The organism is Mesorhizobium sp. P160927, assembly GCF_057766385.1.
On the sequence record NZ_JBYMDW010000001.1, the window covers coordinates 618,550 to 673,235 of the forward strand.

The window sequence follows — 54,686 nt, forward strand, 5'->3', positions numbered from 1 at the left end:
TCCAGCGTGCCATCCGCCTTCAGCGCCGCGATCGCCGCGTTGACCGGCTTCACGAGGTCGGATCCCTTGGGAAAGATGAAGCCGAAATCCTCGGTGCCGAGCGGGCCGCCGATCAGCTTCAGCTTACCCTCCGAAGCATCGACATAACCCTTGCCGGCGGTGCCGTCTGTCAGCACGACATCGACGTCGCCGGATTTCAGTGCCTGCACGGTGGCGCCAAACGTCTCGAACAGTTTGATACGCGGGTTCTGCTCATTGCCGTCGAGCACACTGTAGACGGCGGTGTAGAACGGCGTGGTGCCGGCCTGCGCGCCGATCAGCCCGTCCTTGAAGGCGCCGAAGGTCTTGGCGTCGGTGAAACGGCTTTCATCGCCGCGCACCAGCATGAATTGTTCCGAGCGCATATAGGGATCGGAGAAATCGACCTTCTGCTTGCGGTCGTCCTTGATGGTGATGCCGGTCATGCCGATGTTGTACTGGTTGTCGGAGACCGCCTGGATCATCGCATCCCAGGAGGTGTTCTGGTACTCGACCTTGAAATTGAGCCGCTTGGCGATCTCGTTCATAGCGTCATATTCCCAGCCGATCTGTTTTCCCGTCTTGGCATCGATGAACTGCAGCGGCGGATAGGCGTTTTCGGTCACCACCACCACCTTCTTGCCGCCGAGATCGGGCAGCGCTTGCGCGAAGGCGGCAACGGGCGCCAGGACCAGAGCCAACAGGCCGGCCAGCAGCATTTTCGATTTGGTCATGACACACTCCCCGAAATGATTGGCCGCGCGCTGCTTGCGCGGCAGAGAAATCGGCGCCGACTTTAGCTTTCCGCGAGCGCCTTGCAAGACGGCTCCACTGCGACCTTGCGCGTTGACGTGGATTCCAGTGCTTCCGGGGGGCGGTTTTTGAGGACAGTCCTTGCCGCGATCAATCTTGCTCGGTCGCGGCTTCGCGCAATCCCGCGACAAGGCGGGTGAGCGTGCCGTGAAGGGTTTTGAGCTCAGCCCGCTCCAGCGGCATGCCGCAATCGAGCGCCGCCTGCACATCCTTCATGTTCGCGCGCAGCGCCTGGCCCTTGGCCGTCGGCTCGACCAGCACCCGGCGCTCGTCGACGGCATCGCGCCGGCGGGTGACGAGGCCGCCCGCTTCCATTCGCTTGAGCAGCGGCGTCAGCGTCGCTGAATCCAGGCCGAGCGCTTCGCCAAGGTCGCCCACGGTGCTCGGCGCGCGTTCCCACAGCGCCAGCATCACCAGATATTGCGGATAGGTCAGGCCGAGCGGATCGAGCAACGGCCGGTAGAGCTTGGTCATTAGTCCGCTCGCCGAATAGAGCGCGAAACAGAGCTGTTGATCGAGCCGTGGCACTGGGTGCGCCCCGGCGGCCTCCGCCGGGGCTTCTCTGGCTTTCGTTTCGACCTTTGTCGTCATGCCGCCTTTACCGAAAGCGCCACCTCGATATTGCCCCTGATGGCATTCGAATAGGGGCAAACCTGATGCGCTGCCGATACAAGCGCTTCCGCCGTCGCCTGATCAAGCCCTTTCGTCTCCGCTGCCAACGCGACGCCGAGCTTGAAGCCCTCGCCATTGGGAAGCAGGCTGACGGTGGCCGCTACCGCGGCATCTTCGAGCGGCAGCTTCTGCTTGCGCGCGACAAAGCGGATCGCGCTTTCGAAGCAGGCGGCATAGCCGATAGCGAAGAGCTGTTCGGGATTGGTCGCGCCACCCGGTCCGCCGAGTTCCTTGGGCATCGCCAGATCGACCTTGAGCAGGCCGTCGCTGGTTTCGCCATGGCCGGCGCGACCGCCCGTCACCTGGGCCTGTGTGGTGTAGAGTGCCATCTTCCATACTCCAATTAAATTGTGTACAATTATTTAGTACACAATATGATTCGGCGTCAATTGCCGCCGCCATCTCCGATGGCTGAACCCGTTCACAATTCGGTGAAACGAAAAAAGGCGGCCGAAGCCGCCTTTTTCAAATTCTTCGTCGAACCCTTATTCGGCCGGGGTCGCTTCGGCGGCAGCCTTGGCGGCTGCTTCAGCCTCGGCGGCCGCCTTCTTCTCGGCGGCTTCCTTGGCTGCCGTCTCGGCGGCCAGCGCCTGGGCGGCTGCGACCTTCTCGGCCTCGATGCGCGCCTTCTCGGCGTTCAGCGCGTCGCGCTCCTCATCATTGAGCTTGCGGGCGCGCACGCCGGTGTTTTCCGAGATACGGGCCGACTTGCCGCGACGATCGCGCAGGTAATAGAGCTTGGCGCGACGCACCTTGCCGCGGCGCACGATCTCGACGCCTTCGACCATCGGCGAGTAGACGGGGAACACGCGCTCGACGCCTTCGCCGTAGGAGATCTTGCGGACGGTGAAATTTTCCTGGAAGCCGGAACCGGCGCGGGCGATGACGACGCCCTCATAAGCCTGGACGCGGGTGCGGGTGCCTTCGGTCACGCGGACCTGGACGCGCACGGTGTCGCCGGGCTGGAATTCGGGAAGCTTGCGCTTGGCTTCGATCTTGGCGGCCTGTTCGGCCTCGAGCTGACGGATGAGATCCATCTAAAAATCCACTTCTTGTTCTTCCGACAGTCAGAGCGCCCTACGCTCGCCTTGCAGTTCCATTGACCGCTCGGCTATGTCCTTTGTCTCCAAGACATTTGTCTCCCAGGCATCGGACAGGGGCGACTACACCGTCATTGTTGACGGGTCCGGCAGATTTGTTCTTGCCGGTACGGGCGGGCACATACAGCTATTTCGGCGCTTTGTCACGCCTTGCCCGTGCATTTTTTGCCGGCATGGCTCCCAGCATGGCACCATCTTAATCCTGCCGTGCCGGGTTGCGTCTGTCCACCAAGCTTCCTAAGCCAGAATAGCACACTTCTTCACGGCGGCCATCATGTCTGTCTTCGACGCCATCCTGCTCTTCCTGGCGGGCTTTCTGTCAGGCGCCGCCAATGCGGTCGCCGGCGGCGGCACCTTCATCACCTTCGGCGCCATGACACTGGTCGGCGTCCCCCCGATCGTGGCCAACGCCACCTCCTCGGTGACCCAGTTCCCCGGCTATATCACCTCGACCCTCGCCTACTGGGCCGACATCAGGCACTTCTGGCGTGGCGCGCTGCTGCTCTGCCTGATCTCGGCCGTCGGCGCGCTAGCCGGCGCCCTGATCCTGCTGGCGCTCGACAATCCGTCCTTTCGCGTCTTGGTGCCGTGGCTGCTTTTGGGCGCGACGGCACTGTTTGCCGCCGGGCCTTGGCTGAAGCCGGCGCCGAAACCCGGACACGAAGCGGCTGTCGGCTCGCTCGCCGGCTCGCTGGCGCAATTCGTCACCGCCATCTATGGCGGCTTCTTCGGCGCCGGCATGGGCGTGATGATGCTGGCCACCCTCGGCCTGACCCAGGCCGGCGACTACCATCGGCTGAACGCGCTGAAGAACATGCTGGCCGTGGTCATCGCGGCGGTCGCCATCATCGTCTTCGTCTCCGGCGGCGTCGTCGCCTGGCCGGAGGCGATCGTCATGATCCCGGGCGGCGCGCTGGGCGGCTATGCCGGCGTCTGGATCGCCAAGCGCGTACCGCAGAACGTGGTGCGCGGCTTCGTCATCGCCGTCGGCCTGTTTCTGGCTTTTTACTACTTCAGCAAAGGCTGATCGCCGAACAGATCGGGTCGCCGCTCTTTCGTCAGCGTCTCCGACTGCGCTCGGCGCCACGCGGCGATCTTCTTGTGATTGCCGGAGATCAGCACTTCGGGAATCTCCCGGCCCTCGAATTCCTGCGGTCGCGTGTAGTGCGGATGTTCGAGCAGGCCGTTTTCGAAACTCTCTTCGTCCCCGGAGACCGCATTGCCCATCACCCCGGGCAACAGCCGCACCACGGCGTCGAGCAGCACCAGCGCCGCCGGCTCGCCACCGGACAGGATGAAATCGCCGATCGAGACTTCCTCCAGTCCCCGCGCATCGATCACTCGCTGATCGACGCCTTCGAAGCGGCCGCACAGGATGACGGCACCGGGCCCGGCGGCGAGTTCGCGCACGCGAGCCTGCGTCAGTGGTTTGCCGCGAGGGCTCATCAGCAGGCGCGGACGCAAATCGCCCTCCGGCGAGGCATGGTCGATCGCCTTCGCCAGGACATCGGCGCGCATCACCATGCCGGCGCCGCCGCCGGCCGGCGTGTCATCGACGGTGCGGTGCTTGTCGGCGGCGAAGTCGCGGATCTGTATAGCATCCAGCGACCATGTGCCCGCCTCCAGCGCCCGCCCGGCCAGCGACAGGCCAAGCGCGCCCGGAAACATTTCGGGATAGAGCGTCAGCACCGACGCGGCAAAACTCACCGGTTGCCCCCGGCGTCGCGCGGTCCGCGCGGCCGGCCCTTGGGGTCGAAATCCTCCTCGCGCGACGCCTCGCCGTCCTCGTCCTCGACCAGTCCAGCCGCCACCGGGTCGACGCGGACAAAGCCCTCGGCGACCGACACGGCAGGCACGGCGGCTTGCGTGAACGGGATCAGCACACCTTTGCGCCCGGCGAGCGTCACATCGAGAATGTCGCCGCCGCCGAAATTGTGCACCGCGACAACCTTGCCGATGGCGGCGCCGGTATCATCCCGGATCTCCAGCCCGATCAGGTCGGCATGGTAGAATTCGTCCTCCTCGCCATCGTCGGGCAGCATCGAGCGATCAACGAACAGCTCCGTGCCGGCGAGCGCCTCGGCCGCATTGCGGTCGCTGACACCCTTGAACCGCACCACGACAACGGTGTTGGCAGGCCTTATGTCGGTTATCTGAAAGGCTCGTCCATCCCTGGCGTAGAGCGGCCCATAATCCGCCAGCGCCATTGGCTCGCCGGTGAACGTTTTCACCCTGAGTTCGCCCTTGATGCCGTGCGCGGCGCCGATTACGGCCATCTGGACGGGGTTCTGCGGCTTGCTCATGGGCGAAAATCCTTTGTCCTGCTCTAGCGCCGCCTCGCGGTCATTTCAATAACGGGCTCTTCACCGCTTCCTAACCCGGCTGCCGGAAAATGGTGGCGAACCGGAACAGGCCCCATGCAGGAATTCCTCATACCGGCAAAAGCCGATCTCCAGGCCGCGCGCGAAAGCTGGCTGAAGATGCTGGCGCGCGAACGCCGGCTCTCGCCGGCAACCGTCGAGGCGTATGAGCGCGATTCACGCCAGTTCCTGCACTTCCTCACCGGCCATATCGGCGGACCGCCTGGCATTTCAGATATCGCCGACCTGCGCCCGGCCGACCTGCGCGGCTTCCTCGCCGCCCGCCGCCATGCCGGCGCCGGCGCCCGCACGCTTGGCCGTGGCCTGGCCGGCATTCGTTCACTGCTGCGGTTCCTTGAGCGGCGCGGCCTCGCCAATGCGGCTGGTGCCGCGGCCTTGCGAGCGCCACGCCAGCCCAAATCGCTGCCCAAGCCCCTGACGGCGAGCGATGCCAGGCACGTGGTCTCCGTCGAGGGGCAACTGGCGGAAGAACCCTGGATCGCCGCCCGCAACGCCGCCGTGCTGACGCTGCTTTACGGCTCGGGCCTGCGCATTTCGGAAGCGCTTGGCCTCGCCGCCGCCGACCTGGCGTCGGAAGCCGACACCGTCCTGCGCGTCACCGGCAAGGGCGGCAAGACACGGCTGGTGCCGGTACTGCCGGTGGCGCGCAGGGCGATCGGCGAATACCGCCGGCTCTGCCCCTATCATCTCGATCCGAAGGGCCTGCTGTTTCGCGGCGCGCGCGGCGGCCCGCTCAACCCGGCCATCATCCAGCGTGACATGGCGAAGCTGCGTTCGGCGCTCAACCTGCCGGAGACGGCGACGCCGCATGCCTTGCGCCATTCCTTCGCCACCCATCTGCTCGGCCGAGGCGGCGATCTGCGCACCATCCAGGAACTCCTGGGCCACGCCAGCCTGTCAACGACGCAGATCTATACCGGCGTCGACACCGCAAGGCTGCTCGAAATTTACGAATCGGCCCATCCCAGGGCATGAACCCTTCAATTTTGCCCTCCCGATTAACGGTTTTGCCGCTTTTCAGTCCTAGGAATGGGACCATGAAACGTGTCATTGCCATCGCCGACCGTGCGGCTTCCGTCTCGCTGAAACTGCTTGTGGCGCTCAACGTGCTGTTTTTCCTGTCCTTCCTTGCTGTCCTGCTGTTCGCCGTCGGCAGGGCGCACGCGGAAATTCCGACCTGTACCGGCGCCGACATGCTGTCCGCCTTGCAGAAGAACAACCCTGCCACCTACGGCAAAATCGAGGCCGAGGCGGCTGCCACGCTGAACGGCAAGGGGCTGCTCTGGAAGCTGGAAAAGTCAGGCGAACAGCCATCCTACCTGTTCGGCACCATGCACATGACCGATCCGCGCGTCACCACGCTGCCGGCCTATGCGCAGAAGGCCTTCGATGCAGCCGGCACCCTCATCATCGAGACCACCGACGTGCTCGACAAGCAGAAGATGATGACGGCGATGCTGAAGGAGCCGGACCTGATGATGTTCACCGACTCCACGACGCTTTCGTCACTGCTGTCGCCGGACGAAGCGGCGGCCATGAACGCCGCGCTCGACGCGCGCGGCATCCCCCCGGCGACAGTCGCCAAGATGAAGCCGTGGATGCTGTCGGCCATGATGGCGCTTCCGGCTTGCGAGCTCGCCCGCCAGTCCAGCGGCGCGCCGGTGCTCGACGTGAAGCTGGCGGAGAGCGCCAAGGCGGCCGGCAAGCCGGTGGAAGGATTGGAAACGGCCGAGAGCCAGCTGCGCGCCATGGCTTCGCTGCCGCTCGCCTTTCACATGAAGGGTCTGGTCGACACGCTGAAGCTGGGCGACAAGGTCAACGACATCAACGAGACCATGATCGTGCTTTACCAGCGTGGCGACACCGGCATGTTCTGGCCGCTGTTCCGCGCCGCCATGCCCGAGGAGCAGGACGACCCCGCGGGCTACGCCGCCTTCGAGGAAACCATGATCACCAGCCGCAACAAGGTGATGGTCGATCATGCCGAGCCGATCCTGGCCAAGGGCAACGCCTTCATGGCGGTCGGCGCGCTGCATCTGCCCGGTCCAGAGGGACTGGTCGAGGATTTCCGCAAAGCCGGCTATACTGTCACCGCCGTCAATTGAGTCGGACGGCAGCGGAGGCCCGCAAACGCCGCGTTTCCGGCGTTTTCCTCCGCTAGAGTGAAACCCATTCAACGGTTGCGCGTTGATGGATGTTGATTGACCTTTTTCATTTTCCCGGAGGACACATTTATGGCGAACACACCAAATCCAAACGATCCGTACAATTCTACCACCAATGCCCCTCGGCCGAGCGGCGGTGGCGGCAGCCCCTGGCTGATTGCACTGGTCGTCGTCATCCTGGCGATTGTCGCGTATTATGTTTTCGGAAGAAGTGGCGAGCACCCGGCACCCGCCGAACCGCCAGCGGCCAGCACACCGGCTCCGGCGCCCGCGCCGGCTGAACCGATGAAGCCCGCCGAACCGGCCAAGCCAGCTCCCGCGCCCGCCCCGGCTCCTGCACCAGCGCCCGCCCCGGCTCCTGCACCAGCGCCGGCTCCCGCACCAGCGCCTGCGCCGGCCAACTGATCGGCTCGAATCAAAAGCGAACGGCCCGCTGAAAGGCGGGCCGTTTTGTTTTGGGTGATGACCGTTGGGGGGTCTTTGGCGCCAAGCCACCCCCGCGCGTTCGTCATCCTCGGGCTTGACCCGAGGATGCATGCCGCGACCTCGGCCGAGGAATGCAGCGGACCAGAATTCCGCACCGCAGGAGCGCTCTGAAGTCACGGCATGGAGCCTATGGTCTACGCCGCGTCGCTTCGCTCCTTGTTCCGCCATAGTATGACCAAGCGTTGGGCACCCTTAGATGTGGATCGGCTTGAAGAAGGTGGCCAGCGCCGCTTCCTTCACCGCTTCCGACATCGTTGGATGGGCGTGGCAGGTGCGGGCCAGATCTTCCGACGAGCCGCCGAACTCCATCAGCACCGCCGCCTCATGGATCATCTCACCGGCGCCGAAGCCGACGATATGGACGCCGAGCACGCGGTCGCTTGTCTTGTCGGCCAGGATCTTCACGAAACCGTCGGTATGCAGCATGGCGCGCGCGCGGCCGTTGGCGGTGAAGGGGAATTTGCCGACCTTGTAGTCGATGCCGGCCTTCTTCAGCTCTTCCTCGGTCTTGCCGACCGACGCGATCTCCGGACTGGTGTAGACGACGCTCGGAATGACGTCATAGTTCACATGGCCGGCCTGGCCGGCGATGGTCTCGGCCACGGCCACGCCCTCGTCCTCGGCCTTGTGCGCCAGCATCGGCCCGGCGATGACGTCGCCGATGGCGTAGATTCCGGGAACACTGGTCCTGAGATGCCCGTCGGTCTTGACCCGGCCGCGCTCGTCGACCTCGACGCCGGCTTCCTTCAGCCCGAGGCTGTCCGAAAAGGCGCGGCGTCCCGTCGAGATCAGCACGGCATCGGCCTCGATGGTCTCGACCGCGCCACCCTTGACGGGCTCGAAGGTAACGGTCGCGCCCTTCTTGGCCTTGGCGACGCCGGTCACCTTGGCGCCGAGCTTGAACTCGAAGCCCTGCTTGGAGAGCAGCCGCTGGAACTGTTTCGACACCTCGCCGTCCATGCCGCCCAAAATGGTGTCGAGGAACTCGACCACAGTGACCTTGGCGCCGAGCCGTGCCCAGACCGAGCCGAGCTCGAGGCCGATGACACCGCCGCCGACTACCACCAGATGGCCCGGCACCTTCTCCAAAGACAGAGCGCCCGTCGACGAAACTATGACCGTCTCGTCGAAGTCGACCTTGACGCCGGGAATGCCGGCGACATCGGACCCGGTGGCGATGACGATGTTCTTGGTCTCGATCTCCTCGACCTTGCCGTCCTCGCCGGTCACCGAGACCTTGCCTGCGGCGACCACCTTGCCGGTGCCGCGGAAGGCATCGATCTTGTTTTTCTTGAACAGGAAGGCGACGCCATTGACGTTGGACGACACCGTCGCATCCTTGTGCGCCATCATTTTCTTCAGGTTCAGCTTGGGTGCCGGAATTTCGACGCCGAGCGTGTCGAAGGAATGGCCGGCCTCGGCGAACATTTCCGATGCATAAAGCAGCGCCTTGGACGGGATGCAGCCGATGTTGAGGCAGGTGCCGCCGAAGGTCGCGTTCTTTTCGACCACCGCGACCTTCAGCCCAAGCTGTGACGCCTTGATGGCGCAGACATAGCCGCCCGGTCCGGAGCCGATGATAACCACGTCATAAGCCATGTTTGTTTCCCTTTGCTTGGGGTTCAGCGGCCGCCGCTGACATTCAGGATCGCGCCCGTCGTATAGGACGCGGCATCGGATAAAAGATAGAGGACCGCACCGGCGACTTCATCCGCCGTGCCCGCCCTTTTCATCGGCAGCAGATCGCGGAACCGCTCTATCCGGTCCGGCTGGCCTCCGGAGGCGTGGATGTCGGTGTCGATGATGCCCGGCCGCACCGCATTGACGCGAATGCCTTCCAGCGCCACTTCGCGGGCAAGCCCGATGGTGAAGGTGTCGATGGCGCCCTTGGAGGCGGCATAGTCGACATATTCGCCCGGCGAGCCTAGCGTCGCCGCCGCCGACGAGATGTTGACGATCGCACCGCCCGACCCGCCATGCCGCGTCGACATGCGCTTGACCGCCTCGCGGGCGCACAGGAACGAGCCGATGACATTGATGCGCATCATGCGTTCCAGCCGCGAAACATCCATCTCGTCGACGCGCGCCTTGACGTCGACGATGCCGGCATTGTTGACGAAGGCGTCGAAGCGGCCAAAGGCGCGGTCGACGGCGCCGAACATGGCCACGATATCGGTTTCCTTGCCGACATCGCCCCTGACGGCAACGGCTTCGCCGCCGCCGTTCCTGATCTCGGCGACCAGCGCATCGGCGGCGGCCTTGTTGGAGGCATAATTGACCGCGACGCGATAGCCCGCCTCCGATCCCAGTCGGCAGATGGCGGCGCCGATGCCGCGGCCGCCGCCGGTGACCAGCAGCACTTTTTGCGTCGCGCTCATTCCTGGCATCCCTTCATCGCGAACACATCGGATGGCACTTTCGAAAATCCGCCGCCGCCATACGCCCGGGATTGCCTAAGCACCGGCCCGAGATCGGGCAGGATCAGCGTCTTCGGCGCCTCGACACCCTCGGCCGGCAAAAGCCCGACAGTGCCCTTGTCGTCGGACGTGTAGATGACGCCGTTCCACAGCGTGCAGGCGGCAAGCTCCTCGCCGGTCACGTCGCCTTCCGGGCACTTGTACATCAGCGCGCCGTTCGGCCGCGCAACATCCGCGGTCCACATGACGATGCCGTTCAGCACCACATTGTTGTCGAGGATCAGCCGGAACGTGTTGGTGACAACAGCCGATGTGCCGGTCGGAGTAAAATCGATCTCGCCGCCACTCTGGACGTCGCCATAGACGGCAAGCTCGATTGGACAGGCGGCCTGGGCGGCTGCGGTAGCCATCACGATACCGGCCATCAACACAACCGGTTTGGTGGCTCCAAGCAAACGGGCCATCATTGGCCGCTCTTTGCCGCAAGCCGCCATCCGACCGCCTCAGAGATCGAGCACCAGCCGTTCCGGATCCTCCAGGCTTTCCTTGACCCGCACCAGGAAGGTCACGGCTTCCTTGCCGTCGACGATGCGGTGATCGTAGCTGAGCGCCAGATACATCATCGGCCGGATCACGATCTGGCCGCCGACCACGACCGGCCGGTCCTGGATCTTGTGCATGCCGAGAATGCCCGACTGCGGCGCATTGAGGATGGGCGTCGACATCAGCGACCCGTAGACGCCACCATTGGAGATGGTGAAGGTGCCGCCCTGCATGTCGGCGACCGACAGCTTGCCGTCGCGCGCGGCGATGCCCAGCCGGCCGATATCCTTCTCGATCTCGGCGATCGACATCTGGTCGGCATCGCGCACGACCGGAACCACGAGACCCTTTTCGGTGCCGACCGCGACACCGATATGGGCATAGTTCTTGAAGATGATATCGGTGCCGTCGATCTCGGCATTGACCGAGGGGATTTCCTTCAGCGCGTGGGTGACGGCCTTGGTGAAGAAGCCCATGAAACCGAGCTTCACGCCGTGCTTCTTCTCGAAAACGTCCTTGTACTTGGTCCTGAGCGCCATCACCGCCGACATGTCGACTTCGTTGAAGGTGGTCAGCATGGCGGCGGTAGACTGCGCCTCCTTCAGGCGGCGCGCGATGGTCTGGCGCAGCTTGGTCATGCGCACGCGCTCCTCGCGCGATGCATCGTCGCCCGACGACGGCGCCCGAACCGCGATCGGTGCCGGCGCTGCCTTTGGCGTCTCGGCCGGCTGCGACGGCGCACCCTTGGAGATGGCATCCAGCACGTCGCCCTTCAGCACCTGGCCCCGCTTGCCCGAGCCGGAGAGCTGGTCGACCGACAGATTGTTCTCGGCGATCAATTTTGCCGCCGCCGGCGCCGGCGGCATGGTGCGCGGCTCGACCGGTCCGGCATCGCCGGCAACCTTGGCGGTCTCGGCCGCGGCCTGCTTGGTGGTGGATGCCGCGTCAGGGCTGGACGCCTGCGCGACCGCTTGCGGCTTGGTCGCGGGACCAGCCGCGCCACCGGCCGAAATCGACCCGAGCAGGGCGCCGACGCCGACCGTCTCGCCTTCCCCAACTGTAATCTCACCGAGCGTCCCGGCGGCGGCGGCGGGCACCTCTATCGTCACCTTGTCGGTCTCGAGCTCGACCAGCGGCTCGTCCGCGGCAATGGCATCGCCGACCTTCTTGAACCATTTGCCGACGGTCGCTTCGGTGACGGATTCGCCGAGTGTGGGAACGCGGATTTCGGTAGCCATTGTGCCTGTCCGTTCTTTCGGTTCTGTTCTGCTTATTCGCCGAGCGCGTCTTCGAGCAAGGCGGCGAGCTGGGCGAGGTGCTTCGACATCAGCCCGGTAGCCGGCGACGCGGCCGCCGGACGGCCGGTGTAGCGCACCCGCTGATGCTTGGCGTCGATATGCGCCAGCACCCATTCCAGATACGGATCGATGAACGACCAGGCACCCATGTTCTTGGGCTCCTCCTGGCACCACACCATCTCGGCGTTGCGGAAGCGTGACAGCTCGGTGATCAGCGCCTTGGCCGGGAACGGATAGAGCTGTTCGACGCGCAGCAAATAGATGTCGTTGATGCCGCGCTTCTCGCGCTCCTCATAGAGGTCGTAATAGACCTTGCCCGAGCACAGCACGACACGGCGGATCTTGGAATCCTTGGTCAGCTTGATCGCCTGGTTGGGCAACAGCTGGGCATCGTCCCACAGCAGCCGGTGGAACGAGCTTTCGCCCGAGATTTCCGGCAGCGTCGACACCGCCCGCTTGTGGCGCAGCAGCGACTTCGGCGTCATCAGGATCAGCGGCTTGCGGAAGTCGCGCTTCAGCTGCCGGCGCAAGATGTGGAAGTAGTTGGCCGGCGTCGTGCAGTTGGCGACTTGCATATTGTCTTCGGCGCAGAGCTGCAGGAAGCGCTCCAGCCGGGCGGAAGAATGTTCCGGGCCCTGGCCTTCATAGCCATGCGGCAGCAGGCAGACGAGGCCAGACATTCTGAGCCACTTGCGTTCGCCCGACGAGATGAACTGGTCGAACACCACCTGGGCTCCGTTGGCGAAGTCGCCGAACTGCGCCTCCCACAGCGTCAGCGCCTTCGGCTCGGCCAGGCTGTAGCCATATTCGAAGCCCAGCACCGCTTCTTCCGACAGCATCGAGTTGATGACTTCGTAACCGGCCTGCGCCGCCGACAGATTGTTGAGCGGGATGTAGCGGGTCTCGTCGCGCTGGTCGTAAAGCACGGAATGGCGCTGCGAGAAGGTGCCGCGCTCGGAATCCTGGCCAGAAAGCCGGATCGGATTGCCATCGAGCAGGATCGCGCCGAAAGCCAGCGCCTCGGCCGTCGACCAGTCGATGCCTTCACCGGACTCGATCGCCTGGCGCCGGTTTTCGAGGAAGCGGATGATCGTCTTGTGCGCTTCGAAACCCTTCGGCACCTCGGTCAGCTTCTTGCCGATTTCCTTCAGTGTCTTGACCGGTACCGCGGTCTTGCCGCGCCTTGTCTCGTCCTGGTTGTCGGCCGTGCGCAGGCCTGACCAGGCGCCGTCGAGCCAGTCGGCCTTGTTTGGCTTGTAGTGCTGGCCGACTTCCCATTCGGCTTCCAGATGCGCGCGCCAGTCGGCCTTCATCTGATCGAGCTCGGCCTGGGTGATGTGCCCTTCGGTGATCAGGCGATCGCCATAGATCTGCACTGTCGTCTTGTGGGTGCGGATGTTGCTGTACATCAGCGGCTGGGTGAAGGCCGGCTCGTCGCCCTCATTGTGGCCGAAGCGGCGGTAGCAGAACATGTCCACGACCACCGGCTTGTGGAATTTCATGCGGAACTCGATCGCCACCTTGGTGGCGTGCACCACAGCCTCCGGATCGTCACCATTGACGTGAAAGATCGGCGCCTCGATCATCTTGGCGACATCGGACGGATAGGGCGATGAGCGCGAGAAGCGCGGATTGGTGGTGAAGCCGATCTGGTTGTTGATGATGAAGTGCAGCGTGCCCGCGACGCGGTGGCCACGCAGGCCCGACAGGCCGAGGATCTCGGCGATCACGCCCTGGCCGGCGAAGGCGGCGTCGCCATGCAGCAAGAGCGGCAGCACCTTGGCCCGCTCTTCCAGCGGCACGATCTCCTCGCGGCCGCGGCCGAACAGGGAATCCTGCTTGGCGCGCGCCTTGCCCATCACCACGGGATCGACGATCTCCAGGTGCGAAGGGTTCGCCGTCAGCGACAAGTGAACCTTGTTGCCGTCGAACTCGCGGTCCGACGAGGCACCGAGATGGTACTTCACGTCGCCCGAGCCCTCGACCTCGTCGGGAGCCGCCGAGCCGCCCTTGAATTCGTGGAAGATGGCTCGGTGCGGCTTGGCCATAACCTGAGAAAGCACATTGAGGCGGCCGCGATGTGCCATGCCGAGCACGATCTCCTTCATGCCGAGCTGGCCGCCGCGCTTGACGATCTGCTCCAGCGCCGGGATCAGCGATTCACCGCCGTCGAGACCGAAGCGCTTGGTGCCCTTGTACTTGACGTCGATGAACTGCTCGAAGCCTTCCGCCTCGACCAGCTTCTGCAGGATCGCCTTCTTGCCGGTGGCGGTGAACGAGATCTCCTTGTCGGCGCCCTCGATACGCGCCTGGATCCAGGCCTTTTCCTCGGGATCGGAAATATGCATGAACTCGACGCCGAGCGTCGAACAATAGGTGCGGGTGAGAATCTCCAGCATCTGCCGGATGCTGCCGAATTCGAGCCCTAGCACATTGTCGAGGAAGATCGGCCGGTCGTAGTCGGCTTCGGTGAAGCCGTAATTCTCCGGCGACAGTTCGTTGTAATCCTCGAGCGTGTTGATGCCGAGCGGATCGAGATTGGCGTGCAGATGGCCGCGCATGCGGAAGGCGCGGATCATCATGATGGCGCGCACGGAATCGCGTGTCGCCTGGTGCACATCGGCGTCGGACAGCACGACACCGTTGGTGACGGCCTTGTCCTTGACCTTCTTTTCCAGGTGCTTCTCGACGATGCCCCAATTGCCGTCCAGCGCCGACACCAGCTCGCCATTGGCCTGCAGCGGCCAGGAAGGTTTCGCCCACGAAGCGCCCTTGGCGTTCCTGCGCACATCGCCGGCATCGTCCTTCAGCCCGGCGAAGAACTCCTGCCACTCGGGATTGACCGAGGCGGGATCGTCCTCATACGCCGCGTAGAGCGCGTCGATGTAATCGGCATTGCCGCCATAGAGGAAAGAGGTAAGCGAAAATTGGTCGTTGGCCTGATCTTGTCTTGCCATGTCGTTTCAGCGGAGCCTGGCTCCGTCTCCTTTCGAGGGAATAGTGAGTAGCCGGTAGTGAGTGGAAAATGGAATTTTCGGCTCAGCTGCTACTCACCCGTTCTTCCCTTCTTCACTACTGACTACCTGCTACTCACTACTGCCTTAACCCTTGATCGCCTCGACCAGCGTCGTGCCCAGCCGTGCCGGCGACGGCGAGACTTTTATCCCGGCCGATTCCATCGCCGCGATCTTGTCTTCCGCGCCGCCCTTGCCGCCGGAGATGACCGCGCCGGCATGGCCCATGGTGCGGCCCGCCGGCGCGGTGCGCCCGGCGATGAAGCCGGCCATCGGCTTCTTGCGACCACGCTTGGCTTCGTCCTTGAGAAACTGCGCGGCGTCTTCCTCGGCCGAACCGCCGATCTCGCCGATCATGATGATCGACTTGGTCTCATCATCGGCCAGGAACATCTCGAGCATGTCGATGAACTCGGTGCCCTTGACGGGGTCTCCGCCGATGCCGACGGCAGTGGTCTGGCCGAGGCCGACATTGGTGGTTTGGAACACAGCCTCATAGGTAAGTGTTCCCGAGCGCGAAACAACGCCGACCGAGCCCTTGCGGAAGATGTTCCCGGGCATGATGCCGATCTTGCATTCGTCAGGGGTAAGCACGCCCGGGCAGTTCGGTCCGATCAGTCGCGAGGCCGAGCGATCGAGCCGCGCCTTGACCTTGATCATGTCCATCACCGGAATGCCTTCGGTGATGCAGACGATCAGCGGGATCTCCGCCTCGATCGCCTCGATGATGGCTTCCGCGGCGCCCGCCGGCGGCACGTAGATGACGGAGGCGTTGGCGCCTGTCTTTTCCTTGCCTTCGGCGACGGTGGCGAAGATCGGCAGGCTCTCGCCCTTCGAGCCGGTCCAGGTCTCGCCACCTTTCTTGGGATGGATGCCGCCGACCATCTTTGTTCCGTGATAGGCCAGCGCCTGCTCGGTATGGAACGTACCGGTCTTGCCGGTCAGGCCTTGCACCAGCACCTTGGTGTTCTTGTCGACGAGAATGGACATGGGTGATTACGCCTCTGAATTCAGCGATTACAAGAAAGGATTGACGGCTCGGACCGAGCCATAAACCTGGTTGTGGTTGAGGTTTTCGGTATAGAAAATCGGCGCGCCGAGATACCCGGCCGCTGCGAGAAGCGCGGCGTCGTAGTAGTGAATTCCGTAACGTCGCGCGAGGTCCAGTCCCGCGCGAACATAGCTTTCATCGACAGGTACCAACGGGCAGGTGCCGAGGAGGACCAGCCACTGATCGAGCAGATCATCGCCAAGTAGGGATTTCCCGCGCGCCACTGCGGTGAATTCGGCCAAAGTCTGGCCCGACACGCCAAAGACAGTGCTCGATACCAGCTCTTCAGCGATTGGCGCGCGGCGCGGATCACGATTCTTCTCCGAAGCCGCGTAGATCAGGACGTTCGTGTCGAGAAAGCAATCGATCTTCCCGGTCGGCATAGGCGTCCCTTCGATCCCACTTGTAAGGGGTGTCGGCGCTATCGCTCCGTTTCGCGGCCTCGTCCATGAGCCGCCTCATTCCCGCCTTGGCCCAGGCAATCCGGTCTTCCTGCTCGACCTCGTGCGCGAGCAGGGAACGAACGAGGGCGTTGAGCGTCGTCTTGCGGCGCTCGGCAAGGCCTCGCGCCTTTTCGAGCAGAGCCTCGTCCATGGCCAGGGTGACGTTCTTCATCGCGCGTCTCCACATAAATACACAGCCATAATATGTGTGATTATGTGTAATTCTTCAACGGCCTTGCGCACCATCTCCATCGATCAGCCTTCCCTCAACTCGGAAGGCAAAACGCGCCGGTAGAGGCCGCTCACCATGTCTTGCCAGGCATCGCTGCCGATCGGCTGAAACTCCAACCGCATGCGATAGCTGTCACCGCCATCGAAATCGTAAGTCACGCGTGCGGCTCCGCGCGACGATGAGCGCAGCAGCGTCAGTGTGTTGCCGTCCCAGGTGCCTGTCGCCGGCGACACCGGCACAAAGCCCATCGAATCGAACTGATGCATGGTGACGAGGCCGTTCTGCTGGTCGAAGCCGAACACGCAGTGCGACCCGAACGAGATCGTACCGTCGCGGCGCTGGCGATAGCGCTGCACCACGAACTGGCCGCCGAACTCAGCCTGCGCCAGCACTTCGGACGTCGCTGGGCCGCCATCGGCCCATTGCGTGTCGGAGACCTCTTCCTCGCCGCGCCACGCGCCGACCAGCGCCTGCAAGCGCTGGTGACCGTCAGAGAGCGAGGAGAAGGAGGCCGCGTTCATCGGTCAGAGCCGCTTCAGATCGGTGACCGTCAGGCCGCTCTTGGCATTGCCGGTGTTGAGTGTCGTCGCCGGTTCGAACATCAGAACCACCGGCTCCGATGTCAGCGAACGCGGGCGATGCTCGACGCCCCGCGGCACGACGATGAAGTCGCCCTCGCCGAGCTCGATCGGCCCGTCGCGGAAATCGATGGCGATCCTGCCGCGCAGCACGAGAAAAGCTTCGTCCTCATTGTCATGCGCGTGCCAGTCGAAGACCTCGCCGAACTTGGCGACCTTGGCCTGGCTGTCATTGATGTCGCCGGCGATATGCGGATCGAAGACCGCGGTGATCTTCTGATCCGCCGCCTCAACCAGGTTTATCTTGCGTGGAGGCACCGGATCAGCCCTTCACCGCCGCCACGATCTTCTTGGCCGCATCGTCAAGATCGTCGGCCGAAACCACGTTCAGGCCGCTGTCGTTGATGATCTTCTTGCCGAGCTCGGCATTGGTGCCTTCCAGGCGCACGACCAGCGGCACCTTGAGCCCAACTTCCTTGACCGCGGCGATCACGCCCTCGGCGATGATGTCGCACTTCATGATGCCGCCGAAAATGTTGATCAAGATGCCCTTGACCGCCGGATCCCTGGTGATGATCTTGAACGCCGCCGTCACCTTCTCCTTGGACGCGCCGCCGCCGACATCGAGGAAGTTGGCGGGCTCGGCGCCATAGAGCTTGATGATGTCCATCGTCGCCATGGCAAGGCCGGCGCCGTTGACCATGCAGCCGATATTGCCGTCGAGCGCGACATAGGCGAGGTCGTATTTCGACGCCTCGATCTCCTTCTCGTCTTCCTCGGTGGTATCGCGCAGTTCGAGCACATCGGGGTGGCGAAACAGCGCGTTGTTGTCGAACGACACTTTCGCGTCGAGCACGCGCAGGCGGCCGTTCTTCATCACGATCAACGGGTTGACCTCGAGCAGGCTCATGTCCTTTTCGACAAAGGCCTTGTAGAGGATCGGGAACAGTGTGCCACCATCCTTGGCCGCTTCGCCTTCGAGCTTCAGCGCGTCGTTGAGCGCCTTGACGTCCTCAGCCGTAACGCCCTTTTCCGGATCGATGGCGACGGTGATGATCTTTTCCGGCGTGTCGTGCGCGACGCCCTCGATGTCCATGCCGCCCTCGGTCGAGACGACAAAGGCGATCCGGCCGACCGAGCGGTCGACCAGAATGGAGAGATAGAGTTCGCGCTCGATGTCGGCGCCGTCCTCGATATAGAGGCGGTTGACCTGCTTGCCGGCCGGGCCGGTCTGCTTGGTCACCAGCGTGTGGCCGAGCATCTCGTTGGCGTTGGCAACGACCTCGGCCACCGACTTCGCCAGCCGCACGCCGCCCTTGGCATCGGGGCCGAGCTCCTTGAATTTGCCTTTGCCGCGGCCGCCGGCATGGATCTGGCTCTTGACCACATAGAGCGGGCCGGGCAGCGCTTGTGCCGCGGCTTCCGCCTCGCTTGCCTTGAAAACCGGCACGCCTTCGGCCACCGGCGCGCCAAAGCTCTTCAGCAGCGCCTTGCCTTGATATTCATGGATGTTCATCGGGAACTATCTCCAGGGTCGTTTTGCCGGGGTGACGTTTGGGCGGGGTTACTTCGAGGCGAGCTGCGGCGCGATCTTGACGCAGGCCTCGGTCAGGCCCTGCACGGTCGCCACCGATGCCTCGAACATCTTCTGCTCGGCCTTGTTGAGGTCGATCTCGATGACGCGCTCGACACCGCCGGCGCCGATCACCACGGGCACGCCGACATAGGTACCCTTGACGCCATACTGACCGGAGAGGTGTGCTGCGCAAGGCAGCACGCGCTTCTTGTCCTTGAGGTAGGATTCGGCCATCTGGATAGCCGAGGCCGCCGGCGCGTAATAGGCCGAGCCGGTCTTCAGAAGACCGACGATCTCGGCGCCGCCGTCGCGGGTGCGCTGCACGATCTGGTCGAGCTTTTCCTTCGAGGTCCAGCCCATCTTGATCAGGTCGGGAAGCGGAATGCCCGACACCGTGGAATAGCGGATCATCGGCACCATGGAATCCCCGTGGCCGCCGAGCACGAAGGCGGTGACGTCCTCGACCGAAACCTTGAATTCCTCGGCCAGGAAGTAGCGGAAGCGCGCGCTGTCGAGCACGCCGGCCATGCCGACGACATGGGTCTTGGGCAAGCCCGAAAACTTCTGCAGCGCCCACACCATGGCGTCGAGGGGATTGGTAATGCAGATGACGAAGGCCTTCGGCGCGTACTTCTTCAGCCCTGCGCCAACCTGCTCCATGACCTTCAGGTTGATGCCCAGCAGGTCGTCGCGGCTCATGCCCGGCTTGCGCGGGACGCCGGCGGTGACGATGCAGACATCGGCGCCCTCGATGCCGGCATAGTCGTTGACGCCAGTCAGCCGGGAATCGAAACCATCTACCGGCGACGACTGCGCGATATCGAGGCCCTTGCCTTGCGGGATACCCTCGGCGATATCGAACAGGATCACGTCGCCGAGATCCTTGAGACCGATCATGTGGGCGAGTGTGCCGCCGATCATGCCCGAGCCGATCAGCGCTATCTTGTTGCGTGCCATGTGAGGATGATTTCCCTTTGTCTGTGACGCGCCAACACGGCGTCGAGGAAGAGGCCGGACCGCTGCGGGGAACCGCGAATTTCCCGCACCCAATAGCTCTGGTGCGGAATAAATTCAAACGATTATTTCGACCCCTGCATTTTCAATCGGTTAGTGTGTTCGGGATTTACGTAAACGTCAAAGTTTGTAAGCCTACTTGGGAGAATTTACACAATGGCGGTTGAGATCAGAAGGCTATATCCGGGAGATGACGCCCTTGTGATGCGGATTGCCGACGACGTGTTCGACGAGCCGGTGCGGCCCGATCGCCTTGCCAGCTATCTCGCGCAATCGGGCCATTTCATGATCGTGGCCCTGGCCGAGGACGTTGTCGTCGGCCAATGCGCGGCGATCATGCACCGCCATCCGGACAAGGCGCCCGAACTCTATGTCGACGAGGTCGGCGTCTCGCCAGCTTTCCAGCGCCAGGGAATCGCGCGCGGAATGCTCGACGCCATGTTCGCGCTCGGCCGTGAGCAAGGCTGCGAAGAGGCATGGGTCGGCACCGAGCCGGACAATCTGCCTGCCCGCGCACTTTACGGGGGGCGCAAGGAGGCGCATGACGAGGCGGAGACCTTTGTGATGTACGTTTATCGGCTGTAGCGATTGGCCGACGCCTCCGGTCCTTCCAGGACGACGACACGACGGCGTCCGCTCAGATTTGGCACGAGTCCGCTCAAATTTGACGCGAGCGGATGAACGCCGCGAAGGCTGACAGGCCATCGCGAATTGCCCGCACGTTTGCCGGCTCTCCCAGAATGCTTTTAACCTCCGCCGGCTTCTTGCCGAGGAGCGAAACCTCGAGCATGGCCTCGTCGCAAAGCGCGAACGACATGGTCCGCATGATCTCCGCCAGCGCCGCGCGGGCGTAGAGCGAGCGTGGCGAGGCGTGCGCCAGCATCGCGGGCTTCCCGACGGCGGCGTCACGCGAAACCAGCCAGTCGAGCGCATTCTTCAGCCCGCCAGGAACGCCATGGGCATATTCGGGACAGGAGACGATGACACCGTCCGCGCGGGTGATGGCCTCGATCAGATCGGAGACGTCGCGCGGCGTCCGCTCGCCCTCGTCGTCGGGATTGAAGATCGGCAGCCGGCCAAGCCCGTCATAGACGGTGACGCGACAGCCCGCTGGCGTGTTCAGCGCCAGTGCCGCGACGAGGGCCGAATTGGTGGAGGCCGCCCGCAGGCTGCCGGATATCGCAATGAGGTTGAGCAAGGCGGACCAGTCCAGACGAATCGGGGGCCGAGAACCCTACCACATCGTCTGTTTGTACTCGCCGTCCAGCCAGCGGTCGGTCGCCTCGGCCGAATCGGCCAGTGCCAGCTGGTCGCGCAGGATCTGGCCGAGCGTCGGCAGCGTGGCGCGATCATGCCAGCTGTCGGGCTTCCACAAATCGGAGCGCATGAAAGCCTTGGCGCAATGCATATAGGCGGCCTTGACCACGACCACGATGACGCTTTGCGGCTCCCTGCCGTCGACCGCAAGGCGCTCGCGCAAGGTGGCATCGACGGTGATGCGGGCATCGCCATTGACGCGCAGCGTCTCGTTCATGCCTGGGATGAGGAAGAGCAGCCCGACCGAGGGATTGCGGATGATGTTTTCAAGAGTATCCAGCCGATTGTTGCCGGGCCGGTCAGGGATGGCGATGGTGTTCTCGTCGAGAATGGCGGCGAAGCCGGGCTTGTCGCCTTTCGGGGTGACGTCGGCATTGCCTTCGCCGTCGGACGAGCCGATCAGCACGAATGGGCTCTTGCCGATGAAGGAGCGGCAATGGGCGTCGAGCGCCTTCAATTCCTTGCGGATCGAGCCATCGGTCGGGCGCGGCGTCTTGTAGATCGTCCGCAGCTCCTCCTGGGTGGTGACGAATTCCATGGCTCTCCCCTTTGCAACCTTATTTGCCGACTTTCTCTTCGCCGCCGGCCTTGTCGTCCAGCGAGTGGCGCAGGATCAGCGGCATCTGGCTGAAGGTGAACAGAAGCGTGATCGGCATGATGCCCCAGACCTTGAACGTAACCCAGGCGTCGGTGGAAAAATTCCGCCAGACGACTTCGTTGACGAGGGCCAGGAACAGGAAGAACAGGCCCCAACGGAAGGTGAGCTTGCGCCAGCCTTCGGCATCGAGCTTGAATGCGGACTCGAAGACATAGCCGAGCAGCGAGCGGCCGAAGTACAGGCCGCCGAGCAACACGCCGCCGAACAGCGTGTTGACGATGGTCGGCTTCATCTTGATGAAAACGTCGTCCTGCAGATAAAGCGTCAGCGCGCCGAAGATGAAGACGACGACCCCCGACACCATCGGCATGATCGGCAAGGTGCGGGTGAGCAGCCATGAGGCGATCAGCGCGATCGCGGTCGCGGCCATGAACAGGCCTGTGGCGACGAAGATAGGGCCGCCGAATTCAGCCAGCACGGGCAATTTCTGCGTCAGCCACTCGCCGCGCGCATTGGCGAAGAAGAAGACGAGCAGCGGCCCAAGCTCCAGCGCCAGCTTGAGCACGGGATTGATGCCTTCCTTCTTCTCTTTCTGCGGGTCGGACGGATCGCGTTCGACAATGGGTGGGTTCATGGTTTCCTTCTAACGCACGCTCATCCGGAAGCCTCACTTCCGGCAACATGCCTGTTCAAGCCACTCCAGCGATCGCCCTGGCGAACTCGCTTGCGGAAAACGGTTCGAGGTCGTCGACCTGTTCGCCGACGCCGATGAAATAGACCGGCAATTTATGCTTTGCCGCGATCGCCACCAGAATACCGCCCCGCGCCGTGCCGTCCAGCTTGGTCATCACCAGGCCGTTGACGCCGGCGATATTGCGGAAGATCTCGACCTGGTTGAGTGCGTTCTGGCCGGTCGTGGCGTCGACCGTCTGCAGCACGGTGTGCGGCGCTTCGGGATCGAGCTTGCCCAGCACGCGGACGATCTTTTCCAGCTCCGCCATCAGTTCGGTCTTGTTCTGCAGCCGGCCGGCGGTGTCGATGATCAGCACGTCGGAGCCGGCTTCTTTTGCCCGTTCGAAGGCATCGTAGGCGAGACCGGCGGCGTCGGCGCCGAGCTTGGAGGCAATGACGGGCGACTTCGTGCGTTCGCCCCAGATCTTCAGCTGTTCGATCGCGGCGGCGCGGAACGTGTCGCCGGCGGCCAGCATCACCGACAGGCCGCCATCGGTCAGCTTGGCGGCGAGCTTGCCGATGGTCGTGGTCTTGCCGGTGCCGTTGACGCCGACCACCAGGATAACATGCGGCTTGTGCGAGAGGTCGAGCTCGAGTGGCTTCGCGACCGGGGCGAGCACCTTCTCCACCTCGGCCGCCATGACGGCGCGCACTTCGGTATCGGAAACATCCTTGCCGTAGCGGCTGGCGGCCAGTGAATCGGTCACGCGCAGCGCCGTTTCGACGCCGAGATCGGCGCGGATCAGCACGTCCTCCAGGTCCTGCAGCGTCTCCTCGTCCAGCTTGCGCTTGGTGAAGACGCCGGCAATGTTGCCGGTCAGTTCGCGCGAGGACCGGGCTAGCCCGTCCCGCATGCGCTGGAACCAGGATTGCCTCGGCGCCGGTTCCGGCGCCTTCTGCGGCTCGGCCTTCTGCTCGACCTTCCTGGCGACCGTCACCCTGCCGGGAACGGGTTTTGGCTCCCGGGCGGGCTGCGGGACCGGTTGAGGCTCGGGCGCGACCTCGGCAACGACCGGCTGCGTCTCGACCGGTGCAGGCTGGCGAATAGGCGGGGCGATTTCAGCTGGTGGCGCTTCGAGCGTCGCTTTGACGACAAGTCCGCGCTGTCCTTCATGCTCTCCCCGCAAACCGGGCGAGGACGGCGCTGAAGCCCCTTCCTTCGCCCCGTCCCTATACGGGGAGAAGGTGCCGGCAGGCGGATGAGGGGCAGCGACGGCCTTTGAAGGCTGCTCGACGGCGGCCGCCGACGGCGGCACTTCAACCGGCGCCGCCGGCGGCACCTCGATCGGGGCGGGCACCTCGGCCGGCACTTCGACTGGCAGCGTCGGCGCTTCGACGGGCGCGGGTTCCGGTCGCCTCTCGGGACGCGAAGGAACGATCTCCGGCTCCGACGGCGCCGGCGGGATCTCCGGCGGCCGCGGCTCGGGCGTGGGCTCCGGAACGACGGCCGGCGGGACCTCGTCCGGCGCAGGCGACTCGGCAGGCGTCTCGGGCGCGGGTTCTTCCTGCGGCTGGGGTTCCGGCAAAGGTTCCGGCTCAGCTGGAACGGTCGGCTCCGGCGTAGGCGGAATGGTCGGGGCAGGCTCTGGCGTCGGCTCCTCGGCGGGCGCTGGCCTTACCTCCTCACGGGGAGGGTGGGGCACGGTCGCCGGCGCGGCTTCCGCCGCAGGCTGCTCGCGCTTCAAAAACTCCGGCACGGCCTGCTCGGCCGCCGGTTTCAGCGCGTCGAGCTGGTCCCATTTGATCGGGGGCAGCGGAGCGGTCTCGTCGATGCGCTCCTCGACGACCTCCTTCTTGCCGAACGAAAATATCTTCTTGAAAAAACCAGCCATGCTTTTGTGTTCTCAGGCGGCGCGGGCGGGAAGGGGGGCGGCTAACAGCCTGATCCCGTCGTGGCCGGTTATATCAGCCTCGACAATCTCTCCGGGCGCGCCGGTGCCGAGTGCGGCAAGCGTGAACCCTTCGGTGCGGCCAAGGCCGTCGCGCTCGATCAGGACCGACTGACGGCTGCCAGCGAGCGAGGATAGGTGGCGCTGGTAGGCCGCTTCGCCGGCGGCGCGCAGCCGGGCGGCGCGCTGCTTGACCAGCTCTCGACGCAGCTGCGGCATGCGCGCGGCGGGGGTGCCTTCGCGCGGCGAAAACGGGAAGACGTGGAGATGGGTCAGGCCGCACTCCTCGACGATTTTTTCCGAGTTCTCGAACATGGCGTCGGTCTCGGTCGGGAAACCCGCGATAATGTCGGCGCCGAAAACAATGCCGGGCCGCAGTTTGCGCACATCCTCGCAAAAGCGGATCGACTGATCGCGCAGATGCCGGCGCTTCATGCGCTTTAGGATCATGTCGTCGCCCGACTGCAGCGACAGATGCAGATGCGGCATCAGCCTGGGTTCTGTGGCCAGCGCATCGAGCAAGTCGTCGTCGGCCTCGATCGAATCGATGGAGGACAGCCTGAGCCGCTGTACGTCGGGCACCTGACGCAGGATGGTCTTCACCAGCTTGCCGAGCTTCGGCGCGCCTGGGAGGTCGGCGCCGAAAGACGTCATGTCGACGCCGGTCAGCACGATCTCGGCGTAGCCATTGCCCGCCAGTCGCTTGACCTGCTCGACCGCGGCGCCCATCGGCACCGAACGAGAATTGCCGCGGCCATAGGGGATGATGCAGAAGGTGCAGCGGTGGTCGCAGCCATTCTGCACCTGCACGAACGCACGGGCCCGGCCCTCGATGGCGTCGACCATGTGGCCGGCGGTCTCACGCACCGAAAAGATGTCGTTGACGCGCGCCTTCTCGGTGTCGTTGACGCCGAAATCCGGCAGCGCGCGATAGGAATTGGCCTTCAGCTTCTCCTCATTGCCAAGCACGAGATCGACCTCGTCCATGGCGGCGAATTTTTCGGGCTCGGTCTGCGCGGCACAGCCGGTGACGATGATGCGCGCGGCCGGGTTGTCGCGGCGCGCCTTGCGGATTGCCTGCCTGGCCTGGCGCACCGCTTCGCCGGTGACGGCGCAGGTGTTGAAGATGACGGCGCCGCCGAGGCCCGCATTTTCGGCCTCGCGCCGCATCACTTCGGACTCGTAGGTGTTGAGACGGCAGCCGAAAGTCACCACGTCGATGCGGCCGGGCTGCTTCGCCACGTCGACGTCCTTGGCCAGAGCTGACATCACGCCGCGCTTTCGGTGTCGCGGGCCCATTGTCCGGTCGACGGATCGAAGCTGCCGGAGAATTCCCACTCGGCCGCGCCGGTCAGGATGACGTGGTCGTCCTCGCGCCACTCGACATGCAGCGTGCCGCCGCCGGGGGTCAAAAGGTTGACGCTGCGGCCCGTGCGCCTGGTGCGCGCGGCGGCAACGACAGCCGCGCAGGAGGCGGAGCCGCAGGCCTTGGTCAGGCCGGCGCCACGCTCCCAGGTGCGGATGATCATGCTGTCGGGCGAGGTCACCTGCGCGATGGTTATGTTGGCGCGCTCGGGAAAGATCGGATGGTTTTCGAGCAGCGGGCCGAAACGGTCGAGTTCATAGGTCCAGACATCGGCGTCGACCCAGAAGATGGCGTGTGGGTTGCCCATCGAGACGGCCGAAGGCGAATGCAGCACCGGAGCGTCGATCGGGCCGACCTGCAATTCGATCATGCGGGTGTCGCGGAACTCCTCGGCCAGCGGAATGTCGCGCCAGCCGAAGCGCGGCGTGCCCATGTCGACCGAAATCGAGCCGTCCGCGTGTTCGCGGGCATTCAAGATCCCGGCCACGGTTTCGAAGGTGAAGGTCTTCTCGCCGGTCTCGGCGGCCAGCGCCTGGACGACACAGCGCATGCCGTTGCCGCAGGCCTGCGCACCCGAGCCGTCGGAATTCAGGATGTCGACGAAATAGGCGGTGCCCGGCGTCCTGGCGTCGTGGATCGCCATGATCTGGTCGAACCGCGTCGAGGCATCGGCATTGAGCGCGACGGCAGCCGCGGCCGTCACCCGATCCGCACGGCCACGCATGTCGGCAACGATGATCTCGTTGCCGATGCCGTTCATCTTGGCGAAAGGGGCCGTGCCTGCCATTGCTCCGAAATTTCCATGTCCGTTCGGCGCTATATGGCGGAAACGGGCAGGAATTACCAGTGCGCAGCCGCTTTCACGACGAAGGCGACGGACTTACGTCACTGCAAAGACCCCAAGCAAGATCAACAGGAAGATGATGAGTACGATGCCGATGAGAATGCGCGCGCCAGTGGCGGCCGCGCCCGCCAGCGCCGGCATGCCGAGCAGGCTCGCCGCGGCGGCGATGATCAGGAGAATGATGATCCATTTGAGCATGGGAACGCCTCGCAAGCCGGACACATTGAAACCGGTTGAAAAACGCGGCTGTCGTGCTTTGGGTTCCCGGGGCCGGGAGATAGCGCTTGCAGTGTGTGGTTTCAGTCGGCGCCAGTCGAACGGATGACCCGCGCCGGAGCCGTCTCCATTGGACATCGTGGTTTTCCCGGCATCGCCTCAGCCGGCGATCTCGATATCCGTGTTGAAGGGAGCCGTCTTGCTCGAATTCTCGTCATGCATGACGAAGTCGCACCGGTATTTGCCGGCCGGCAGGCCGTCGAGGGAGAGGTCGAGTTTGAAGAACAGTTCGCGATTGTGCGAGCGAGAGGCGATCTGAACACGGCCGACCTTCTCCATTGTGCCGAGCTTTTCGCCGGCTGCCGACACGACGGTGATGTCGACAGAAAGCGCGATAATGCTGTTGCCGAGGCCGTCCTTGCCGTAGCCGTAGCCGACCGGCTCCATGTACAGCACGATTTTCTCCCCGGGCTTGTATATGTGGTTTGCGCGCTCGCTGTAGATACCGAAGCCACAGGCGGTGTCGACCTGCTTGACGTTCAGGACGCCAAGCGGCATCGCTTGCCAGAGCGCTTCCTGGGCGCTGCTGAATTTCTCCAGCGCACCGGCGCCATCACCCGACTGGAGCAGCTTCTCGGCCTCGGCCGCCCGATCGCTGATCTCGCCCGCGAAAGCCGCCGGCACCGAGACCACCAGCGCCAAAAGACCTGCCATGATTGACTTCATCTGATTCCCCTATCCTGTCCGGGGATGACCATCAGCGAAAACCATGGCAGCGTAAACGGTCATTCCAGCCATCGAGGCGATCATATCCGGGGCACTTCCCAGATCTCGCCGGGCCGCAAGGCGCGAAAGCGCTCCTGTGGGATGCCTCGGCCGTCCAGCGCCTCGGCCAGCTTCCGGGCAGGCTCGTCGAACGGCTCGTCGGTGAGCTGGAACGTGCCCCAATGGCAGCCGGCGGCGAAGGCCGCGTTGCACAACGCCATGCCCTGGACCGCTTCCTCGGGGTTCTGGTGCTGCGGCGCCATGAACCAGCGCGGCTCGTAGGCGCCGATCGGCAGTATGGCGAAGCGGAAGCCGCCATGCCTGTCCGCCATCAGCCGGTAGTTGATGCCGCCGTGGAAGCCTGTATCGCCGGCGAAATAGATTTTTCCACCCGGCGTCTCGATGACGAAGCCTGCCCACAGCGCCATGCGCCGGTCGCGAGCCCCGCGCGCCGACCAGTGATGCGCTGGTTCGACGTGGATCGCGGTGCCGTTGGAGACATCGACCCTGTCGCCCCAGTCATGCGCGGAAAGCCGCGTGCCGGGCACCGCGGCGGCGATGATGGCATCATTGCCGAGCGGCGTCACCACCAGCGGATCGTGCTTCTCCTGCAACTGCCTCAGCGTGGCAAGGTCGAGATGGTCATAGTGGTTGTGGCTGACCAGCACGAGGTCGATCGCCGGCAGATCGCCAAGGGCGATACCCGGCGGATTGACGCGCCTGGGTCCGGCAAAGGAGAACGGCGACGTGCGCTCCGACCAAACCGGATCGGTAAGGATGTTCAGCCCGGCGGTCTGGATCAGCAAGGTCGAATGGCCGACCATGGTCACGCTCAGATCGGCGCCTTCGACAGTCGCGGCCGGCTTTGCCTGCGCAAAGGGGCTCGGGCTGGCAGCAGGCCATTTCGAGCGTTGGCCGCTGAACTGCCATTTCAGCAGATCCTTGAAGGGGCCGGGCATCCGGCCGCCGGGATTGAAGAACAGGCTGCCGTCGAAATGGTCGCTGGGCGGGCCACTGTAGTAGCGGTTGGCGGCTTTCTTTCTGGCGGCCAAGGTCTGCGCTCCGGGGGGTTTCGGTGAATTCTTTGTTTTCACGCAATTCCCAGGGGGAAAGGGCTGCGCGTTTTTCCCGGGAAAGCGCCACACACCTTTCCGGGAATTGGCCATAGACATAAGCCCTGACGCGGCTGGCGCAAGCGTTTGCCGGCCGAAGGCCAAGGGCGGCAAGGCGGTCTCGGCTAGGATCGCGGCATCAGGAGGAAGACGCCATGGCGATGAAGCGGACGAAGACACCCTGGATGAAGGCCGAGGATTTCGGTCGCTCGCTGCCGCGCGGCATCGGCGTCAATCTGCTGGTATCGGACATGGCGGCGATGGTAGCCTTCTGCGGTGACGTGCTTGGCGCCCGCATCGTCTATGCCGACGAGGATTTCGCCGCGATCGAGCTTCTGGGATCTGTGTTCATGCTGCATGCGGACCATTCTTATCTCGACAATCCCATGACGGGCTCCATCGCGGGTGCGGAGACGCGCGGTGCCGGCATCGAACTGCGTCTCCATGGCGCGGAGCCCGACGCGATCGAGGCGGCGGCGCTGGAGCATGGCCACATCGTCCTGGCCGGCGCGATCGACAAGCCGCATGGTCTGCGCGAGTGCTATATCGTCGGACCGGACGGATATGTGTTCGTGCCGAGTGCGCCGCTCGCCGGGTGAGTGCGACAAATTTGCAACGATTCATACCGCAAACCCTATTTTAACCATATCGGGTTGAAATTTCGCCACCTTCTCCATCTTGGTGGAGGTGAGATTGCGCGGACGGCTTCCCCCCAGCCGGATCCGACGGAGGTTGTAATGAATTTTTCGAAAGGCGGCCTGGTGGCCGTATCCCTGGCGGCAATCGTTGCGAGCGGCTGCTCAACCTCACGCTTCTCGTCGATGGACGACCAGCAACCGGCGCCGCTGCAGCCAGCCCCCGCTGGCCAGGTGAGTTCCAACCAGCTGCCGCCGCCGGCCTCGCCCGGCACCACCGACCCGTCGCAGTTCCCGACCGCGCCGGCCAACACGCAGGTTGCTTCGCTGCCGCCGGACGGCGCGGCGCCAGCGGGTGCCGCCGATCTCAGCGCGGCGGCCGTCGCCGGTGTCTGGAATGTCAGCGTCTCCGGCCAGAGCTGCAAGGTGGCGACGCCGCAGACCAAGTTCGGCGCCGGTTTCCGCGCCGGGCCGCTGCATTGCCCGGCGCCGATCGACGGCATCAAGTCGTGGAACGTCGCCGGCAAGCAGCTGACGCTTTATGACGAGAATGGCGGTTCGCTGGCGCGGCTTTATTCGTCGGGCGGCTCGAAATTCGACGGCCAGACTTCCAACGGGCAACCGATCTCGCTTACGAGGTAGGACATGCCGATATCCAGGTGATGCCGGCGGCGTGACCTCAATCTCGGCACCCCCTTCCCTGGGTATCCTGCTCTGAATAGTGACGTGATCGATGCATCTGCGTGACGGCCTCCAGACCCATCCGACCGTCCGGCAGCGCTACGACCATCTGGTGGTATCAGGCGCGATCGAGCGCGATGCCGCGCAGGAAGAGATCGCCGCCGCGCTCGACCGGCTGACCGTCGAGATCTCGGCCAAGCGGCTGGCGCACAAGTCCAGTGCACTGGGCTGGCTGTTTGCCCGCAAGCGCGAGACGCACGAAGCGGTCAAGGGCCTCTACATCCACGGCGGCGTCGGCCGCGGCAAGACCATGCTGATGGACATGTTCTTCGAGCTCCTGCCGGTCAGGCGCAAGCGCCGTGTGCATTTCAACGACTTCATGGCCGACGTGCAGGACCGTATCCAGAAACACCGGCAGGCGCGCAAGGAAGGCACGGTCAGGGAAGACGATCCGATCCCGCCGGTGGCCAAGGCGCTCGCCGAGCAGGCCTGGGTGCTGTGTTTCGACGAGTTCTCGGTCACCGACATAGCCGACGCCATGATCCTGTCCAGGCTGTTCTCGGCACTGTTTGCGAATGGGGTCGTACTGGTCGCCACCTCGAACGTGGCGCCGCAAGATCTTTACCGTGACGGGTTGAACCGCCAACTTTTCCTATCGTTCATCGCCATATTGGAACGCCACGCACAGGTGCTGTCGCTGGACGGGGACAAGGATTACCGGCTGGAAAAGCTCGCCCGTACGCCGGTCTATGTCACGCCGGCCGATGCGGCGGCCGACCAGGCGCTCGACGAGGCCTGGCAGGCGATGACGCGCGGGGCGCCGACGGCCGAGACCTCGCTGACGCTGAAGGGACGCAAGGTGGTGGTGCCGGCCGCCGCTGGTGACGCGGCGCGTTTCACCTTCGCCGACCTCTGCGAAAAGCCGCTCGGCGCGCGCGATTACCTGGCGATCGCCGGGCGGTTTTCAACTGTTTTCATCGACCGTGTGCCGGTGCTGGGCGAAGGCAAGCGCAACGAGGCCAAACGCTTCATCCTGTTGATCGACACGCTCTACGACCATCATACGCGGCTGGTGGTGAGCGCCGACGCGCTACCGCACGCGCTTTATGTGGCCAAGCGCGGCGTCGAGGTGTTCGAATTCGAGCGAACCGCATCGCGGCTGATCGAGATGCAAAGCCGCGACTGGCTGGAGAGCTGGGCGAAGCGCCGGACGGGTGAAAGTAGGGTCGGCGGAGGCACGGCCGCACCTTCACCTTCCTGAGCAGAGCCCAGGATTTGCAGCGCTCATCGCGCCTTGGATTACTTCTTGGCTCTCAACGTCTCGACGTCGGTCTTGCCGACATACCAGTCGCGGGCGTTGACCTCCTCGAAGACGACCCAAACGTCGTCATTGCCCAGCCCGGTGGCGTCCATGATGGCCGCCGTGACTTTCCTGGCGATGTCAGCCTTCTTGCCTGCCGGATCGGCGGCGATCACTTCCTTGACGATGCGGATGTTGACGAATGGCATGACGCCCTCCTCTTGAATTGTGTCTGATACCGCCGAGAGCCGGCTTCGAACTCCGCTCCGGCGAACCGCAGGATGGTTGCTCCGGAAGCCCCGGCGAAGCGGGCGCAGCGGCTATCCGCAAAACGGCCACTAAGGGCCGCCAGAGAAGCGTTTCCAGCAGGCTCAATAGGTCTTGGCCCCGTTCACCATCAGCCGCACCGAATAAAGCGAGGTGGTGCCGGCGATGTAGAGACAGTTCAGCTTGGCGCCGCCGAAAACGCAATTGGCGGTCACCTCCGGTACCTTGACCTTGCCGATCAGCGTGCCGTCGGGATCGTAGCAATGGATGCCGTCGGCGGCACTCGTCCAGATACGTCCATCGGCGTCGAGCCGGAAGCCGTCGAACAGTCCGGCCGTGCAGTCGGCGAACACCTTGCCTCCGGAAACCTTCTTGCCGTGCTTGCCGACGTTGAACACCCGCATATGTGCCGGGTTCTCGGCGCCATGCGTGCGGCCGGTGTCGACCACATAGAGCAGGCTTTCGTCTAGCGAGAAGGCAAGGCCGTTCGGCCTGACCATGTCGGTGATGACAGCCTCGATATCGCCCGTATCGGGATCGACCCGGTAGACATGGCAGGCGCCGATTTCACTCTCGGCCTTATCGCCCTCATAGTCGGTGTCGATGCCGTAGGTCGGATCGGTGAACCAGATCGAGCCGTCGGACTTCACCACGGCGTCGTTGGGCGAGTTCAGCGGCTTGCCCTTCCATTTGGCGGCGATGGTGGTGATCGAGCCGTCATGCTCCGTGCGGCTGACGCGGCGGCCCGAATGCTCGCAGGTGACCAGCCGGCCTTGCCGGTCGACGGTGTTGCCGTTGGAATTGCCGGACGGCTGACGGAAGACACTGACGCTGCCGTCCGTCTCATCGTAACGCAGCATGCGGTTGTTCGGAATGTCCGACCAGACGACATAGCGGCCAGCGGCGAACCAGGCCGGCCCTTCCGCCCACCGGCAGCCGGTGAACAGCTTCTCCACCTGCGCGTTGCCGTTGAACAGGCGCCCGAAACGTGGATCGAGAACCTCATAATAGTCTGCGGCCGCCATGCATTTCCTCCCAGTCATCGGTGACACCGGATCAAGCCAGCCCGCAATCGATCTGGCAAGACAGGGTAACGCTAATTTGTAAGACAAAACGGAAGGCGGCTCGCCGGCCGGCCAGGCCGCGTCGTCCCAGACCTTAGGGAGCCATTAACCGGCTATGCGCTGGCTGCAATGGTGCATTGCAACATCTTCTTTTTGCAACGCACCATTCCTATGTCATGATCCGTACCGATCAAGGGAGGAATAAACGGCCGCGCCGAATGCGGCACAGAAGGAACCTTGCTATGATCTTCAACGACCTCATGACCCGCGCTCGCAGCAGCATCGCCAAGCGCAAGCACTACAATCGTCTCGTCGCCGAAATCGACAGCTTCTCCAGCCGCGATCTGGCCGATATGCGCGCCGACCGCTCGGAAATGCTCTACCAGATCCACAAGCAGATCTACGGCTGAGCAACCCATAGCGTTTGTCGTCTCGGGTCGCACCCACGGAGCTTCGCTCCTGCTCTGCCCGTGGGTGACGAAGGTGGGTCGGGCCTACTGAAAATTACGCCCTTTGGGCATGACCCTCTCCGCCTCTTCCGACAGCATTGCGAGATCCTGTCCGTCTTTCAGCATCGCGGGCCGTATTTCGGGTTGGCCGGAGCGGTCCGAAGGATCGGCGGCCGGCAGTGCGGTCGCACCGACCTTTTCCAGCAGCACGGTCAGCCAGGGCGTCAGGTCCTCGATCTTTTCGGCGACGATATGGACGACACCTGATTCCGACTGCAGTTTCCCGGTGACCTTCACAAACCGGGCACCCATGACGATGGGCCGGAAACGGATGAAGGTCCTTTCCCAGAAGATGACATTGGCGACGGCCTTGTCGTCTTCGAGCGTGAGAAAGATCGCGTTGCCCTTGCCGGGGCGCTGGCGCACCAGCACCAGTCCGGCAACGCAGACCCGCCTGCCGTCGCGCACGGAAGGCAGGCTCGCATTGGGAGTGATGCCGGCGCGGTCGAGCCGCTCGCGCAGGAAGGCGACCGGATGCGCCTTCAGCGACAGGCCGAGCGAGCGGTAGTCATGGATGACATGCTCGCCGAGCGGCATTTTCGGCAGCCTCGTTTCAGGCTCCAACTCGCGCAGGCTGAGCGCCGGCTGGTCGAACAGCGGCAGCTTCTCGGCGGCACTCTTGCCGTCGAGCGCGCGGACCTCCCAAAGTGCCGCGCGGCGGTCGAGGCCGATGGAGCGGAAGGCGTCGGCCTGCGCCAATTTCTCGATCTCGTCGACATTGAGGCCGGAGCGCAGCCAGACATCCCGGACCGTCGAGTAGCCGGCGCCGCGCCGCTCGACGAAAATCTCCATGCGTTCCCTGGAAAGTCCCTTGATCTGCCGGAAGCCGAGCCGCACCGCATGCCTCGTCTCGATGACACCGCGCATTTCGGCATGGCGCGGCAGGAGGCGGGCCGGGTCGAAAAGCGCCTTTTCCAAAGTGCAGTCCCAGACGGAGAAATTGACGTCGACCTCGCGGATGTCGACGCCATGGTCGCGGGCGTCGCGCACCAGTTGCGCCGGCTGATAGAAGCCCATTGGCTGCGAATTCAGGATCGCGGCGCAGAACACGTCCGGATAGAAGGTCTTGAACCAGCAGGAGGCGTAGACGAGCAGGGCGAAGGAAGCGGCGTGGCTTTCGGGAAAGCCATACTCGCCAAAGCCCTCGATCTGCTTGAAACAGCGCTCGGCGAAGTCCTTTTCGTAGCCTCGACCTGTCATGCCGTCGATCATCTGCTGGCGATAATTGCCGATCGTGCCGGTGCGCTTGAAGGTGGCCATGGCACGGCGCAGTTCATCGGCCTTGCCCGGCTTGAAGCCGCCGGCGACGATGGCGATCTTCATCGCCTGCTCCTGAAACAGCGGCACGCCCAGCGTCTTGCCGAGAATCTCTTTCAGCTCCGCCTTGGGATATTCGGGCTTTTCCTTGCCCTGCCGCCGGCGCAGATAGGGGTGCACCATGTCGCCCTGGATCGGGCCCGGCCGTACGATCGCCACCTCAATGACGAGGTCGTAGAATTCGCGCGGCTTGAGACGCGGTAGCATCGACATCTGAGCACGCGATTCGATCTGGAAGACGCCGAGCGTATCGGCACGGCAGATCATGTCGTAGACACGGGAATCCTCCTTGGCGATCGTATCCAGGGTCAATGGCCTGCCATAATCGTCTCTCACGCCGTAATGGGTCTCGAGCAAGGTGAAAGCGCGCTGGAGGCAGGTCAGCATGCCGAGCGCCAGAATATCCACCTTGAGGATTTTCACCGAATCGAGATCGTCCTTGTCCCATTCGACCATCTTGCGCTCGTCCATCGCCGTCTTGACGATGGGGACGATCTCGTCGAGCCGGTCCTTGGTGATGACGAAGCCGCCGACATGCTGGGAGAGGTGGCGGGGAAAGCCCATGATCTCGTTGGCGCGTTCCATCACATGCCGTGATACCGGATCCCTGCTGTCGAGGCCGCCGGCCCTGGCTTCCTTCTCGCCGAGTTCCGAGGTCGACCAGCCCCAGATCGAGCCGGAGAGAGACGCCCTGACATCCTCCGAAAGGCCCATCGCTTTCGACACTTCGCGCAGCGCCGAGCGGCCGCGATAGCTGATGACGGCGGCGGCGAGCGCCGTGCGCTTGGAGCTGTATTTTGTATAGATGTACTGCATCACCTCTTCGCGCCGTTCATGCTCGAAGTCGACGTCGATATCCGGCGGCTCGTTGCGTTCCTCGGAAATGAAACGCTCGAACAGCGTGTCGATCTTGTCCGGCCCGACCTCGGTAATGCCAATGCAGAAGCAGATGATCGAATTGGCCGCGGAGCCGCGGCCCTGGCAGAGAATGCCTTCGCCTCGGGCGAATTTGATGATGTCATGGACGGTCAGGAAATAACGGGCGTAATTCAGCCGCTCGATCAGGACGAGCTCTTCCTGGATTCGTTTTATCACGCTGGCGGGGATACCGCCGGGAAAGCGCCCGGCTGCACCTTCCCGAGCCAGTCGCTCCAGCTCCGCCTGCGGCCCGAGACCCGATTCCGTCGGCTCGTCGGGATAATTGTACTGAAGATCGCCGAGCGAGAAGGTCAGCTCTTCGCCGAAACGCAGCGTCTCCACCAGCGCTTGCGGATACCGGCGGAACAGGCGCGCCATTTCCTGCGGCGGCTTCAGATGGCGTTCGGCATTGGCGGACAGCTCCAGCCCCACCTCGGCGACCGGAACATTGAGGCGGATCGCGGTCAGCACATCCTGCAGCGGGCGCCGTTCGGCCGTGTGGTAGAGCACATCGTTGGTCGCCATCAGCGGGATGCCGCTGCTCTCGGCGAACGCCGCCGCCTGCTCGATCCGGAAGCGATCATGGCCGGCATAACAGGGTGAGACGCCGAGCCGCGGGGCCCTGCCGAAGCGATCCTTGAATTCACGGAGCAAAGCCAGACTGTCTTGCGCGCCGGCCGCCAGATCGGGCAGGACCGCCAGCGACATCCGGTCCCCCCATTCGAGCAGGTCGTCGCGCCGGAGCAGGGTGGCGCCCTTTTCGGTCTCGTCACGCAGATTGGCCTGGGTGAGCATGCGGCACAGATGGCCCCAGCCCGCGCGGTCCCTGGGATAGGCGAGAATGTCCGGCGTGCCGTCGCCAAAAACCAGCCGGCAGCCGGGATGGTAGGCAAGCTTTTCGACCTTGGCCTGCTGCCAGGCGCGCACCACGCCGGCGACGCTATTGCGGTCGGCGAGCCCGATCGCGGAGAAGCCCATGAGCTTGGCCGCGACCACCAGCTCCTCGGGCTTGGAGGCGCCCCGCAGGAAGGAGAAATTCGACTGGATGCCGAACTCGGCATAGGGGATGACGGTCAGCGCGTTCATGCGAAGACCCCATGCATGAACCAGCGCGGCGGGATCTGCGAGACGCCGCCGTAAAGGCCTTGCCGGTACAGCCAGTAGCGGCGGCCACCGGCATCCTCGATGCGGAAATAGTCGCGTGTCGATGCCGCCGCATCGCCCGGCGCCTCGCGCCACCATTCGGCGGCGATGCGCTCCGGACCTTCGGCGCGCGTCACACGATAAAGCGCGCGGCGCCAGCGGAAATGCAGCGGCGGTCCCTCCGGCATTTCGGTGGCCGGCACCTCGATGGGCTCGGGCGAACGGAACAGCCGGATCGGTCGTTCCGGCGGGAAGATGGTCATCGGCGCCTGCATCCTGTCCGGCTTCTTGGGTGGCGTGGTCCGGCGCGGGGCTTCGGTGAAGGGAATGATGGCAACGGCGCGTTCCGGCAGATGGCTTTCCACGGGAACCGGCTGCAGAACCGCGCCCTCACCGAGGCGGGCGCGGATACGGTCGGCGAACAAGGCGATGTCGGCGCCGTCATCGGCCGCTTCGCCGGTCAGATCGGCCTGCTGCATGTCGAAAGCGGCGACGGCCAGCACCGAGAGGCGCACCAGGTCGAAGCCATATCCGGCATCGATATGCTGCTCGAGTGCCGCCAGCCTTTCATGGAACAATTTCCGGACCAGCAAGGGTTCGCGCATCGGCCGCGAGGTGCCGAGCGCGATGCGGCTGACGGCGCCGTCGACGCGAAAAAGCAGCAGTGCCAGGCTCCTTGCGCCTTCGCCGCGGCGTTCGAGGTCGGTCTTCAAGGTCGTCGCCAGCATGCCCACCAGCCGTTCTATTTCCTCCGTCAGCGTGACGGGCTCGGCGAGATGACGTTCGACCGAAAGCGGCGCGACGGGAAGACGCGGTGAGATCGCCTCGTCGAGACGGCCAAGCGCCTGGTCGAGGCGCTGGAGCAGCAGGGCGCCGAACCGGCGGGCGAGCGGCGCGCGCGGCGCCGCCATGACGGCGCCCGCCGTGCGCAGCCCCACACTTTCCAGGCTAGTACGGGTTTCCGGCGCTATGCGAACGGCGGCCAGCGGCAAGGGGGCAAGCAAGGCTTCCTCCTCGCCTGATGGAACGATGCGGTCGCCGCAAAACCGGGCCGCCGCCCAGGCCGCTCCGGGCGTGCCGGCAAGCCCGCCGCGGACGTCGAAACCCTGCTGGAAGAAGCGCGACAGGATTTCGTCCAGCATGGCGCGTTCGCCGCCGAACAGATGGGTGCAGCCGGTGACGTCGAGGAACAGGCCGTCGATGCCGTCCAGCGCCACCAGCGGCGTGTAGCGGTCGCACCAGTCGGCGAGGCCCTCGAGCAGGCGCCGGTCGGCCTCCGGATCGGCTTCGACGATGTCGATCGACGGATGCATGGCGCGCGCATCGGCAATCCCCATGTCGCGCTTCAGGTGCAGCGCCTCAGCCCGCGCGTCGAGGGCCGAGATGCGCTGCGCGTTGCCCTGGCGATGGCTGATCACGAGCGGTGGGTGAGATAGCTGCGGATGATCCGACGGCCGGGAACGCCAGGATTTCCCCAGACGCTGCCGCAGGATCCTTTCTGTCGCGAGATAGGGAAACCATAGGGACAGGATTCTCTGCCCATTCGTTGCTCGCCCTGCGCCTTTCCTCGCCCCTTCTTTCATCGAATTTGCGTTCATCGGGGTTCCACTCCAGTGTGAATTGTCCAGGCAGGGCCGTGCGGCTCTTGCCGATGCTGATGGTGAAGGCCGGGTGGCCGATCGAGCCGGCGAGCGGCCCGGCGACTGTTTCGCGCGGCACGGCCGGCGCCGACGCGACAATCAGACGAACAGGCGCCGCCGTCGGTTCGGGCTCGGCCGCTTGCCGCAGCAGGAACACCGGCCGGCCGGCACCTTGCGCCCGCGCATGCAGGCGGCGTGTCGCGGTCAGGTCCAGCCGCTGCGGATTGCCGCGGATCTCTAGGATGACGGCGGCAAGCGCGGTCATCCGGGCCGCCTCCTCGGCGATCCACAGCGCATCGACAAGCCGGGGCGCCTCGGAAAACAGCAATTGCCCGGGCTCGATGCCGAACGAGGCATGCAGCCCCCTGGCATAGGGAAAGCCGGCCTCGTGGAAAATTTCCGATGTCCCGATCCACAGGATGGGCAGCCCCTGCGCCTGGTTGAGGATCAGGCTGACGATCGACAGGGCGAAACCGGCGACGGCTCCTGCATCGCGGGTTTCCAGGCCATGGATTTCGGTCAGGGCGGCTTTCGGCAGGCCGCCGCTGAGCGCGGCATCGAGCCGCTCGATGCCAATGGGCAGGAAAGCATCCGGCAAGGCCGCGGCAAGGCCGCGCCGGACGATCGTCAGATCGCTGCCGGCGTCAGCATCAAGGGGCGCGCCAGCCGGTGCCTGCAGGCGCTCGGGCAGTGTTCCCTCGATCTTCGCGATCTGGCGGCGCAGGGCAAAAACAGTCTCCCGCGCCACGGCGGTCATCGCCATGACGGTCAGCTTCACTCACAATTGTTCCTGTTATGTTCCTATAGATTCCAGAGGGGATCGGAAGAGTCAAGCAGAGTCATCAAGGAATTTATTCCTCTTCCTGCGCGACACCGGCGTACAGGCGTCATTTGCCTCGACCAGCGCGAACGCCTATATCCGGGATCAAAGGACAAAGCATGGCCCGCATCTACAAGACCCGCACCTGGCATGGTGAACTTGCGCCCTCGATGGAGGAATTGGAGTTCCTGGCCCTGGAGGCCTATGCCCACCTGCCGGAGGATTTTCGCAAGCTGACCGGCGAGATCGTCATCCAGATCGCTGAGTTCCCGACCGACGAGATCATGGACGACCTGTCGCTGGAAACGCCGTTCGACCTGCTCGGCCTGTTCGAGGGGCGCGGCATCGCCGAACGCTGGAACCCACAAACAGGCGAAGGCCCGAACCGCATCACGCTCTACCGCCGCGCCATGCTCGACTACTGGGCCGAAAACGAGGAAACGCTGGGCGACATCGTCACCCACGTGCTGATCCACGAGATCGGCCACCATTTCGGCCTGTCGGACGATGATATGGAGAAGATCGAAGAGGCGGCGGAGTAGCTCTCGGCGTTTTCCCCTACCAGTCGCTGAGCTTCGTATCCGGTCCGTATTCCTGGCCATCGACATCCTTCACCACGGCCTGGCCGCAGCGCATGGTCTTGGTCTTCTTGTCGTAGGCGTAGGTCGGCGAGCCGAACAGGTGCCAGCCCTTGTTCAGCGCCGCCGTCACCTTATGGCAGAAGCTGGCGTCGTCCGGGGCGGTGAGAAAGCGGTAGAGTTTCATCGTCCAATTCCTGTCGTGTATCCCAAATCGGCGAATATCATGCGCCGATGGCGGCCGCTTTCGCCAGAAGTTTTTCGGCCTGTGCCAAGTGCAACCGCTCGACCATCCTGCCATTCAGCGCGATGACGCCCTTGCCGCTGTTTTGAGCAAGCGCGAAGGCATCCTTCACCGCGCGCGCCTCGGCTAGCGCCTGCGCCGACGGGGCGAAGGCACGGTTGGCGGCCTCGATCTGCGATGGATGGATCAGCGTCTTGCCGTCAAACCCCATGGCGGCGGCCTGCGTGCACTCACGCGCGAACGCGTCCGGGTCGCGAAAATCGTTGAACACGCCATCGAGCATGTCGATCCCGCCGGCGCGTGCCGCCAGCAGCATCTGCATCAGCCATGGCAGAAGATAGGCGCGATCCGGCGTCGCCAGCACGCCGGTATCCTTGATCAGGTCATTTGTTCCGGCGATGAAACAATCCAGGCGCGAGGCGGGGTCGCGGCCGAGTTCGGCAATGGCGCCGATGTTGAGCATGGCCTTGGGTGTCTCGATCATCGCCCATAGTTTCACGCTGTCCGGGGCAAAATTATCGTCCAGCACATCGCCAACTTCGAGCACGTCACGCGGCGTGTCGACCTTTGGCAGCAGGATGCCGTCCGGCTCCGCCTTGGCCACGGCCGCAAGATCGTCAGTGCCCCATTCGCTGGACAGCGCATTGACGCGCACCACCATCTCGCAGCGCCGGCCATTGGCATCAGGGCGGTTGGCGAAAATGCCGGTCAGTTTTTCGCGCGCGGCGATCTTGTCGGCGGGGGCGACGGCGTCCTCGAGGTCGATGATGACCGCGTCGCAGGCAAGCTGCGCGATCTTGGCCAGCGCCTTGTCGTTGGAGGCCGGGACATAGAGCACGGAGCGGCGCGGGCGGTAGGTTTCGGTCATGCCAGATCTATGCCGTGTGTGGTCGGGCGAGGCAAGCCGATAGCCCTGCACGAAAACTGCACGCGCCTGCGGAAAACCTCCTCCGATCCGCCGCATCGCTTTCCTGCATGCCTGCGAGACAGTCGGCATGCACAAGCGAGCAAAACCCCGTCTACCTTACCGGCTGCGCAGCGAAGGCTGGTGGCTGGTCGACCCGCAACGCGCCAACCCCGCTGCAATTCCCCCGTTTGTCCGCAAGAGTCCGCCGCCATGGCGATGGGACGCCATCAGGAAAATCAGGCCGTGACCTCCTTCTTCCGCGCCGCGCCAAGCTATTGCAGCCGCTTGGGCGTCGCCGTGCTGCTGGTCGCGCTCGCCGATTTCCTGTTCTACGGCCAGCCCGCCGGGATCACGGTTCTGCTGTTCGCCATCCTGATTGCCGCCGCTGTGGTTGCCGTGCATCCCGCCGCCTTCAGCGACGGCAAGGTATGGCTCAAGTCGGCCGCCTTGCTTGTCGCGCTGTTGCCGCTCGCCGAGACTGTCAGTCCCTTGTCCGTCTCGATCGCCCTTGCCGCGCTGGTGGCGTTCGCGCTTTCGCTGAGCGGCCGGCTGCGACACCGCACGGCGCGCGTTGCAGGCCAGATCGTGCTGTTCGCACTGGCGGCGCCGGTCCGGTTCCTCAGCGATTTTCTCAAGTGGCGAAGAGTGGCGCGGCGGTTCGGCGGGCATCGCATAAGGCTGGCGGCGATCGCGGTCTGGGTGATGCCGCTGACGCTGGGCGCGGTCTTCGTCGCCCTTTTCGGCGCCGCCAATCCGGTCATCGAATACTGGCTGTCGCTGATCGACCTGATGAAGCTGCTCGACCTCATCCAGTTGACGCGGATTGCCTTCTGGCTATTCGTGCTTGCCGGCGTCTGGGCCTTTCTACGGCCGCGCCTGCCGCGCTTTCAGCGCCGCATCGCCAGGCCAAATCACCCTCCTGCCGATGCCCAGCCAGCGGCGGACAGGCACGCCGTCGAGGACATCGTCTTCGGCAAGGCCGCCATCCTGCGCGCGTTGATCGTCTTCAACGTTTTGTTTTCGCTGCAGAGCGGGCTCGACGCCACCTATCTGTGGGGCGGGGTCGCGCTTCCCGATGGTTTGAGCTACGCCGCCTACGCGCATCGCGGCGCCTATCCCTTGATCGTCACCGCGCTGCTAGCCGCCGGTTTTGTCCTTGCGGCGTTGAGGCCCGGCAGCGAGACATCGGCCGACCCGCTCATCCGCCGGCTGGTCTATGCCTGGGTGGCGCAGAACATCATGCTGGTCGTCTCATCGATCCTGCGGCTCGATCTCTATGTCGGCATCTATGCGCTGACCTACTGGCGCGTCGCGGCTTTCGTCTGGATGGGACTGGTGGCGGCCGGCCTTGCGCTGATCATCGCCCGTATCGCGCTCGGAAAATCCAGTGAATGGCTGCTCTCCGCCAATCTTCTGACGTTATCCCTGGCGCTTTATGTCTGCTGTTTCATCAACTTCGCAGCAACGATCGCCGATTACAATGTCGACCACTCTCTTGAAATGACCGGCCAGGGCATTCCCCTCGACGCCTGGTATCTCCGCTCGCTCGGGCCGGACGCGTTTCCAGCGCTCGATCGCTTCCTCGACCGTCGGCGCGGGACGGCCAATGCCGGTGCCGTCGGCGAACTGGCAAGGTTGCGCGGTGTCGATGAAGGCTGGTATCGCAGCCTGCAGGAAAACTGGCGAAGCTGGAGCTTTCGCGACTGGCGCCTGCTTCGCTATCTCGACAAAAGGCGGCCTATTGTTCCCAGCGTCGCAGAACCCGTGCCGGATCGCTAATCCATGCCGCATCACATCCTCGTCGCCGACGATGACCCGCATATCCGCGAAGTGATCTGCTTCGCGCTGGAAAAGGCCGGCATGAAAACGGCCGCCGTGTCCGATGGCGCCGCCGCTCTGCAGGCAATCGAACGGCGCACGCCCGACCTTGTCGTGCTCGACATCGGCATGCCAGAGATGGACGGGCTGGAGGTCTGCCGGCGGCTGCGTCACACATCAGACGTGCCGGTGTTGTTCCTGTCCGCGCGCGACGAGGAGATAGACCGCATCCTCGGGCTCGAAATGGGTGGGGACGACTATGTCACCAAACCGTTCAGCCCGCGCGAACTCGTCGCCCGCGTCAACGTCATCCTGCGCCGCGCCCGTCCGGCGGCGCTCGAACCGGCCGACGACAGGCAGTTCGCGCAGGGAAAACTCACCCTGGCGCCGGCCAGCCACGCGGCCGCCTTCGACGGCAAGCCGCTCGCCCTGACGGCGATCGAGTTCTCGATCCTGAAAGGGTTTCTGGCGCGGCCCACCCATGTGCTCGATCGCGACGCGGTGATGGCCAATGCCTATGCCGGCAAGATCCATGTAGCCGACCGCACCGTCGACAGCCATATCCGCAACATCCGCGCCAAGTTGGCGGCGATGGGTTGCCCGGAGGTCATCGAAACCGTGCACGGCGTCGGCTTCCGGCTCGGCCGATGCGGCTGACGACATCAAGCAAGTCGATTGGCAGCAAGTGGATCGGCCGCAAATGGCGGCCGCGCCTTGCCACGGTCGTCGTCGCCATCCTGATCCTGGTGATGTCCCTGCCGCTGGTCGGCCTGTTCTTCTTCCGCCTCTATGAGAACCAGCTGATCCGTCAGACCGAAGCGGAACTGATCGCACAGGGCGCCGCCATCGCCGCTATCTATGCCCAGGAGGTGCGCGACGCCGGCATTTCACCGGAAAAGCTTGGCGTGGCGATGCCGCTGGCGAATGGCACCACGAGCCGAGGCGCCAATCTCGATTCGCCCTATCGGCCGATCGAGCCGCAGCTCGATCTCGCCTCGGATTACGTGCTTCAGACCAGGCCGGTAGGGATCCCTGCCACGGTCGATCCAGCTTTCGCCGCGATCGGCGCGCGGCTGGCTGGGATTCTCGATGCGACGCAGAAGACCACGCTGGCCGGCTTCCGGCTGCTCGATCCCAGGGGCGTCGTGATTGCCGGGCGCGACGAGATCGGGCAGTCGCTCGCCGAGGTCGAGGAGGTGCGTGAGGCACTCGCCGGGCGCTATGCCAGCGCGCTCAGGCTGCGCATCCCCAACCAGCCGCCGCCGCTCTATTCGGTCAGCCGCGGCACCAGGGTGCGCGTGTTCGTCGCCCTGCCGGTGGCCGTCGACGGCAAGGTCGCCGGCGTGGTCTTTGTCTCGCGGACGCCTAACAACATCATAAAACATCTCTATGGCGAGCGCGGCAAGGTGACGGCGGCAGCGATCGCCATTCTCGGCGGCACGCTGCTCATCGGCCTCGTTTTCCTGCGCACCGTCAGCCGGCCGATCTACGCGCTCATCGACCGCACCCAGCGCATCGCCGCCGGTGAGCGCAGCGCGATCCGGCCTCTCGACCACCATGGCACGCGCGAAATGGCGGAGCTTTCCGCCGCCTTTCTCGATATGGCCGAAAGACTACAGGCGCGCTCGGACGCCATCCAGACCTTCGCCACCCATGTCTCGCATGAACTCAAATCGCCGCTGACGGCGATCCAGGGTGCGGCCGAATTGCTGCGCGATTCAGGCAGCGGGATGGCCGATGAAGAGCGGCGGCGCTTCTCCGACAATATCGTCACAGATGCAGGGCGGCTCAACCTTTTGGTCCGGCGGCTTCTCGACCTGACGCGGGCCGAAAACCTCGCGCCCAGCGGCGAAAGCACCTCGGTCGGCGCCGCGCTGGCGCTGCTCCCCGTCGACGCGAGGCTGGCGGTTGAGGTCGAGGCCGGCGGCGACCTGGCCTTGCGCATCTCGTCCGAGAACGCTGCCATAGTGCTTGCCAATCTCATCGACAATTCGGCCAGGCACGGCGCGACCCTAATTTCCATCACCGCCGCAAGCGCGAGCGGCAGGGTTTCCGTTCTGGTCAGCGACGACGGCGCCGGCATTTCGCCGAGCAACCAAGGGCGGATCTTTGAGCCGTTCTTCACCACGCGGCGCTCTACCGGCGGCACCGGCATGGGTCTGGGCATCGTGCTGGCCCTCCTGAAAGCGCATGATGGTACGATCCGGCTGGTTGACTCCGAGCGCGGCACGCGCTTCGAGATCACTTTGCCGGTCGCGTAGATTGCGGACGGGGGATCGGAGAAAAAAGTGCGTTACGACATCGTCATCATCGGCGGGGCCATCGTCGGATCCTCGGTCGCCTACTATCTGCGCGAGGAAGGGTTTTCCGGCTCGATCGCGCTGATCGAGCGCGACCCGCAATTCGCCCATTCGGCGACGACGCTGTCCATGGCCTCGATCCGCCAGCAATTCTCCATTCCGCAAAACATCCGCCTGTCGCAGTTCACGCTAAAACTGTTTCGGCGGCTGAAGGAAGAATTCGGCACCGACGCCGATATCGGTTTTCGCGAGGGCGGCTATCTCATCCTTGCCGGCGAGGCCGGGCTGCCGATCCTGAAAGCCAACCACGAAGCGCAGGTCGCCGAGGGCGCTGACATCCTGCTTGAGGACGCCGAACAGCTGACGCGCCGCTTCCCCTGGCTGTCGGCCGAAGGCATCACCGCCGGCGCCTATGGCCGGACCGGCGAGGGCTGGTTCGACGCGCATGCGATGCTGATGCTGTTTCGCAAGGCGCTGCGGCGGAAGAAGATCGACTTTATCAGCGCGTCGGTCACCGGCGTCGAGCGGCAGGGTGACCGCGTCACCGGCGTCAGCCTCGACAATGGCGATCGGCTCGAGGCCGATACCGTCATCAATGCCGCCGGGCCGAATGCCGGCAAGGTCGCTGCCCTTGCCCAGCTTTCGCTGCCGGTCGAGCCACGCAAGCGCAACGTCTTCGTCTTCGAGGCGCGCGAGAAATATGTCGACATGCCGCTGCTGGTCGATCCCTCCGGCATCTATGTCAGGCCGGAAGGCTCGGTCTACCTCACCGGCGGCGCCGAGCCGGAGGAGGGCGACGGCCCGGCCGATCCCGGGGATTTCGAGGTCGACTGGCCGCTGTTCGAAGAGGTGATCTGGCCGGTGCTGGCAACCCGCATCCCGGCCTTCGAAGCGATCAAGCCGACGCGCGCCTGGGCCGGGCATTACGACTACAACACGCTCGACCAGAACGCCGTCATCGGCCCTCACCCCGAGGTGACGAATTTCCTGTTCGCCAACGGATTCTCCGGCCATGGGCTGCAACAGGCGCCGGCGGTCGGCAAGGCGCTGGCCGAACTGATCGTGCATGGCGGCTACCGGACGATCGACTGCTCGGCATTTGGCTACGCGCGTGTCGCCGAAGGGCGGGCCTTCCGGGAATTGAATGTGATTTGAGCCGGCAAGAACGATCGACGTTAGCTGCCCCTCCAGGGTCTATGCCATCATCGCGTCAATCTTGAGCGCGTTGCCCAGCGCATTGCCTCCGGCCGTGTTGTCGAAAATTCCCCAGACCTCGGCACCCGAAGCGGCCGCTGCCTCGACTTGCCGGCTGAAGCGGTCGAGACTTTCGGCATCGTAGTCGGAATAATAGACGCGCGGCGCGCCATGCCAACGGAAATAGGCGAGGCCGGGCCAGCCGCCCGGCACCGCGGCAGGCGGCGCCGGAGCCGGATCGGCGGCAACGCGCGCGATCCGGCGAGCCGCCAGAAGTGCTTCAGCCTCTGCATCGAACCAGCTGGGATGGCGCGGCTCGCAGACCAGCCTGGCTTGCGTTCGCTCGCCCAGCATGTCGAAGAAATCGCTCGCGACATCTGGCTCGAACGACAGGCTCGGCGGCAACTGCACCAGAAGCACGCTCAGCTTTCCACCGAGACCTTCGACCTCTTGGAGAAAGCTTTGCAAAAGATCGTTGCAGTCCACGAGACGGCGCTCATGGGTGATCGCCTTCGGCATCTTGGCGGCGAAGCGGAAGTGCTGCGGCACGGCGCGTGCCCAGCGGTAAAAGGTCTCGCGGCGGTGCGGCTTGTAGAAGGACGTGTCGATCTCGACGATCGGAAAGTGCCTGGAATAGCGTTCGAGATGCGATCCGGGTTGCGGGAAATTGTCCTTGTATCGTGTCGGAATGCCCCAGCCAGCCGTGCCTATGAAACATGCCTGTTTTCCCATGCATGGGGATGTGGACCAGAACAGACGTGGGTCAAGGCGTGCGGAGGGCGCGTGACGACGCTCCGCACGCCGATCAGGCCGCGGCCAGCCTTCCAGCCTCGACATGCGCCCTCAGCCAGGCCAGCACTCGTGCCCAGCCCTCGGCATGTTCAGCCGCCGCCTCTCGCAGCCCGCCAAAGCCGCCATGGCAGATGGTGACGCGCGTGCCGTCGGCGATAGGCTCCAGCAGCCATGCGACCCTGGTTTGGCGCCGGCCAAGCGTGGGATGGTCCCAGCCATATGCCCACGTCTGCACGATCCGGCGCGGTGTTTCGATTTCGAGGAATTCGCCGCTGGCCGGCAGGTCCCTACCGCCGGCCGTGCGCACGACCACGGTCCAGCGGCCGCCGACGCGAAGGTCGGCCCACCAGCCGACCATCCTGTAGGTATCGGCTGACCCCCACCATTGCTCGACTTCCTTGCCGACCAGCGCCCCGAAGACGCGTTCGGGAGGCGCGCCAATCTCGGCCGATGCCATGATCGTCTCGCCATTGGTCATGCTCCGCACCCTGAGAGCTTGCATGATCTATGCCTCCATGGAATTTGTTCCGCCAGCGAAACGAGCTCAAGCTTTCGACGGCGGACGCTCGAATCCCTTGCCCGTCTCGAGCAGGCTCTTCAGGCTGGCCAGCACCAGCGGCCAGCCCTTGGCGACATTGCCAATCAGCCTGTGCGGGCCGTCAGCCTCATGGGTGACGGTAAGTTTCATCAGCTCGCCGTCGGGCTCGATGGTGAAGGTGCAGCGCGTGTAGCCGTCCTCCCTGATCTCGGGCATCCATTCATTGCGCCATTTGATGACCAGGCGGCGTGGCGGGTCGATCTCAAGAATCTCGCCACTGTCGGCGACACTGCCGTCCGGGAAGATCAGCTTCCAGCTGGAGCCCACCTTCCACTCGCTCTCCTGATAGGAGCAGAGGAAGAACTGCCGGTTGAACTCCGGGTCGGTCAACGCCTCCCAGAGTTTCTCCGGCGTGGTGCGGATGTAGGTTACATAAACGAAGCTGTTGCTCATCAGTCTTCCCTTTCGAGGCGTTTCTTCAGGTCACTCAACGCATCAAGCCGATGGCGCTCGAACTTGCCGATCCAGCGCTCGGCGATCTCGTTGATTGGAACCGGGTTGAGGTAGTGCTCCTTCTCTCGGCCCCGGCGGATGGTGGTAACGAGGTTCGCTTCTTCCAGGATCGCCAGGTGCTTGGTCACCGCCTGGCGGGTCATGGCCATCTCTGCGCACAGCGCATTCAGCGTCTGTCCGTTCCTGGCATGGAGGCTGTCCAGCAATTGCCGGCGTGTCGGGTCGGCCAGGGCGCGAAAAACGGCATCCATGCTCATGGCTTAATATGCAACCATTTGGTTGCATGTCAAGCGGCAAGATCGCGCACCATTGACGATGGATAGATCACAGAAGAAAAGTCAGCGCTTGCGGGAGATCCAGAAGGCGTCGGGTATGCGCTTCATGCCGATGCGTTCATAGAATCCGACAGCGTCGGGCATCGAAATCAGGCTGATGGCGACCGACGGTCCGAGCTGCCGGGCCACCTCGTCCATCAGCCCCTTGCCGATGCCGAGCCCTTGCGCCTTGGCCGAGACGGCAAGATCGCTGATGTAGCAGACCCAGGAAAAGTCGGTCAGGCAGCGGGCCACGCCAATCAGCGGCGTGGCTTCCTTGTCGAGATGCGCCATGTCGAGACGGGCGGTCACGATCAGGTTGGCGCCCTCCAGCATCGCCTTCAGCCTTGCCTCGTCATCGACAGGCCGGACTTCGCCGAGACCGGACTCCACCAGTACGCGGCGGAATTCGGAAATACCGAGCGCCGGTTCACGCGCATAGAGGACGTGGGAGTTTTCCGCCATGGGACCAGACTGCACCATCGGGCGGTGAATTCGAAGCTGTTTTGCGCAGCGCCCTTATGCCGGCCCGCACGAACAGTGCCTTTTATTTGCCCCCGGCTTTGTGTAAACCGGGCCCCAGCAAATCCCCCCAACGAAAACACGGGCCAAAGCCATGGAAAAATTCACCAAGCTCACCGGCGTCGCCGCTCCCATGCCGATCGTCAATGTCGACACCGACATGATCATCCCGAAGGATTATCTCAAGACGATCAAGCGCACCGGGCTTGGCACCGGCCTGTTCGCCGAGATGCGCTACAAGGACGACGGCTCCGAAAATCCGGATTTCGTGCTCAACAAGCCCGCCTACCGCAAGGCGCAGATCCTCGTCGCCGGCGACAATTTCGGCTGCGGCTCGAGCAGGGAACACGCGCCATGGGCGCTGCTCGATTTCGGCATACGCTGCGTCATCTCGACTTCGTTCGCCGACATCTTCTACAACAACTGCTTCAAGAACGGCGTGCTGCCGATCACCGTCAGCCCCGAGGACCTGGAGAAGCTGATGGATGACGCATCGCGCGGCTCCAACGCCACCCTGTCGGTCGATCTCGAAGCCAAGGAAATCCGTGGTCCGGACGGCGGCGTGGTCACCTTCGACCTCGACGACTTCAAGCGGCACTGCCTGCTCAATGGGCTCGACGACATCGGCCTGACCATGGAAAAGGCAGGCGCCATCGCCTCGTTCGAGAAGAAGAACGCCGAACTGCGCCCCTGGGCCTGAGCGGCCGCCAGGACCGGCCCCTTTCCGGGCTGGGTCGAGGGAGGGACAGTCATGAGACATCAGCTTCTTGCCGGCGTTTGCGGGCTGGCCTTGTTGCTGGGGCCCGCCGCGAGCGTGCTCGCGCAGACCCAGACGCCCGCCGCGCAACAGCCGCCGGCGGTGGAAAAGCCGGCCACCGATCAGGATGCGGGAACCAACGCCGCCGACGCCGCTGACGACGACAAACAGGCGCCGGTGCCGTTCGAAGGCGGCCACCTCACCATCACGCAGCCGGAGCAGGACGGCGAGAAGGTGCTTGCTTATGACGGTAAGCAGCTGGCCAGCAATTACGATGTCTTCTTCGACAAAATTGTGGAAGTTGGCGGCGTCAAGGTGGCCCTGTTCGATGTTGGCGATGGCGGCAATCAATGCGGCCCGGCGACGGTGATCGTCTGGAAGCCGGAAGGCGGCGCCATCCAGAGCACCAAGGTCGAGCAGGACGATTGCGGAGCGCCGCCCGCGGGAGTGTCCGACAGCGCCATCTATTTCGTGCCCTATCTCCTGCCGGGGGACCAGAAGCCGGCCCTGCAGTGGTCGCCGACGGATGGGCTGACGATTTCGGGCAATCTCACCTACATGCCGGAACCCGGCACCGACTGGAAAGACATCGATCCGGAAAAGTACCAGAACATCATCGACGCCTTCCACAATGAGGCTGTGTACAAGGAAGCCGAAAAGCTGCTCGGCAAGGACATGCCCGACATGGCGATCAGCCTGCTGGTCGGCGGCGGCACGGAAAAGATCGCGTCCGGCGCCTTCTTCGCCAGCGGCTGCGTGCCGCACGATTGTGGCGGCAATGACGGCTTCATGGCCGTCGACCCGGCCAAGCACCAGCTCTATTTCGCCCGCCGCGGCGACAATGGCCAACCGAACGCCTGGCCGGCGCTGGCGACATGGCCGGCCGATGTGAAGGAAGCGCTGGACAAGGCGCTGGGGTCGGCGAACTAGCCAGGGCATTTCCGGCGAAAGGGCCGCGCTTCCAGGGCTCTGCCCCTTTTTCACGCAGGACCGCGTCAACGGCGATATTCGCCGGGACAATGGAACCAGATCGGCCGCGCGGCGTCATAGAAGCAGTTTCGCTCGGCAGTGCCTGGAGTAACATCGATGGTCAGGCTCGTTCTTCTGGCGCTTGTTCTGTTCGCCCTCTCAACTGGCGCCACAGAGGCGGCAAAGCTGGACGCAGCCGCCGTCAACAACGCCCAATTCACCGACGCCGCAACGAAGGGCGTCGACGCGACCGTGTTGAAGGCACAGGTCCTTTTGGATCGGGCGCGCTTCTCGCCTGGCCTGATTGACGGCCGCCAGGCGGAGAACTTCACCAAGGCGGTCCGGGCATTCCAGGCGGCCAACGCTCTGCCCGCCGATGGCAGGCTCAACCGGGAGACCTGGGACAAGCTGGTCGCAACCTCACCAGACGAGGTTCTTGTGAATTACGAGTTGACGCGCAAGGACGTGCGTGGACCGTTTGCCAAGCGCATTCCGGCCAGTATGGAAAGAATGGCTCGCCTGCGCAGGCTCGGCTACCGCGGTTCGCTGGAACGGATCGCGGAGCACTTCCACATCAGCGAACAATTGCTGCGAAGGCTCAATCCGGGCATCAGCTTCAGGAAGGCGGGCGCAAAGGTGCTGGTGCCGGCTATCGACCGAGGCGATCCGCCCCCAGCCGCTGTCAGCGTCGAGGTCGACAAGGCCGCGCGCCAGGTGCGCGTTCTCGACGATTCCGGCAAAGTGGTTTCGGTCTACCCCGCCTCGATTGGAAGCGAAGAGAAGCCGGCGCCGAGCGGCGAGGCACAAGTCACACGCGTGGTCCACAATCCCACCTATCACTACGATCCCCGCTTCGCCTTCAAGGGGGTGAAAACCAAACGGCCCTTCACCATCGCTGCCGGACCCAACAATCCTGTCGGATCGATCTGGATCGATCTGTCCATTGAAAGTTACGGAATTCACGGCACGCCCGAACCAGGCAAGATCGGGAAGACCTTTTCGCATGGTTGCATCAGACTGACCAATTGGGATGCCGAAGACCTCGCCCTTGAGGTGCACAAAGGCACAAAGGTTGTCTTCACCGGAGAAACGGCTGAATCAGCCGCGGGCCAACCCGGCTGACGCATCGCGGGAAAGAGAGCCGGCCCGTCGAGGCCACGGATTCTGCAGCGCCGATCCATCCGTATTGGCCCATGGCAGGATCGGTTTTTCCCCGCAAAGTAGCTGCGACAATGCGAGGCTCCCCCATGCGCAAGCTCATCTCAACCGGCTCGCCGTTCGAAAAGACCGCCGGCTATTCACGTGCCGTGGTGCAGGGCGACTGGTGCTTCGTGTCCGGGACGACCGGCTACGATTACGCCACCATGACGATGCCGGACAGTGTCGAGGCGCAGACGCGCAATTGCCTGGCGACGATCGGCAAGGCGTTGCAGGACGGCGGCTTCGAGATGTCCGACGTGGTGCGCGCGCACTACTACATCACCGACCAGGCCTTCGTGGATGTCGTCTTCCCGATCCTTGGCGAGACATTCGGCGACATCAGGCCCGCGGCGACGATGATCGTCTGCGAGCTCAACAAGCCGGAAATGAAGATCGAGATCGAGGTGACGGCGCTGCGGCGTACGGTGTGAGGAGACTTCCGCCATGAAGGTCCGGCGTATCGTGGCCAATATCGAAACGCCGGACGCGGCGGCGGCGAACCGTTTCTACCACGACGTGCTTGGCCTCGACATCCTGATGGATCAGGGCTGGATCGTAACCTACGGTTCCGAGGACACGATGCAGCTGCAGGTCAGCTTCATGGCGCAAGGCGGATCCGGTACGCCGGTGCCGGATCTGTCGATCGAGGTCGACGATGTCGATGCGGCATTCAAAGCCATGAAGGACGCCGGCTTCGCCGTCGAATACGGGCCCGCCGACGAACCGTGGGGCGTGCGGCGCTTCTATGTGCGCGATCCGCTGGGCCGGCTGGTCAACATTCTCTCGCACCGGTGAGCGCATCTTCCGCGGGCCAGGTAACTTGGACATGCCGGCGGCACAGCGCTCCCCCTCTGCCCCGCCGAGCAGAGGCAGGCGTGAAGGAATCGCGGCGATAGGTTCTTCGTCCTCCCCTTGCGCTCCAACCGCTTGGCGTTTAGCAAGGCCGCGTCGCACAGCGCCGCGCGCCTCTTTGGCGCGCAAAGGACGCTGTGCAAACCGAACGCATTCTTTCTGGGACAACTCACCATGGCAACGAAGCATCTTTTCCTGCTCCCCGGCGACGGCATCGGCCCCGAGGCGATGGCCGAGGTCAAGAAGCTGATCGCGGCCATGAACGCAAAGCTCGGCAGTGGCTTCGTCACCGACGAGGGCCTGGTCGGCGGCTGCGCCTACGATGCGCACGGTGCGGCGATTTCCGATGCGGACATGGAAAAGGCTATGACGGCGGACGCGGTGCTGTTCGGCGCCGTCGGCGGGCCGAAATGGGATGCCGTGCCTTACGAGGTGCGCCCCGAGGCCGGCCTGCTGCGCCTGCGCAAGGACATGGAGCTGTTCGCCAATCTCAGGCCCGCCATCTGCTATCCGGCGCTGGCCGCATCGTCCTCGCTGAAGCAGGAAGTCGTCGAAGGCCTCGACATCCTCATCGTGCGTGAGCTGACCGGCGGCGTCTATTTCGGCGAGCCCAAGCAGATCATCGATCTCGGCAACGGCCAGAAGCGCGGCATCGACACGCAGGTCTACGACACGTTCGAGATCGAGCGCATTTCAGGTGTCGCTTTCGAGCTCGCGCGGACGCGCAAGAACCATGTGACGTCTATGGAAAAGCGCAACGTCATGAAGTCGGGCGTGCTGTGGAACGAGGTCGTCACCCAGACCCACAAGGCACGCTATTCCGACGTCAAGCTCGACCATATGCTGGCCGACGCCGGCGGCATGCAGCTGGTGCGCTGGCCAAAACAATTCGACGTCATCGTCACCGACAATCTGTTCGGCGACATGCTGTCCGACATCGCCGCCATGCTGACCGGCTCGATCGGCATGCTGCCGTCGGCCTCGCTCGGCGCGCCTGATGCCAAGACCAAGAAGCGCAAGGCGCTGTACGAGCCGGTGCACGGCTCGGCACCCGACATTGCCGGCAAGGGCATCGCCAACCCGATCGCCATGATCGCTTCCTTCGCCATGTGCCTGCGCTATTCCTTCGGCATGGTCGATGAAGCCGACAAGCTCGAAGCCTCAATCGCCGCCGTGCTCGACCAGGGCCTGCGCACCAAGGATATTTTCTCCCCCGGCATGACCGAGGTTGGTACGGTCGAAATGGGCGACGCGATCATCGCCAAGTTCCTGGGATAATCAGCGGATCTCGCCGGCAAGCTGCTGCAGCAGACCGACGAGCTGCGTCTCGTCCACCGGCTCGAAAAACGCTGAGTCGGCGGCCTCGACGGCGACCATCGCTTGCTGGGCGGCGGCCGCCCCGGCGGCTGTGACGCGGATCACCTTGGCCCGGGAGTCCCGGGGATCCGCTTCGCGTACGATCAGGCCCTTGGCCTCCAGCCGGGCGACGACGTCCGAGGTCATCTTCACCTCGGTGCCGGCCTGGGCGGCGAGTTGCACCTGGTTGGGCGGTTCGCCATTGCGGCCAAGCCACATCGCCGAGGCGAGCAGCACGAACTGGACATGCGTCAGGTCGAGCGGCGCCAGCGCCGCTGTCATGACGCGCTGCCAGCGCATGGTGGTTCGCCAGAGCAGCAAGCCGGGGCTCTCCGATGCCCCGCCCTTGAAGCGCGTGTGGAGTTCAGCCATGGTTCGCCAACGCCTCCGCCTGCTCGAACAACTTGGCCATCGACACGTCGAAATCGCCACTGATCTGGGGCCCGAGTTCCGGGCCGACCTCTTCGGCCGAAGGGCCTGAGATATCGAGCCGGTGCGTCACCTGCGTGCCGCCTTCGACAGGCACCAGAGTGTGCCGGAACAGCAGCTTGGTGTCGCCGAACGAAGTTTCATCGGCATAGGTCACGTTTTCGACGAGATCGACGATCGTCGATTCGAACGTGTCCTGACCGACCGGCGTCACCGAGACGCGGGTGCCCTTGGCGAATGGCCCATGCAGCACGAAGGTATCGGAGCCTTCATAAGTCAGGCGGCCTTCATGCAAGGCCTTGAGCGCGTTCCAGATGGCTTGCGCAGGAAGGGGGGAAGTCGCGGTGTATTCATTGGTCCACATCGTTTTGCTCCATTCAACGATTTAATCTGCGCATAGATTATCCGCGCGCGGATTAAATTGCAAGCGGAATCTTCATCTGCCACGAAGATCGGCTGAACCGTCGTT

General features: G+C 64.1%; 60 protein-coding genes (1 of these 60 running past the window's edge). 19 read left to right on the forward strand and 41 right to left on the reverse strand.

Annotation, left to right across the window (positions count from 1 at the left end; all coding sequences use genetic code 11):
- The 4 genes from AC3CB8_RS03115 to rplS all read right to left on the reverse strand — a co-directional run.
- Nucleotides 1-752, reverse strand: partial view of a transporter substrate-binding domain-containing protein gene (locus AC3CB8_RS03115; RefSeq protein ID WP_023771900.1) — the 5' portion only. It extends 46 nt beyond the left edge of the window; 752 of the gene's 798 nt are visible here — the first part of the coding sequence; its start codon is at nt 750-752; its stop codon lies off the left edge, out of view.
- Between the two features lie 169 nt (nt 753-921).
- Nucleotides 922-1,422, reverse strand: coding sequence for a MarR family winged helix-turn-helix transcriptional regulator (locus AC3CB8_RS03120; RefSeq protein WP_352549710.1), 501 nt, complete (start codon nt 1,420-1,422; stop codon nt 922-924).
- Entirely contained in the window at nt 1,419-1,832 is a 414-nt protein-coding gene (locus tag AC3CB8_RS03125) for an organic hydroperoxide resistance protein (protein WP_023784132.1), read from the reverse strand. The genes AC3CB8_RS03120 and AC3CB8_RS03125 overlap by 4 nt, the downstream gene beginning before the upstream one ends.
- 156 nt (nt 1,833-1,988) lie before the next feature.
- A complete protein-coding gene (rplS, locus tag AC3CB8_RS03130) occupies nt 1,989-2,540 on the reverse strand; it encodes a 50S ribosomal protein L19 (protein ID WP_013892267.1) in 552 nt (183 codons plus the stop codon).
- Between the two features lie 337 nt (nt 2,541-2,877).
- Between rplS and AC3CB8_RS03135 the strand changes: the two genes are divergently transcribed.
- Nucleotides 2,878-3,630, forward strand: a complete 753-nt coding sequence (locus tag AC3CB8_RS03135; RefSeq protein WP_023784131.1) for a sulfite exporter TauE/SafE family protein — start codon at nt 2,878-2,880, stop codon at nt 3,628-3,630.
- Here the strand turns inward: AC3CB8_RS03135 and trmD are convergent.
- Together trmD and rimM are read right to left on the reverse strand one after the other, a co-directional pair.
- On the reverse strand, nt 3,612-4,310 hold the full coding sequence (gene trmD, locus AC3CB8_RS03140; protein WP_023784130.1) for a tRNA (guanosine(37)-N1)-methyltransferase TrmD: 699 nt from the start codon (nt 4,308-4,310) through the stop codon (nt 3,612-3,614). The two genes, AC3CB8_RS03135 and trmD, sit on opposite strands and share 19 nt — an antisense overlap.
- Complete coding sequence (gene rimM / locus AC3CB8_RS03145; protein ID WP_023771905.1) at nt 4,307-4,906, reverse strand: ribosome maturation factor RimM; 600 nt, start codon at nt 4,904-4,906, stop codon at nt 4,307-4,309. The genes trmD and rimM overlap by 4 nt, the downstream gene beginning before the upstream one ends.
- Nucleotides 4,907-5,020: 114 nt before the next feature.
- Between rimM and AC3CB8_RS03150 the strand changes: the two genes are divergently transcribed.
- On the forward strand, nt 5,021-5,959 hold the full coding sequence (locus AC3CB8_RS03150; RefSeq protein WP_352563950.1) for a tyrosine recombinase XerC: 939 nt from the start codon (nt 5,021-5,023) through the stop codon (nt 5,957-5,959).
- Nucleotides 5,960-6,021: 62 nt separating this feature from the next.
- Entirely contained in the window at nt 6,022-7,089 is a 1,068-nt protein-coding gene (locus tag AC3CB8_RS03155; RefSeq protein WP_352549631.1) for a TraB/GumN family protein, read from the forward strand.
- Between the two features lie 738 nt (nt 7,090-7,827).
- Here AC3CB8_RS03155 and lpdA read toward each other — a convergent pair.
- From lpdA to mdh, 12 genes are all read right to left on the reverse strand, one after another.
- Nucleotides 7,828-9,234, reverse strand: a complete 1,407-nt coding sequence (gene lpdA, locus AC3CB8_RS03160; protein ID WP_352563949.1) for a dihydrolipoyl dehydrogenase — start codon at nt 9,232-9,234, stop codon at nt 7,828-7,830.
- A 23-nt stretch (nt 9,235-9,257) separates the two neighbouring features.
- Nucleotides 9,258-10,013, reverse strand: coding sequence for an SDR family oxidoreductase (locus AC3CB8_RS03165; protein WP_352563948.1), 756 nt, complete (start codon nt 10,011-10,013; stop codon nt 9,258-9,260).
- Complete coding sequence (locus tag AC3CB8_RS03170; protein ID WP_435053036.1) at nt 10,010-10,477, reverse strand: hypothetical protein; 468 nt, start codon at nt 10,475-10,477, stop codon at nt 10,010-10,012. Before AC3CB8_RS03170 ends, AC3CB8_RS03165 begins: the two co-directional genes overlap by 4 nt.
- A 78-nt stretch (nt 10,478-10,555) precedes the next feature.
- Nucleotides 10,556-11,833 carry a 2-oxoglutarate dehydrogenase complex dihydrolipoyllysine-residue succinyltransferase gene (gene odhB / locus AC3CB8_RS03175; RefSeq protein WP_352549625.1) on the reverse strand — a complete coding sequence of 426 codons (1,278 nt, stop codon included), beginning with the start codon at nt 11,831-11,833 and terminating at the stop codon, nt 10,556-10,558.
- A 32-nt stretch (nt 11,834-11,865) separates the two neighbouring features.
- Nucleotides 11,866-14,850: a 2-oxoglutarate dehydrogenase E1 component gene (locus AC3CB8_RS03180; protein ID WP_352549623.1), complete on the reverse strand. Its 2,985-nt coding sequence runs from the start codon at nt 14,848-14,850 to the stop codon at nt 11,866-11,868.
- Between the two features lie 144 nt (nt 14,851-14,994).
- Nucleotides 14,995-15,897: a succinate--CoA ligase subunit alpha gene (sucD, locus tag AC3CB8_RS03185; protein WP_023784122.1), complete on the reverse strand. Its 903-nt coding sequence runs from the start codon at nt 15,895-15,897 to the stop codon at nt 14,995-14,997.
- A gap of 27 nt (nt 15,898-15,924) precedes the next feature.
- Nucleotides 15,925-16,341: a PIN domain-containing protein gene (locus tag AC3CB8_RS03190; protein ID WP_352563946.1), complete on the reverse strand. Its 417-nt coding sequence runs from the start codon at nt 16,339-16,341 to the stop codon at nt 15,925-15,927.
- Nucleotides 16,268-16,573, reverse strand: coding sequence for a hypothetical protein (locus tag AC3CB8_RS03195; protein WP_352563945.1), 306 nt, complete (start codon nt 16,571-16,573; stop codon nt 16,268-16,270). The genes AC3CB8_RS03190 and AC3CB8_RS03195 overlap by 74 nt, the downstream gene beginning before the upstream one ends.
- An 83-nt stretch (nt 16,574-16,656) precedes the next feature.
- Complete coding sequence (locus AC3CB8_RS03200) at nt 16,657-17,154, reverse strand: DUF1579 family protein (protein ID WP_352563944.1); 498 nt, start codon at nt 17,152-17,154, stop codon at nt 16,657-16,659.
- Between the two features lie 3 nt (nt 17,155-17,157).
- Complete coding sequence (locus AC3CB8_RS03205) at nt 17,158-17,529, reverse strand: cupin domain-containing protein (RefSeq protein WP_023794779.1); 372 nt, start codon at nt 17,527-17,529, stop codon at nt 17,158-17,160.
- 4 nt (nt 17,530-17,533) lie between these two features.
- The gene (sucC, locus tag AC3CB8_RS03210; RefSeq protein ID WP_352563943.1) at nt 17,534-18,727 is read right to left on the reverse strand and encodes an ADP-forming succinate--CoA ligase subunit beta; all 1,194 of its coding nucleotides are present in this window, start codon (nt 18,725-18,727) and stop codon (nt 17,534-17,536) included.
- A 48-nt stretch (nt 18,728-18,775) separates the two neighbouring features.
- A complete protein-coding gene (gene mdh, locus AC3CB8_RS03215) occupies nt 18,776-19,744 on the reverse strand; it encodes a malate dehydrogenase (protein ID WP_023775434.1) in 969 nt (322 codons plus the stop codon).
- A 213-nt stretch (nt 19,745-19,957) separates the two neighbouring features.
- Between mdh and AC3CB8_RS03220 the strand changes: the two genes are divergently transcribed.
- Complete coding sequence (locus tag AC3CB8_RS03220) at nt 19,958-20,386, forward strand: GNAT family N-acetyltransferase (RefSeq protein ID WP_023775435.1); 429 nt, start codon at nt 19,958-19,960, stop codon at nt 20,384-20,386.
- Between the two features lie 73 nt (nt 20,387-20,459).
- On the opposite strand, the gene AC3CB8_RS03225 is transcribed toward AC3CB8_RS03220, so the two are convergent.
- The 9 genes from AC3CB8_RS03225 to AC3CB8_RS03265 form a co-directional block, all read right to left on the reverse strand.
- A complete protein-coding gene (locus AC3CB8_RS03225) occupies nt 20,460-20,999 on the reverse strand; it encodes an NADPH-dependent FMN reductase (RefSeq protein ID WP_352563942.1) in 540 nt (179 codons plus the stop codon).
- Between the two features lie 36 nt (nt 21,000-21,035).
- Nucleotides 21,036-21,656, reverse strand: coding sequence for a pyridoxamine 5'-phosphate oxidase family protein (locus tag AC3CB8_RS03230; protein ID WP_352563941.1), 621 nt, complete (start codon nt 21,654-21,656; stop codon nt 21,036-21,038).
- Between the two features lie 19 nt (nt 21,657-21,675).
- The gene (locus AC3CB8_RS03235; RefSeq protein WP_352563940.1) at nt 21,676-22,350 is read right to left on the reverse strand and encodes a septation protein A; all 675 of its coding nucleotides are present in this window, start codon (nt 22,348-22,350) and stop codon (nt 21,676-21,678) included.
- 55 nt (nt 22,351-22,405) lie between these two features.
- Nucleotides 22,406-24,280: a signal recognition particle-docking protein FtsY gene (gene ftsY, locus AC3CB8_RS03240; RefSeq protein ID WP_352563939.1), complete on the reverse strand. Its 1,875-nt coding sequence runs from the start codon at nt 24,278-24,280 to the stop codon at nt 22,406-22,408.
- Between the two features lie 12 nt (nt 24,281-24,292).
- Entirely contained in the window at nt 24,293-25,606 is a 1,314-nt protein-coding gene (mtaB, locus tag AC3CB8_RS03245; RefSeq protein WP_352564046.1) for a tRNA (N(6)-L-threonylcarbamoyladenosine(37)-C(2))-methylthiotransferase MtaB, read from the reverse strand.
- Nucleotides 25,606-26,490: a diaminopimelate epimerase gene (gene dapF, locus AC3CB8_RS03250; RefSeq protein ID WP_023782135.1), complete on the reverse strand. Its 885-nt coding sequence runs from the start codon at nt 26,488-26,490 to the stop codon at nt 25,606-25,608. The genes mtaB and dapF overlap by 1 nt, the downstream gene beginning before the upstream one ends.
- A gap of 93 nt (nt 26,491-26,583) precedes the next feature.
- A complete protein-coding gene (locus AC3CB8_RS03255) occupies nt 26,584-26,745 on the reverse strand; it encodes a DUF1328 family protein (protein ID WP_015315001.1) in 162 nt (53 codons plus the stop codon).
- Nucleotides 26,746-26,922: 177 nt separating this feature from the next.
- Nucleotides 26,923-27,489 (reverse strand): hypothetical protein, encoded by a 567-nt coding sequence (locus AC3CB8_RS03260; RefSeq protein WP_352563938.1) that lies wholly within the window; start codon nt 27,487-27,489, stop codon nt 26,923-26,925.
- 80 nt (nt 27,490-27,569) lie between these two features.
- Complete coding sequence (locus AC3CB8_RS03265; protein WP_023793612.1) at nt 27,570-28,580, reverse strand: MBL fold metallo-hydrolase; 1,011 nt, start codon at nt 28,578-28,580, stop codon at nt 27,570-27,572.
- A gap of 215 nt (nt 28,581-28,795) precedes the next feature.
- On the opposite strand from AC3CB8_RS03265, the gene AC3CB8_RS03270 reads away from it, so the two are divergent.
- From AC3CB8_RS03270 to zapE, 3 genes are all read left to right on the forward strand, one after another.
- The gene (locus AC3CB8_RS03270; RefSeq protein WP_023774511.1) at nt 28,796-29,239 is read left to right on the forward strand and encodes a VOC family protein; all 444 of its coding nucleotides are present in this window, start codon (nt 28,796-28,798) and stop codon (nt 29,237-29,239) included.
- 138 nt (nt 29,240-29,377) lie between these two features.
- A complete protein-coding gene (locus AC3CB8_RS03275) occupies nt 29,378-29,917 on the forward strand; it encodes a protease inhibitor Inh/omp19 family protein (RefSeq protein ID WP_023774510.1) in 540 nt (179 codons plus the stop codon).
- A 91-nt stretch (nt 29,918-30,008) separates the two neighbouring features.
- Nucleotides 30,009-31,217, forward strand: coding sequence for a cell division protein ZapE (gene zapE / locus AC3CB8_RS03280; RefSeq protein WP_352563937.1), 1,209 nt, complete (start codon nt 30,009-30,011; stop codon nt 31,215-31,217).
- A 38-nt stretch (nt 31,218-31,255) separates the two neighbouring features.
- Here zapE and AC3CB8_RS03285 read toward each other — a convergent pair whose 3' ends face one another.
- Together AC3CB8_RS03285 and AC3CB8_RS03290 are read right to left on the reverse strand one after the other, a co-directional pair.
- Entirely contained in the window at nt 31,256-31,465 is a 210-nt protein-coding gene (locus AC3CB8_RS03285) for a tautomerase family protein (RefSeq protein WP_023774508.1), read from the reverse strand.
- 162 nt (nt 31,466-31,627) lie between these two features.
- A complete protein-coding gene (locus AC3CB8_RS03290; protein ID WP_023774507.1) occupies nt 31,628-32,548 on the reverse strand; it encodes an SMP-30/gluconolactonase/LRE family protein in 921 nt (306 codons plus the stop codon).
- A 281-nt stretch (nt 32,549-32,829) separates the two neighbouring features.
- Here AC3CB8_RS03290 and AC3CB8_RS03295 point away from each other — a divergent pair, with 281 nt between their 5' ends.
- On the forward strand, nt 32,830-32,997 hold the full coding sequence (locus AC3CB8_RS03295) for a hypothetical protein (RefSeq protein ID WP_023774506.1): 168 nt from the start codon (nt 32,830-32,832) through the stop codon (nt 32,995-32,997).
- An 84-nt stretch (nt 32,998-33,081) separates the two neighbouring features.
- Here the strand turns inward: AC3CB8_RS03295 and AC3CB8_RS03300 are convergent, their stop codons facing one another.
- The 3 genes from AC3CB8_RS03300 to AC3CB8_RS03310 are packed head-to-tail and all read right to left on the reverse strand — an operon-like array spanning nt 33,082 to nt 38,877.
- Entirely contained in the window at nt 33,082-36,417 is a 3,336-nt protein-coding gene (locus AC3CB8_RS03300; RefSeq protein WP_352563936.1) for an error-prone DNA polymerase, read from the reverse strand.
- Entirely contained in the window at nt 36,414-37,892 is a 1,479-nt protein-coding gene (locus AC3CB8_RS03305) for a DUF6504 family protein (RefSeq protein WP_352563935.1), read from the reverse strand. Before AC3CB8_RS03305 ends, AC3CB8_RS03300 begins: the two co-directional genes overlap by 4 nt.
- The gene (locus AC3CB8_RS03310) at nt 37,834-38,877 is read right to left on the reverse strand and encodes an ImuA family protein (protein ID WP_023774503.1); all 1,044 of its coding nucleotides are present in this window, start codon (nt 38,875-38,877) and stop codon (nt 37,834-37,836) included. The genes AC3CB8_RS03305 and AC3CB8_RS03310 overlap by 59 nt, the downstream gene beginning before the upstream one ends.
- Nucleotides 38,878-39,053: 176 nt before the next feature.
- Here AC3CB8_RS03310 and AC3CB8_RS03315 point away from each other — a divergent pair, with 176 nt between their 5' ends.
- Nucleotides 39,054-39,476 (forward strand): metallopeptidase family protein, encoded by a 423-nt coding sequence (locus AC3CB8_RS03315; protein WP_023774502.1) that lies wholly within the window; start codon nt 39,054-39,056, stop codon nt 39,474-39,476.
- Nucleotides 39,477-39,492: 16 nt separating this feature from the next.
- Here the strand turns inward: AC3CB8_RS03315 and AC3CB8_RS03320 are convergent, their stop codons facing one another.
- A complete protein-coding gene (locus AC3CB8_RS03320; protein ID WP_015314987.1) occupies nt 39,493-39,699 on the reverse strand; it encodes a DUF1737 domain-containing protein in 207 nt (68 codons plus the stop codon).
- Between the two features lie 37 nt (nt 39,700-39,736).
- Complete coding sequence (locus tag AC3CB8_RS03325; protein ID WP_023774501.1) at nt 39,737-40,624, reverse strand: HpcH/HpaI aldolase/citrate lyase family protein; 888 nt, start codon at nt 40,622-40,624, stop codon at nt 39,737-39,739.
- A 249-nt stretch (nt 40,625-40,873) separates the two neighbouring features.
- Between AC3CB8_RS03325 and AC3CB8_RS03330 the strand changes: the two genes are divergently transcribed.
- From AC3CB8_RS03330 to AC3CB8_RS03345, 4 genes are read left to right on the forward strand one after another with little or no spacing between them, the layout of a single operon-like run.
- A complete protein-coding gene (locus AC3CB8_RS03330; RefSeq protein WP_435053101.1) occupies nt 40,874-42,442 on the forward strand; it encodes a DUF4153 domain-containing protein in 1,569 nt (522 codons plus the stop codon).
- Between the two features lie 3 nt (nt 42,443-42,445).
- On the forward strand, nt 42,446-43,138 hold the full coding sequence (locus AC3CB8_RS03335; protein WP_023774499.1) for a response regulator transcription factor: 693 nt from the start codon (nt 42,446-42,448) through the stop codon (nt 43,136-43,138).
- Nucleotides 43,129-44,742 carry an ATP-binding protein gene (locus AC3CB8_RS03340; RefSeq protein ID WP_352563934.1) on the forward strand — a complete coding sequence of 538 codons (1,614 nt, stop codon included), beginning with the start codon at nt 43,129-43,131 and terminating at the stop codon, nt 44,740-44,742. The genes AC3CB8_RS03335 and AC3CB8_RS03340 overlap by 10 nt, the downstream gene beginning before the upstream one ends.
- A 27-nt stretch (nt 44,743-44,769) precedes the next feature.
- The gene (locus AC3CB8_RS03345) at nt 44,770-45,936 is read left to right on the forward strand and encodes an NAD(P)/FAD-dependent oxidoreductase (protein WP_352726528.1); all 1,167 of its coding nucleotides are present in this window, start codon (nt 44,770-44,772) and stop codon (nt 45,934-45,936) included.
- 39 nt (nt 45,937-45,975) lie between these two features.
- Here the strand turns inward: AC3CB8_RS03345 and AC3CB8_RS03350 are convergent, their stop codons facing one another.
- The 5 genes from AC3CB8_RS03350 to AC3CB8_RS03370 form a co-directional block, all read right to left on the reverse strand.
- Nucleotides 45,976-46,707 carry a DUF72 domain-containing protein gene (locus AC3CB8_RS03350; RefSeq protein WP_352563932.1) on the reverse strand — a complete coding sequence of 244 codons (732 nt, stop codon included), beginning with the start codon at nt 46,705-46,707 and terminating at the stop codon, nt 45,976-45,978.
- Nucleotides 46,708-46,780: 73 nt separating this feature from the next.
- The gene (locus tag AC3CB8_RS03355) at nt 46,781-47,269 is read right to left on the reverse strand and encodes an SRPBCC family protein (protein WP_352563931.1); all 489 of its coding nucleotides are present in this window, start codon (nt 47,267-47,269) and stop codon (nt 46,781-46,783) included.
- A gap of 42 nt (nt 47,270-47,311) precedes the next feature.
- Nucleotides 47,312-47,758, reverse strand: coding sequence for an SRPBCC family protein (locus tag AC3CB8_RS03360; protein WP_352563930.1), 447 nt, complete (start codon nt 47,756-47,758; stop codon nt 47,312-47,314).
- Entirely contained in the window at nt 47,758-48,075 is a 318-nt protein-coding gene (locus tag AC3CB8_RS03365) for an ArsR/SmtB family transcription factor (RefSeq protein WP_015314978.1), read from the reverse strand. The genes AC3CB8_RS03360 and AC3CB8_RS03365 overlap by 1 nt, the downstream gene beginning before the upstream one ends.
- 81 nt (nt 48,076-48,156) lie before the next feature.
- On the reverse strand, nt 48,157-48,597 hold the full coding sequence (locus AC3CB8_RS03370; RefSeq protein ID WP_352563929.1) for a GNAT family N-acetyltransferase: 441 nt from the start codon (nt 48,595-48,597) through the stop codon (nt 48,157-48,159).
- A gap of 151 nt (nt 48,598-48,748) precedes the next feature.
- Between AC3CB8_RS03370 and leuD the strand changes: the two genes are divergently transcribed.
- The 6 genes from leuD (at nt 48,749) to leuB (ending at nt 53,710) form a co-directional block, all read left to right on the forward strand.
- Nucleotides 48,749-49,354 carry a 3-isopropylmalate dehydratase small subunit gene (gene leuD, locus AC3CB8_RS03375; RefSeq protein ID WP_015314976.1) on the forward strand — a complete coding sequence of 202 codons (606 nt, stop codon included), beginning with the start codon at nt 48,749-48,751 and terminating at the stop codon, nt 49,352-49,354.
- A gap of 51 nt (nt 49,355-49,405) precedes the next feature.
- Nucleotides 49,406-50,341 carry an Ivy family c-type lysozyme inhibitor gene (locus tag AC3CB8_RS03380; protein WP_352563928.1) on the forward strand — a complete coding sequence of 312 codons (936 nt, stop codon included), beginning with the start codon at nt 49,406-49,408 and terminating at the stop codon, nt 50,339-50,341.
- Between the two features lie 156 nt (nt 50,342-50,497).
- A complete protein-coding gene (locus tag AC3CB8_RS03385; protein WP_352563927.1) occupies nt 50,498-51,502 on the forward strand; it encodes a L,D-transpeptidase family protein in 1,005 nt (334 codons plus the stop codon).
- 125 nt (nt 51,503-51,627) lie between these two features.
- Nucleotides 51,628-52,011 carry a RidA family protein gene (locus AC3CB8_RS03390; RefSeq protein ID WP_023782119.1) on the forward strand — a complete coding sequence of 128 codons (384 nt, stop codon included), beginning with the start codon at nt 51,628-51,630 and terminating at the stop codon, nt 52,009-52,011.
- A gap of 13 nt (nt 52,012-52,024) precedes the next feature.
- On the forward strand, nt 52,025-52,375 hold the full coding sequence (locus AC3CB8_RS03395) for a VOC family protein (protein WP_023782118.1): 351 nt from the start codon (nt 52,025-52,027) through the stop codon (nt 52,373-52,375).
- A gap of 231 nt (nt 52,376-52,606) precedes the next feature.
- Nucleotides 52,607-53,710 (forward strand): 3-isopropylmalate dehydrogenase, encoded by a 1,104-nt coding sequence (gene leuB, locus AC3CB8_RS03400; RefSeq protein WP_023793595.1) that lies wholly within the window; start codon nt 52,607-52,609, stop codon nt 53,708-53,710.
- Here leuB and AC3CB8_RS03405 read toward each other — a convergent pair whose 3' ends face one another.
- Entirely contained in the window at nt 53,711-54,160 is a 450-nt protein-coding gene (locus AC3CB8_RS03405) for a MarR family winged helix-turn-helix transcriptional regulator (protein ID WP_352563926.1), read from the reverse strand.
- Nucleotides 54,153-54,581: an SRPBCC family protein gene (locus AC3CB8_RS03410; protein WP_023774484.1), complete on the reverse strand. Its 429-nt coding sequence runs from the start codon at nt 54,579-54,581 to the stop codon at nt 54,153-54,155. Before AC3CB8_RS03410 ends, AC3CB8_RS03405 begins: the two co-directional genes overlap by 8 nt.
- Nucleotides 54,582-54,686 lie beyond the last annotated feature (105 nt).

Bases quoted from the DNA above. Each gene is read 5' to 3' on its own strand.
- AC3CB8_RS03295 (WP_023774506.1), top strand. From the start codon at position 32,830: ATGATCTTCAACGACCTCATGACCCGCGCTCGCAGCAGCATCGCCAAG.
- sucD (WP_023784122.1), bottom strand. From the start codon at position 15,897: ATGTCCATTCTCGTCGACAAGAACACCAAGGTGCTGGTGCAAGGCCTG.
- ftsY (WP_352563939.1), bottom strand. From the start codon at position 24,280: ATGGCTGGTTTTTTCAAGAAGATATTTTCGTTCGGCAAGAAGGAGGTC.
- AC3CB8_RS03330 (WP_435053101.1), top strand. From the start codon at position 40,874: ATGGCGATGGGACGCCATCAGGAAAATCAGGCCGTGACCTCCTTCTTC.
- AC3CB8_RS03290 (WP_023774507.1), bottom strand. From the start codon at position 32,548: ATGGCGGCCGCAGACTATTATGAGGTTCTCGATCCACGTTTCGGGCGC.
- AC3CB8_RS03170 (WP_435053036.1), bottom strand. From the start codon at position 10,477: ATGGCCGGTATCGTGATGGCTACCGCAGCCGCCCAGGCCGCCTGTCCA.
- AC3CB8_RS03255 (WP_015315001.1), bottom strand. From the start codon at position 26,745: ATGCTCAAATGGATCATCATTCTCCTGATCATCGCCGCCGCGGCGAGC.
- AC3CB8_RS03150 (WP_352563950.1), top strand. From the start codon at position 5,021: ATGCAGGAATTCCTCATACCGGCAAAAGCCGATCTCCAGGCCGCGCGC.
- mtaB (WP_352564046.1), bottom strand. From the start codon at position 25,606: ATGTCAGCTCTGGCCAAGGACGTCGACGTGGCGAAGCAGCCCGGCCGC.
- AC3CB8_RS03260 (WP_352563938.1), bottom strand. From the start codon at position 27,489: ATGAAGTCAATCATGGCAGGTCTTTTGGCGCTGGTGGTCTCGGTGCCG.
- zapE (WP_352563937.1), top strand. From the start codon at position 30,009: ATGCATCTGCGTGACGGCCTCCAGACCCATCCGACCGTCCGGCAGCGC.
- AC3CB8_RS03180 (WP_352549623.1), bottom strand. From the start codon at position 14,850: ATGGCAAGACAAGATCAGGCCAACGACCAATTTTCGCTTACCTCTTTC.
- leuB (WP_023793595.1), top strand. From the start codon at position 52,607: ATGGCAACGAAGCATCTTTTCCTGCTCCCCGGCGACGGCATCGGCCCC.
- AC3CB8_RS03270 (WP_023774511.1), top strand. From the start codon at position 28,796: ATGGCGATGAAGCGGACGAAGACACCCTGGATGAAGGCCGAGGATTTC.
- AC3CB8_RS03335 (WP_023774499.1), top strand. From the start codon at position 42,446: ATGCCGCATCACATCCTCGTCGCCGACGATGACCCGCATATCCGCGAA.
- sucC (WP_352563943.1), bottom strand. From the start codon at position 18,727: ATGAACATCCATGAATATCAAGGCAAGGCGCTGCTGAAGAGCTTTGGC.
- AC3CB8_RS03285 (WP_023774508.1), bottom strand. From the start codon at position 31,465: ATGCCATTCGTCAACATCCGCATCGTCAAGGAAGTGATCGCCGCCGAT.
- rimM (WP_023771905.1), bottom strand. From the start codon at position 4,906: ATGAGCAAGCCGCAGAACCCCGTCCAGATGGCCGTAATCGGCGCCGCG.
- AC3CB8_RS03380 (WP_352563928.1), top strand. From the start codon at position 49,406: ATGAGACATCAGCTTCTTGCCGGCGTTTGCGGGCTGGCCTTGTTGCTG.
- AC3CB8_RS03385 (WP_352563927.1), top strand. From the start codon at position 50,498: ATGGTCAGGCTCGTTCTTCTGGCGCTTGTTCTGTTCGCCCTCTCAACT.
- dapF (WP_023782135.1), bottom strand. From the start codon at position 26,490: ATGGCAGGCACGGCCCCTTTCGCCAAGATGAACGGCATCGGCAACGAG.
- leuD (WP_015314976.1), top strand. From the start codon at position 48,749: ATGGAAAAATTCACCAAGCTCACCGGCGTCGCCGCTCCCATGCCGATC.
- AC3CB8_RS03230 (WP_352563941.1), bottom strand. From the start codon at position 21,656: ATGGAATTCGTCACCACCCAGGAGGAGCTGCGGACGATCTACAAGACG.
- AC3CB8_RS03390 (WP_023782119.1), top strand. From the start codon at position 51,628: ATGCGCAAGCTCATCTCAACCGGCTCGCCGTTCGAAAAGACCGCCGGC.
- AC3CB8_RS03370 (WP_352563929.1), bottom strand. From the start codon at position 48,597: ATGGCGGAAAACTCCCACGTCCTCTATGCGCGTGAACCGGCGCTCGGT.
- AC3CB8_RS03125 (WP_023784132.1), bottom strand. From the start codon at position 1,832: ATGGCACTCTACACCACACAGGCCCAGGTGACGGGCGGTCGCGCCGGC.
- AC3CB8_RS03275 (WP_023774510.1), top strand. From the start codon at position 29,378: ATGAATTTTTCGAAAGGCGGCCTGGTGGCCGTATCCCTGGCGGCAATC.
- AC3CB8_RS03340 (WP_352563934.1), top strand. From the start codon at position 43,129: ATGCGGCTGACGACATCAAGCAAGTCGATTGGCAGCAAGTGGATCGGC.
- AC3CB8_RS03190 (WP_352563946.1), bottom strand. From the start codon at position 16,341: ATGCCGACCGGGAAGATCGATTGCTTTCTCGACACGAACGTCCTGATC.
- rplS (WP_013892267.1), bottom strand. From the start codon at position 2,540: ATGGATCTCATCCGTCAGCTCGAGGCCGAACAGGCCGCCAAGATCGAA.
- AC3CB8_RS03195 (WP_352563945.1), bottom strand. From the start codon at position 16,573: ATGAAGAACGTCACCCTGGCCATGGACGAGGCTCTGCTCGAAAAGGCG.
- AC3CB8_RS03315 (WP_023774502.1), top strand. From the start codon at position 39,054: ATGGCCCGCATCTACAAGACCCGCACCTGGCATGGTGAACTTGCGCCC.
- AC3CB8_RS03165 (WP_352563948.1), bottom strand. From the start codon at position 10,013: ATGAGCGCGACGCAAAAAGTGCTGCTGGTCACCGGCGGCGGCCGCGGC.
- AC3CB8_RS03200 (WP_352563944.1), bottom strand. From the start codon at position 17,154: ATGAACGCGGCCTCCTTCTCCTCGCTCTCTGACGGTCACCAGCGCTTG.
- lpdA (WP_352563949.1), bottom strand. From the start codon at position 9,234: ATGGCTTATGACGTGGTTATCATCGGCTCCGGACCGGGCGGCTATGTC.
- AC3CB8_RS03320 (WP_015314987.1), bottom strand. From the start codon at position 39,699: ATGAAACTCTACCGCTTTCTCACCGCCCCGGACGACGCCAGCTTCTGC.
- AC3CB8_RS03155 (WP_352549631.1), top strand. From the start codon at position 6,022: ATGAAACGTGTCATTGCCATCGCCGACCGTGCGGCTTCCGTCTCGCTG.
- AC3CB8_RS03135 (WP_023784131.1), top strand. From the start codon at position 2,878: ATGTCTGTCTTCGACGCCATCCTGCTCTTCCTGGCGGGCTTTCTGTCA.
- AC3CB8_RS03235 (WP_352563940.1), bottom strand. From the start codon at position 22,350: ATGAACCCACCCATTGTCGAACGCGATCCGTCCGACCCGCAGAAAGAG.
- AC3CB8_RS03365 (WP_015314978.1), bottom strand. From the start codon at position 48,075: ATGAGCATGGATGCCGTTTTTCGCGCCCTGGCCGACCCGACACGCCGG.
- AC3CB8_RS03325 (WP_023774501.1), bottom strand. From the start codon at position 40,624: ATGACCGAAACCTACCGCCCGCGCCGCTCCGTGCTCTATGTCCCGGCC.
- AC3CB8_RS03405 (WP_352563926.1), bottom strand. From the start codon at position 54,160: ATGGCTGAACTCCACACGCGCTTCAAGGGCGGGGCATCGGAGAGCCCC.
- AC3CB8_RS03310 (WP_023774503.1), bottom strand. From the start codon at position 38,877: ATGGCGATGACCGCCGTGGCGCGGGAGACTGTTTTTGCCCTGCGCCGC.
- mdh (WP_023775434.1), bottom strand. From the start codon at position 19,744: ATGGCACGCAACAAGATAGCGCTGATCGGCTCGGGCATGATCGGCGGC.
- odhB (WP_352549625.1), bottom strand. From the start codon at position 11,833: ATGGCTACCGAAATCCGCGTTCCCACACTCGGCGAATCCGTCACCGAA.
- AC3CB8_RS03410 (WP_023774484.1), bottom strand. From the start codon at position 54,581: ATGTGGACCAATGAATACACCGCGACTTCCCCCCTTCCTGCGCAAGCC.
- AC3CB8_RS03395 (WP_023782118.1), top strand. From the start codon at position 52,025: ATGAAGGTCCGGCGTATCGTGGCCAATATCGAAACGCCGGACGCGGCG.
- AC3CB8_RS03350 (WP_352563932.1), bottom strand. From the start codon at position 46,707: ATGGGAAAACAGGCATGTTTCATAGGCACGGCTGGCTGGGGCATTCCG.
- AC3CB8_RS03355 (WP_352563931.1), bottom strand. From the start codon at position 47,269: ATGCAAGCTCTCAGGGTGCGGAGCATGACCAATGGCGAGACGATCATG.
- AC3CB8_RS03120 (WP_352549710.1), bottom strand. From the start codon at position 1,422: ATGACGACAAAGGTCGAAACGAAAGCCAGAGAAGCCCCGGCGGAGGCC.
- AC3CB8_RS03360 (WP_352563930.1), bottom strand. From the start codon at position 47,758: ATGAGCAACAGCTTCGTTTATGTAACCTACATCCGCACCACGCCGGAG.
- AC3CB8_RS03220 (WP_023775435.1), top strand. From the start codon at position 19,958: ATGGCGGTTGAGATCAGAAGGCTATATCCGGGAGATGACGCCCTTGTG.
- AC3CB8_RS03300 (WP_352563936.1), bottom strand. From the start codon at position 36,417: ATGAACGCGCTGACCGTCATCCCCTATGCCGAGTTCGGCATCCAGTCG.